At 44.7% G+C, this 57,671-nt stretch carries 57 protein-coding genes, 5 tRNA genes and 1 pseudogene (2 of these 63 cut by a window edge); 51 read left to right on the top strand and 12 right to left on the bottom strand.

The features are described from left to right. From MHH60_RS17785 to MHH60_RS17750, 8 genes are all read left to right on the top strand, one after another. A protein-coding gene (locus MHH60_RS17785) for a LolA family protein (protein WP_076137665.1) crosses the window boundary here: on the top strand, nucleotides 1-69 show its 3' end. It extends 1,017 nt beyond the left edge of the window; only the last 69 of its 1,086 coding nucleotides appear in the window; its start codon lies beyond the left edge, outside the window; its stop codon occupies nucleotides 67-69. 188 nt (nucleotides 70-257) lie between these two features. Further along, nucleotides 258-1,439 carry an alanine racemase gene (gene alr, locus MHH60_RS17780; protein ID WP_076137663.1) on the top strand — a complete coding sequence of 394 codons (1,182 nt, stop codon included), beginning with the start codon at nucleotides 258-260 and terminating at the stop codon, nucleotides 1,437-1,439. A gap of 215 nt (nucleotides 1,440-1,654) precedes the next feature. Beyond that, nucleotides 1,655-1,936, top strand: a complete 282-nt coding sequence (locus tag MHH60_RS17775) for a CopG family ribbon-helix-helix protein (protein WP_025698676.1) — start codon at nucleotides 1,655-1,657, stop codon at nucleotides 1,934-1,936. Nucleotides 1,937-1,939: 3 nt separating this feature from the next. Then, nucleotides 1,940-2,290: a type II toxin-antitoxin system PemK/MazF family toxin gene (locus MHH60_RS17770; protein WP_036686777.1), complete on the top strand. Its 351-nt coding sequence runs from the start codon at nucleotides 1,940-1,942 to the stop codon at nucleotides 2,288-2,290. Between the two features lie 208 nt (nucleotides 2,291-2,498). After that, complete coding sequence (locus MHH60_RS17765) at nucleotides 2,499-3,056, top strand: TetR/AcrR family transcriptional regulator (RefSeq protein WP_172628782.1); 558 nt, start codon at nucleotides 2,499-2,501, stop codon at nucleotides 3,054-3,056. Nucleotides 3,057-3,227: 171 nt separating this feature from the next. Next, complete coding sequence (locus MHH60_RS17760; protein ID WP_076137661.1) at nucleotides 3,228-4,427, top strand: MFS transporter; 1,200 nt, start codon at nucleotides 3,228-3,230, stop codon at nucleotides 4,425-4,427. A 173-nt stretch (nucleotides 4,428-4,600) separates the two neighbouring features. After that, nucleotides 4,601-6,829: a Tex family protein gene (locus MHH60_RS17755; RefSeq protein WP_076137660.1), complete on the top strand. Its 2,229-nt coding sequence runs from the start codon at nucleotides 4,601-4,603 to the stop codon at nucleotides 6,827-6,829. A 184-nt stretch (nucleotides 6,830-7,013) separates the two neighbouring features. Beyond that, entirely contained in the window at nucleotides 7,014-7,352 is a 339-nt protein-coding gene (locus MHH60_RS17750) for a hypothetical protein (protein WP_076100048.1), read from the top strand. A 44-nt stretch (nucleotides 7,353-7,396) separates the two neighbouring features. On the opposite strand, the gene MHH60_RS17745 is transcribed toward MHH60_RS17750, so the two are convergent. Beyond that, nucleotides 7,397-8,452, bottom strand: a complete 1,056-nt coding sequence (locus MHH60_RS17745; RefSeq protein WP_076137658.1) for a GIY-YIG nuclease family protein — start codon at nucleotides 8,450-8,452, stop codon at nucleotides 7,397-7,399. 170 nt (nucleotides 8,453-8,622) lie between these two features. On the opposite strand from MHH60_RS17745, the gene MHH60_RS17740 reads away from it, so the two are divergent. Beyond that, nucleotides 8,623-9,402 carry a hypothetical protein gene (locus MHH60_RS17740; protein WP_076137656.1) on the top strand — a complete coding sequence of 260 codons (780 nt, stop codon included), beginning with the start codon at nucleotides 8,623-8,625 and terminating at the stop codon, nucleotides 9,400-9,402. A gap of 1,494 nt (nucleotides 9,403-10,896) precedes the next feature. Here MHH60_RS17740 and MHH60_RS17735 read toward each other — a convergent pair. Both MHH60_RS17735 and MHH60_RS17730 read right to left on the bottom strand, forming a co-directional pair. Beyond that, complete coding sequence (locus MHH60_RS17735) at nucleotides 10,897-11,871, bottom strand: S-layer homology domain-containing protein (RefSeq protein ID WP_076137654.1); 975 nt, start codon at nucleotides 11,869-11,871, stop codon at nucleotides 10,897-10,899. An 85-nt stretch (nucleotides 11,872-11,956) separates the two neighbouring features. Next, complete coding sequence (locus tag MHH60_RS17730) at nucleotides 11,957-12,748, bottom strand: SDR family oxidoreductase (RefSeq protein ID WP_076137652.1); 792 nt, start codon at nucleotides 12,746-12,748, stop codon at nucleotides 11,957-11,959. Nucleotides 12,749-12,934: 186 nt separating this feature from the next. Between MHH60_RS17730 and MHH60_RS17725 the strand changes: the two genes are divergently transcribed. From MHH60_RS17725 to MHH60_RS17715, 3 genes are all read left to right on the top strand, one after another. Then, the gene (locus tag MHH60_RS17725) at nucleotides 12,935-14,914 is read left to right on the top strand and encodes a GTP-binding protein (RefSeq protein WP_076137651.1); all 1,980 of its coding nucleotides are present in this window, start codon (nucleotides 12,935-12,937) and stop codon (nucleotides 14,912-14,914) included. Nucleotides 14,915-14,966: 52 nt separating this feature from the next. After that, the gene (locus MHH60_RS17720; protein ID WP_076137649.1) at nucleotides 14,967-15,455 is read left to right on the top strand and encodes a DUF6933 domain-containing protein; all 489 of its coding nucleotides are present in this window, start codon (nucleotides 14,967-14,969) and stop codon (nucleotides 15,453-15,455) included. 62 nt (nucleotides 15,456-15,517) lie between these two features. Beyond that, nucleotides 15,518-16,045, top strand: coding sequence for a GNAT family N-acetyltransferase (locus tag MHH60_RS17715; protein ID WP_076137647.1), 528 nt, complete (start codon nucleotides 15,518-15,520; stop codon nucleotides 16,043-16,045). A 310-nt stretch (nucleotides 16,046-16,355) separates the two neighbouring features. On the opposite strand, the gene MHH60_RS17710 is transcribed toward MHH60_RS17715, so the two are convergent. Next, nucleotides 16,356-16,919 (bottom strand): CGNR zinc finger domain-containing protein, encoded by a 564-nt coding sequence (locus MHH60_RS17710; RefSeq protein ID WP_076137645.1) that lies wholly within the window; start codon nucleotides 16,917-16,919, stop codon nucleotides 16,356-16,358. A gap of 220 nt (nucleotides 16,920-17,139) precedes the next feature. Here MHH60_RS17710 and MHH60_RS17705 point away from each other — a divergent pair, with 220 nt between their 5' ends. From MHH60_RS17705 to MHH60_RS17675, 7 genes are all read left to right on the top strand, one after another. Continuing rightward, on the top strand, nucleotides 17,140-17,634 hold the full coding sequence (locus MHH60_RS17705; protein WP_036686798.1) for a DinB family protein: 495 nt from the start codon (nucleotides 17,140-17,142) through the stop codon (nucleotides 17,632-17,634). A gap of 301 nt (nucleotides 17,635-17,935) precedes the next feature. Beyond that, nucleotides 17,936-19,696: a sensor histidine kinase gene (locus MHH60_RS17700; protein WP_076137643.1), complete on the top strand. Its 1,761-nt coding sequence runs from the start codon at nucleotides 17,936-17,938 to the stop codon at nucleotides 19,694-19,696. Beyond that, a complete protein-coding gene (locus MHH60_RS17695; protein ID WP_076137642.1) occupies nucleotides 19,693-20,481 on the top strand; it encodes a response regulator transcription factor in 789 nt (262 codons plus the stop codon). Before MHH60_RS17700 ends, MHH60_RS17695 begins: the two co-directional genes overlap by 4 nt. Nucleotides 20,482-20,592: 111 nt before the next feature. Next, nucleotides 20,593-21,915, top strand: a complete 1,323-nt coding sequence (locus tag MHH60_RS17690) for an extracellular solute-binding protein (protein ID WP_076100035.1) — start codon at nucleotides 20,593-20,595, stop codon at nucleotides 21,913-21,915. A gap of 101 nt (nucleotides 21,916-22,016) precedes the next feature. Continuing rightward, complete coding sequence (locus MHH60_RS17685) at nucleotides 22,017-22,898, top strand: carbohydrate ABC transporter permease (RefSeq protein ID WP_076137640.1); 882 nt, start codon at nucleotides 22,017-22,019, stop codon at nucleotides 22,896-22,898. A gap of 13 nt (nucleotides 22,899-22,911) precedes the next feature. Beyond that, on the top strand, nucleotides 22,912-23,802 hold the full coding sequence (locus MHH60_RS17680; RefSeq protein ID WP_076137638.1) for a carbohydrate ABC transporter permease: 891 nt from the start codon (nucleotides 22,912-22,914) through the stop codon (nucleotides 23,800-23,802). Between the two features lie 121 nt (nucleotides 23,803-23,923). Then, nucleotides 23,924-24,118 (top strand): hypothetical protein, encoded by a 195-nt coding sequence (locus MHH60_RS17675; protein WP_036686806.1) that lies wholly within the window; start codon nucleotides 23,924-23,926, stop codon nucleotides 24,116-24,118. Between the two features lie 26 nt (nucleotides 24,119-24,144). On the opposite strand, the gene MHH60_RS17670 is transcribed toward MHH60_RS17675, so the two are convergent. The 3 genes from MHH60_RS17670 to MHH60_RS17660 form a co-directional block, all read right to left on the bottom strand. Continuing rightward, nucleotides 24,145-24,630, bottom strand: a complete 486-nt coding sequence (locus MHH60_RS17670; protein WP_076137636.1) for a hypothetical protein — start codon at nucleotides 24,628-24,630, stop codon at nucleotides 24,145-24,147. Between the two features lie 98 nt (nucleotides 24,631-24,728). After that, a complete protein-coding gene (cmpA, locus tag MHH60_RS17665) occupies nucleotides 24,729-24,860 on the bottom strand; it encodes a cortex morphogenetic protein CmpA (protein ID WP_094903512.1) in 132 nt (43 codons plus the stop codon). A 64-nt stretch (nucleotides 24,861-24,924) separates the two neighbouring features. Further along, the gene (locus MHH60_RS17660; RefSeq protein WP_036686808.1) at nucleotides 24,925-25,287 is read right to left on the bottom strand and encodes a hypothetical protein; all 363 of its coding nucleotides are present in this window, start codon (nucleotides 25,285-25,287) and stop codon (nucleotides 24,925-24,927) included. 120 nt (nucleotides 25,288-25,407) lie between these two features. Between MHH60_RS17660 and MHH60_RS17655 the strand changes: the two genes are divergently transcribed. Then, nucleotides 25,408-25,869 carry a SprT family protein gene (locus tag MHH60_RS17655; protein ID WP_081389120.1) on the top strand — a complete coding sequence of 154 codons (462 nt, stop codon included), beginning with the start codon at nucleotides 25,408-25,410 and terminating at the stop codon, nucleotides 25,867-25,869. Here MHH60_RS17655 and MHH60_RS17650 read toward each other — a convergent pair. Next, nucleotides 25,859-26,497 carry a pentapeptide repeat-containing protein gene (locus MHH60_RS17650; RefSeq protein ID WP_036686811.1) on the bottom strand — a complete coding sequence of 213 codons (639 nt, stop codon included), beginning with the start codon at nucleotides 26,495-26,497 and terminating at the stop codon, nucleotides 25,859-25,861. The genes MHH60_RS17655 and MHH60_RS17650 overlap by 11 nt on opposite strands. 203 nt (nucleotides 26,498-26,700) lie before the next feature. Between MHH60_RS17650 and MHH60_RS17645 the strand changes: the two genes are divergently transcribed. Further along, on the top strand, nucleotides 26,701-33,564 hold the full coding sequence (locus MHH60_RS17645; RefSeq protein ID WP_076137633.1) for an S-layer homology domain-containing protein: 6,864 nt from the start codon (nucleotides 26,701-26,703) through the stop codon (nucleotides 33,562-33,564). A gap of 459 nt (nucleotides 33,565-34,023) precedes the next feature. Here MHH60_RS17645 and MHH60_RS17640 read toward each other — a convergent pair whose 3' ends face one another. Beyond that, entirely contained in the window at nucleotides 34,024-34,452 is a 429-nt protein-coding gene (locus MHH60_RS17640; RefSeq protein WP_076137631.1) for an Lrp/AsnC family transcriptional regulator, read from the bottom strand. 129 nt (nucleotides 34,453-34,581) lie between these two features. Here MHH60_RS17640 and MHH60_RS17635 point away from each other — a divergent pair, with 129 nt between their 5' ends. The 14 genes and pseudogenes from MHH60_RS17635 to MHH60_RS17570 all read left to right on the top strand — a co-directional run bounded on the left by MHH60_RS17635 (nucleotide 34,582) and on the right by MHH60_RS17570 (nucleotide 43,319). After that, the gene (locus MHH60_RS17635; protein ID WP_076137629.1) at nucleotides 34,582-35,334 is read left to right on the top strand and encodes an MBL fold metallo-hydrolase; all 753 of its coding nucleotides are present in this window, start codon (nucleotides 34,582-34,584) and stop codon (nucleotides 35,332-35,334) included. A 142-nt stretch (nucleotides 35,335-35,476) separates the two neighbouring features. Continuing rightward, a tRNA-Asn gene (locus MHH60_RS17630) sits at nucleotides 35,477-35,552 on the top strand. A 7-nt stretch (nucleotides 35,553-35,559) separates the two neighbouring features. Continuing rightward, nucleotides 35,560-35,648 (top strand) — tRNA-Ser (locus MHH60_RS17625). 175 nt (nucleotides 35,649-35,823) lie between these two features. Further along, nucleotides 35,824-36,270 carry an oxidoreductase gene (locus tag MHH60_RS17620; protein WP_076137622.1) on the top strand — a complete coding sequence of 149 codons (447 nt, stop codon included), beginning with the start codon at nucleotides 35,824-35,826 and terminating at the stop codon, nucleotides 36,268-36,270. A gap of 102 nt (nucleotides 36,271-36,372) precedes the next feature. Continuing rightward, nucleotides 36,373-36,978 carry a class I SAM-dependent methyltransferase gene (locus MHH60_RS17615; RefSeq protein ID WP_076137620.1) on the top strand — a complete coding sequence of 202 codons (606 nt, stop codon included), beginning with the start codon at nucleotides 36,373-36,375 and terminating at the stop codon, nucleotides 36,976-36,978. 274 nt (nucleotides 36,979-37,252) lie between these two features. Then, a pseudogene (locus MHH60_RS17610) lies at nucleotides 37,253-37,447 on the top strand (macro domain-containing protein); the annotation flags it as partial. Nucleotides 37,448-37,454: 7 nt separating this feature from the next. After that, nucleotides 37,455-37,943: a DinB family protein gene (locus MHH60_RS17605; protein ID WP_232061169.1), complete on the top strand. Its 489-nt coding sequence runs from the start codon at nucleotides 37,455-37,457 to the stop codon at nucleotides 37,941-37,943. Between the two features lie 470 nt (nucleotides 37,944-38,413). Beyond that, nucleotides 38,414-39,319, top strand: a complete 906-nt coding sequence (locus tag MHH60_RS17600) for a branched-chain amino acid ABC transporter permease (protein ID WP_036681658.1) — start codon at nucleotides 38,414-38,416, stop codon at nucleotides 39,317-39,319. A gap of 11 nt (nucleotides 39,320-39,330) precedes the next feature. Next, a complete protein-coding gene (locus MHH60_RS17595) occupies nucleotides 39,331-40,299 on the top strand; it encodes a branched-chain amino acid ABC transporter permease (RefSeq protein WP_076137616.1) in 969 nt (322 codons plus the stop codon). After that, the gene (locus MHH60_RS17590; RefSeq protein ID WP_036681664.1) at nucleotides 40,268-41,050 is read left to right on the top strand and encodes an ABC transporter ATP-binding protein; all 783 of its coding nucleotides are present in this window, start codon (nucleotides 40,268-40,270) and stop codon (nucleotides 41,048-41,050) included. Before MHH60_RS17595 ends, MHH60_RS17590 begins: the two co-directional genes overlap by 32 nt. Before the next feature lie 6 nt (nucleotides 41,051-41,056). Continuing rightward, the gene (locus tag MHH60_RS17585; protein ID WP_076106949.1) at nucleotides 41,057-41,758 is read left to right on the top strand and encodes an ABC transporter ATP-binding protein; all 702 of its coding nucleotides are present in this window, start codon (nucleotides 41,057-41,059) and stop codon (nucleotides 41,756-41,758) included. A gap of 71 nt (nucleotides 41,759-41,829) precedes the next feature. Beyond that, on the top strand, nucleotides 41,830-43,020 hold the full coding sequence (locus MHH60_RS17580) for an ABC transporter substrate-binding protein (RefSeq protein WP_076137614.1): 1,191 nt from the start codon (nucleotides 41,830-41,832) through the stop codon (nucleotides 43,018-43,020). A 138-nt stretch (nucleotides 43,021-43,158) separates the two neighbouring features. Continuing rightward, nucleotides 43,159-43,230, top strand: a tRNA-Glu gene (locus MHH60_RS17575). A gap of 6 nt (nucleotides 43,231-43,236) precedes the next feature. Then, nucleotides 43,237-43,319 (top strand) — tRNA-Leu (locus tag MHH60_RS17570). 87 nt (nucleotides 43,320-43,406) lie between these two features. Here the strand turns inward: MHH60_RS17570 and MHH60_RS17565 are convergent. Beyond that, nucleotides 43,407-44,030: a hypothetical protein gene (locus MHH60_RS17565; protein ID WP_076137612.1), complete on the bottom strand. Its 624-nt coding sequence runs from the start codon at nucleotides 44,028-44,030 to the stop codon at nucleotides 43,407-43,409. A 226-nt stretch (nucleotides 44,031-44,256) separates the two neighbouring features. Between MHH60_RS17565 and MHH60_RS17560 the strand changes: the two genes are divergently transcribed. After that, complete coding sequence (locus MHH60_RS17560) at nucleotides 44,257-44,622, top strand: helix-turn-helix domain-containing protein (RefSeq protein ID WP_076137610.1); 366 nt, start codon at nucleotides 44,257-44,259, stop codon at nucleotides 44,620-44,622. Nucleotides 44,623-44,710: 88 nt separating this feature from the next. Then, a tRNA-Leu gene (locus MHH60_RS17555) sits at nucleotides 44,711-44,793 on the top strand. Nucleotides 44,794-44,861: 68 nt separating this feature from the next. Here the strand turns inward: MHH60_RS17555 and MHH60_RS17550 are convergent. Beyond that, nucleotides 44,862-45,371, bottom strand: coding sequence for a GyrI-like domain-containing protein (locus tag MHH60_RS17550; protein WP_076137609.1), 510 nt, complete (start codon nucleotides 45,369-45,371; stop codon nucleotides 44,862-44,864). 169 nt (nucleotides 45,372-45,540) lie between these two features. Further along, entirely contained in the window at nucleotides 45,541-46,020 is a 480-nt protein-coding gene (locus tag MHH60_RS17545) for a glutathione peroxidase (protein ID WP_076137607.1), read from the bottom strand. Nucleotides 46,021-46,200: 180 nt separating this feature from the next. Here MHH60_RS17545 and MHH60_RS17540 point away from each other — a divergent pair, with 180 nt between their 5' ends. The 14 genes from MHH60_RS17540 to MHH60_RS17475 form a co-directional block, all read left to right on the top strand. Beyond that, the gene (locus tag MHH60_RS17540; protein WP_036681676.1) at nucleotides 46,201-46,623 is read left to right on the top strand and encodes an organic hydroperoxide resistance protein; all 423 of its coding nucleotides are present in this window, start codon (nucleotides 46,201-46,203) and stop codon (nucleotides 46,621-46,623) included. A gap of 190 nt (nucleotides 46,624-46,813) precedes the next feature. Further along, on the top strand, nucleotides 46,814-47,092 hold the full coding sequence (locus MHH60_RS17535; RefSeq protein ID WP_036681678.1) for a hypothetical protein: 279 nt from the start codon (nucleotides 46,814-46,816) through the stop codon (nucleotides 47,090-47,092). 94 nt (nucleotides 47,093-47,186) lie between these two features. After that, on the top strand, nucleotides 47,187-47,606 hold the full coding sequence (locus MHH60_RS17530; protein WP_076137605.1) for a thiol-disulfide oxidoreductase DCC family protein: 420 nt from the start codon (nucleotides 47,187-47,189) through the stop codon (nucleotides 47,604-47,606). A gap of 112 nt (nucleotides 47,607-47,718) precedes the next feature. Beyond that, complete coding sequence (locus MHH60_RS17525) at nucleotides 47,719-48,591, top strand: copper amine oxidase N-terminal domain-containing protein (RefSeq protein WP_143766753.1); 873 nt, start codon at nucleotides 47,719-47,721, stop codon at nucleotides 48,589-48,591. Nucleotides 48,592-48,626: 35 nt separating this feature from the next. Next, a complete protein-coding gene (locus MHH60_RS17520; protein WP_076137602.1) occupies nucleotides 48,627-49,061 on the top strand; it encodes a DUF6526 family protein in 435 nt (144 codons plus the stop codon). A gap of 185 nt (nucleotides 49,062-49,246) precedes the next feature. Continuing rightward, a complete protein-coding gene (locus MHH60_RS17515; RefSeq protein WP_076137600.1) occupies nucleotides 49,247-50,410 on the top strand; it encodes a hypothetical protein in 1,164 nt (387 codons plus the stop codon). Further along, on the top strand, nucleotides 50,403-51,635 hold the full coding sequence (locus MHH60_RS17510; RefSeq protein WP_076137599.1) for a CpaF family protein: 1,233 nt from the start codon (nucleotides 50,403-50,405) through the stop codon (nucleotides 51,633-51,635). Before MHH60_RS17515 ends, MHH60_RS17510 begins: the two co-directional genes overlap by 8 nt. 29 nt (nucleotides 51,636-51,664) lie before the next feature. Then, nucleotides 51,665-52,468 carry a type II secretion system F family protein gene (locus MHH60_RS17505; RefSeq protein WP_076137597.1) on the top strand — a complete coding sequence of 268 codons (804 nt, stop codon included), beginning with the start codon at nucleotides 51,665-51,667 and terminating at the stop codon, nucleotides 52,466-52,468. Between the two features lie 10 nt (nucleotides 52,469-52,478). Further along, on the top strand, nucleotides 52,479-53,354 hold the full coding sequence (locus tag MHH60_RS17500) for a type II secretion system F family protein (protein ID WP_076137595.1): 876 nt from the start codon (nucleotides 52,479-52,481) through the stop codon (nucleotides 53,352-53,354). Between the two features lie 13 nt (nucleotides 53,355-53,367). After that, nucleotides 53,368-53,556 (top strand): Flp1 family type IVb pilin, encoded by a 189-nt coding sequence (locus tag MHH60_RS17495; RefSeq protein ID WP_076137593.1) that lies wholly within the window; start codon nucleotides 53,368-53,370, stop codon nucleotides 53,554-53,556. Further along, a complete protein-coding gene (locus MHH60_RS17490; protein WP_232061170.1) occupies nucleotides 53,553-54,224 on the top strand; it encodes a TadE family protein in 672 nt (223 codons plus the stop codon). Before MHH60_RS17495 ends, MHH60_RS17490 begins: the two co-directional genes overlap by 4 nt. A gap of 27 nt (nucleotides 54,225-54,251) precedes the next feature. Then, nucleotides 54,252-56,480, top strand: coding sequence for a hypothetical protein (locus MHH60_RS17485; RefSeq protein WP_076137590.1), 2,229 nt, complete (start codon nucleotides 54,252-54,254; stop codon nucleotides 56,478-56,480). Between the two features lie 18 nt (nucleotides 56,481-56,498). Beyond that, nucleotides 56,499-57,479, top strand: coding sequence for a TadE/TadG family type IV pilus assembly protein (locus tag MHH60_RS17480; protein WP_076137588.1), 981 nt, complete (start codon nucleotides 56,499-56,501; stop codon nucleotides 57,477-57,479). A gap of 25 nt (nucleotides 57,480-57,504) precedes the next feature. Further along, nucleotides 57,505-57,671: the start of an A24 family peptidase gene (locus MHH60_RS17475; RefSeq protein WP_076137586.1), read on the top strand. The gene runs 343 nt beyond the window's last position; the window shows 167 of its 510 coding nt (coding positions 1-167); its start codon is at nucleotides 57,505-57,507; the stop codon falls past the right edge of the window.

Raw genomic sequence — 57,671 nt, 5'->3', positions numbered from 1 at the left:
AGTGCCAATCTTCCTGCTAATGAAATGATGCAAATTGCCGCTTCTATGGAGGCACAATCGGGTAAATAATAAAAAGTAGGCGGATACTGCGTTTTGTGGGATTCTTTCCTCTACAACGTAGTATCCGCTTTTCTTTATTTGCCGGGGCTCCAGCACACATTGACAGCCACCTTCTGTAGCATTACCATTGGTACTAAGACAATGATTAATGCAATGCAGCAATGACGTTTTACTACAACGTAAGAAGGTGACTTGAAGTGCAAGCAAGCTATCGACCGACAGTAGCCGAAATTAATCTGGATGATTTGCGTGCCAATTACGAAGCCTTTCGCCGCTACTTGCCGGCAGAGACAAAGTTTATGGGATGCGTCAAAGGAAATGCGTACGGCCATGGAGCAGTGGAAGTGACACGGGAGCTGGAAAGACTCGGAGCAGATTATGTTAGTGTGGCTTTTTTGGATGAAGCATTGGAGCTGCGTCAGGCGGGAATACTGATTCCTATACTGGTGCTTGGCTACACTTCCCCAGAAGGAATAGCCGTTGCCTGGGAGAACCATGTAACTGTAACACTGTTCACACCGGAGGTACTGGAGGCTATAAGACAGCTTCCTATAGATCCGGAACATCGGCTGAAGGTGCATATCAAGATTGATAGCGGGATGGGACGACTGGGTCTTTTACCAGCTGACGCACCTGCATTTATCTCTGAAGTGCAGTCTGTTGCGCAGGCGGAGCTGGAGGGTATGTTTACCCATTTTGCCAAGGCAGACGAACAAGACAAAAGCTATACACTGGAACAGCATCGACGGTTCATGAGCGTGGCGGAAACGCTGCGGGAGCAGAACATTCAGATCCCGATCATACATACGGGCAATAGCGCTACGGCCATTGATTCACCTTATTTATCCAGCAACATGGTGCGTGTAGGCATCAGCTTGTACGGATTTTATCCCTCCACAGAGGTGAACCGTCAACTGGTAGAACTACGTCCGGTATTGACGCTGAAGACGCAGGTTGTATATGTCAAAAGCCTGCCTGCCGATTGGGGCGTCAGTTACGGCACTAGGTACATCACAGAGAGCGAGGAGATTATTGCAACGCTACCTGTGGGGTACGCAGATGGATATTCCCGCATGCTAACTGGCAAAGCGGAGGTGCTAATACGTGGACGCCGCGTTCCTGTCGTCGGAACAATCTGCATGGATCAGTGTATGGTATCACTCAAATCTTTCGCTGTAGAAGCGGAACAAATTAAAGCAGGCGAAGAAGTTGTTCTCATCGGCCGTCAAGCTGACGTGATGATCACGGCAGACGAGTTGGCTCTCCAGCTTGGAACAATTCACTACGAGGTTATCTGCATGTTGGCTCATCGGGTGCCCCGCGTTTATATAAGTGAAGGCACACTTCCTAAATTAGTAAATGCTCTGCTCACAAACTGAAAGTTCTTGACAGTGATGTTATACAAGGGAGAAAATAGAAGGAATTGTATCGTATTAGGAGATGTGACTAAAAGCCTATACGAACCACCATTTCTAGTTTATAATGGGATGCAGCATACTTGATATACTGGCGGCATATATTCCTTGTATAAAATTCCTTGTATATTGTAACACTGGAACACAAGGGCAGAAGGTTTGTGGGGGTGGAAGAGAAGGTGGCTAATTTGCAGAACACCAAAAGAATCATGATCAGCTTGCCCGATCATCTCTTGCAGGAAGTGGACGGAATTGTTCAATTGGAGAATTCCAACCGGAGTGAATTGATTAGGCAGGCCATGAAGCTGTACTTGAGCGAACGGAGGAAACGTTCCATCCGGGAGTCCATGCAGCGCGGCTACATGGAAATGGCTAAGATCAACTTGACCATGGCATGCGAGGCTTTCCTCGCGGAGGAAGATGCAGACAGCACTCTTGGCCGCTTAGTAAGCGGGGTGTAGACATTGATCGTTAAACGTGGCGATGTTTTTTTTGCTGATCTTTCGCCGGTTGTAGGTTCTGAACAAGGCGGAGTAAGGCCAGTTCTGGTCATCCAGAACGATATTGGCAATCGCTTTAGCCCGACGGTAATTGTGGCTGCAATCACAGCCCAAATCCAGAAGGCTAAGTTACCTACACATGTGGAAATTGACGCAGCTGCTCATGGCTTTGACAGAGATTCTGTTATTTTGCTGGAACAGGTTAGGACGATTGACAAACAACGCTTAACTGACAAGATCACCCACCTTGATGATGAAACGATGAAAAAGGTGGATGAATCGCTGCAAATCAGCCTTGGTCTGATTGATTTTTAATCACCCTAGGTTATAGATAACTCATGAGATTGGCGCTCGGGTACGAATCCGGGCGTCTTTTTAATGTGCGTTTTTGCGTATAGTAAATAAAGAATCGTTAGGTCTTCACTTTTTGAAAATGATCTGATATTATTAGACCGTACGGTCGGTTTAGGAGGTGCTTAGAATCAAAGGACGCTCAGACGGAGAAGAAACTAAAAAAAGAATTGTGCGCAAGGCCACGCAGCTGTTTGTACAGAAGGGTTATGCTGCCGTAACTATGAATGAAGTTTGTGTAGCCTCGAATGTCAGTAAAGGCAGTCTGTATCACCATTTTCCGAGCAAGGATGAGCTTTTTCTATTTGTAGTGGAAGTGGATACGTTAGAATGGCTGCAAGCGTGGGATGATAAGAAACAGGAAATTGTAGGGATCGAAGAACGATTTTATGCGTTAGCCGAACACTACGCAAATGATTTTCAGAATCCATTGATTCATGCGCTCGAGGAATTCTCCAGAAGCAGATGCCACCCGGAAGAGATTAGCAAGCGGCTTTCACTTCTTTATGAAGCAGCCTCACATGCTTGTCGTGATCTTTTGAAGGAAGGTATTGAAACGGGATATTTGGTAAAAGGCGACTTAGAGAACTATGTAATCATCGTGAGTGGCATGCTTGAAGGGATTGGAAGAGTTTCTGAATTCTCGATTCATGAGAAGACCCAGGAGGATATAAAAAAATATTACCGGGAAGCAGTAAATTTATTATTACAAGGGATCCGTACGGGGTAAGATAACGAGGGGCATGAAAAGAAGCTTTACATTCAGGATCATGAAGGCTGAAGCTTCTCAAAGGCACCGGGATAGAAGGGTTATTTTTTTACTATTATTTAGACCGGATGGTCGGTCTTAACATGCATAATATTCGAAGTTTTGGCTTTAAACACACGGAGGGTTAATACAATGTCATTGTTACTTAGAAACAGAGGCGCTATGCTGCTTGTTATGCTTAATATTTTTCTGGCTTTCACTGGAATTGGGCTAGTAGTCCCAATAATGCCAACCTACATGAATGAGCTTGGGATCAGCGGAAGTACTGTCGGGCTCTTGGTCGCCTCCTTCTCGCTTGCCCAACTATTAATATCGCCATTTGCCGGCAGATTATCCGACAGAATCGGTAGAAAAAAGGTGATTGTCGCAGGTTTGATCGTGTTTGCGATATCGGAGCTGATTTTTGGTCTGGCCAATGTACCCTGGCTCTTGTTCGTTTCGAGATTGCTTGGTGGTGCAGGAGCTGCTCTAATTATGCCGGCAGTTATGGCTTATGTAGCGGACACGACTTCTTTTGAAGAGAGAGCTAAAGGAATGGGGCTAATTAATGCAGCCATTACCACCGGCTTTATTATTGGTCCTGGGATTGGCGGTTATCTGGCTGAGCTTGGAATGAGGGTACCTTTTTTCTGCGCGGCTGGTGCAGCTGGAGTTGCAGCTCTAATTACAGTTTTAATCTTGCCTGAGTCTCTGTCTGAAGAGAAACGTAAGGAAGCGAAGTTATCAAAAAACAATCAGGAAAGCTTCTTGACGCAGCTAATGCGTTCTTATCGCGAGCCGTACTTTTTCGGCTTAATTATTGTATTTGTCATGGCTTTTGGGCTGGCTAATTATGAAACGGTGTTCGGATTGTTCGTGGATCATAAATTTGGCTTTACGCCTAAGGATATCGCTTTTGTAATTACCTTTGGTTCTATTGCAGGTGCGGTGGTGCAGGTGTCCGCGTTTGGCTGGATCTTGAATAAATTCGGGGAGAACAAGGTGATCTCCACTTGTCTTATAGTCTCATCATTGTTTATTCTTCTGACCTTGTTTGTAAGCGGCTTTTGGGCCATTATTACGGTTACCTTTATTGTGTTCTTTGCAATGGATATTCTGCGTCCAGCAGTAGGTACACAGCTTTCCAAAATGGCCGGAGAATCGCAGCAAGGTTTCGTAGCGGGAATGAACTCAGCTTATACAAGTCTCGGAAATATTGCTGGGCCTATCGTCGCAGGGTATTTGTTTGATCTTAGTATTAACTTCCCATATGGGGCAGCCGCGCTCGTTCTGGCTTTGTGTTTTGTATTGTCACTGAGTTCCGGCAAACGCGGAATGGGACAGCGGGCGTAATCGCTAAATCCGGGCTCTGACCCGTCTACCATGCCTCGATATATGGGCACAGCGGTTCAGTACAACGCGCGCTATTCGGGCTGGTCTTTGGTGCAGAGCCGAATCTGTGATACTATTTTAATTATGAGATCAAGATATGTATAAGCAGATTGTGTACGGGAAGAGGGATACTAATGGCGGTAGATAACAGCAATACGGAAGTCATTACGGATGAGGCAAACGCACAGCGGGAGCAGGAATTGATAACCGTAGCGATTGCCAAGGAATTGAACATTAGTCTGAAACAGGTACGCACTACGGTAGGACTGCTGGATGAGGGAAATACTATTCCGTTCATCGCCAGATATCGGAAGGAAATGACGGGTGAGCTGGACGAGAATGCGCTTCGTGATATTGAAGAACGGCTTGGTTATCTTCGCAATCTAGGGGAACGTAAAAAAGACGTTATACGCAATATTGAAGAGCAGGGCAAGCTGACCAAGGAGCTTCATGAGCAAATTATCAATGCGGTCAAGCTTCAGGAAGTAGAGGACTTGTATCGTCCCTTCAAGCAAAAGCGTAAGACACGGGCTAGTGTTGCGAAGGAAAAAGGACTAGAGCCGCTTGCTAACTGGATCTTGGAGCAGCAAAGACAAGGGGACCCGCAGACTGAAGCATCGAAATATATTGATGTGGAAAAGGGAGTAGAGAGCGCAGACCAAGCACTGCAAGGCGCACTGGACATCATTGCCGAGAACATAGCAGATGATCCTGCGATCCGCTCTTGGGTTCGCCAGTATACAGCAAGTCAAGGTATTCTTGTGTCTGAAGCAAAGGATGCAGAACAAGAATCCGTATACGAAAATTATTATAGTTACCGTGAACCTGTACACAAAATGCCACCTCACCGCATCCTAGCAATTAACCGTGGTGAGCGTGAAAATATATTGAAGGTAGGCATTGAGGTCGTCACTGATAAAATTCATGCCTATATTGCACGGAAAATCATTAAAGGGCCATCCCCGGTGAAGGAACTGCTGGAAGCAGTGACTGAGGATGCCTACAAACGTTTGATTGCTCCTTCTGTAGAACGCGAAGTTCGGGGAGAGATGACCGAACGAGGGGAGAACCAAGCGATTTCGATCTTCTCTGGCAATCTACGTAGCCTGCTGCTGCAACCGCCAGTCAAGGGGCGTTGTGTACTGGGTGTTGACCCTGCATACCGCACTGGCTGTAAGCTGGCTGTTGTAGACGATACTGGTAAGCTGCTAGAAGTAGCCGTGACCTATCCGACGCCGCCGAACAACAAAAAGCTCGAAGCTGCTACTAAGTTCAAAGAGTTGATTGCTAAGTACGGCATTCAGCTCATCGTAATCGGCAATGGTACAGGCTCGCGTGAAACGGAGCAGTTTACTGCAGAAGTGATTGCCGAGATTGGCAATCCAGAGCTGGCGTACCTGATCGTTAATGAAGCGGGAGCGAGTGTCTATTCGGCTTCCAAGCTGGCGCAGGAGGAATTCCCGGATCTGGATGTAGCGGAGCGCAGCGCGGCTTCAATTGCCCGCCGTGTGCAAGACCCGCTGGCGGAGCTGGTGAAAATCGATCCGAAAGCTATTGGTGTGGGACAGTATCAGCATGACGTCTCTCAAAAGCATCTGGAGGAGAGTCTGAAAGCTGTCGTGGAATCGGCGGTAAACCATGTTGGTGTTGATGTGAATACAGCATCTCCTGCCTTGCTTTCTTATGTAGCAGGGGTTAATGGAACAATTGCTAAGAATATCGTTAAATTCCGGGAAGAGAACGGCAAGTTCACGACCCGGAAGCAGCTGCAAAAGGTACCTCGTCTAGGTGCCAAGTCCTATGAGCAATGTATCGGCTTCCTGCGGATTCCGGGTGGAGACAACACCTTGGACCGCACGCCTATTCACCCCGAGTCCTATCCGGTAGTGGATCGTTTGTTCCGTGAGCTAAGCCTCGATGTGAATAAGCTTGGCAGCAAAGAAGTAGCCTCACAGCTTGAGGTGCAAAATGCCGAGGAGCTGGCTGTGAAGCTGGATGTCGGCGTACCTACGCTGCGTGACATCCTGGAGAGCTTGCAGCGTCCGGGCCGCGATCCGCGCGAGGAGCTGCCGTTGCCGATCTTCCGTACCGATGTGCTGAAGATCGAGGACCTGGTTCCTGGCATGGAAATGCAGGGAACGGTCCGCAACGTTATAGATTTCGGCGCGTTTGTCGATATCGGCATCAAAAACGATGGGCTGGTGCATATTTCCCAGCTCAGCGGCAGCTTTGTGAAGCACCCGATGGACGTCGTCTCCGTAGGAGACAATGTCACCGTCTGGGTGATGGGTGTTGACCTGAAGAAGGGCCGGGTCAGCTTGACGATGCGTCCGCCGCGTGTTGAGGCGGGAAGTGTAAAGTAGACAGATCGCTGTGATCCTCTAAGAATGACAACAAGAAGCCAGTCTCTATTATTGGGGACTGGCTTCTTGTTGATTATTTTCAGCTGGAACCTTTTTTGTCATTAAAGGAGTGAAGGACGTGCACTCTTTGGGTAAGTTTAGAGTAACAGTTGAACTAATGGCTTATTTCTAGGAGGAGACAGACGTGGGAAATCCATTGAAAGAATTAAAAAATAGTATGAATGGCCTGAAGCAATCCCTTGACGGAGTTAAGCAATCAGTAGAGGGATTGAAAAAACCTATAGATGAGATGAAGGGAAACATTCAGATCACGTTGGAGCAGGCGAAGGACAGATCTGAGGGATTCAAATCGGGGATCAATCGTATGAAGGAAAGTGTGGAGGAAACTAAGCTGGTTGTTAATGAGGCAAAGGAAACGGTAATGGAGGCGGGCGAGGTGTTATACACTCAGAAACGCTATAAAAAATTGTTGAAGCGAAACCGAAAAATGCAGCCTGCAAAGGCAGGCCGCCGTTTACTATAATCGTAGGAAGTCCAAACATTCACCGCAGTTACAACCCGTACCTTTTAATTATAGGAATGAGAGGGAAGCGCATTTAAAAAAATCTGCAACAGCTCATTTACCGAAGTCTCCATATTGGAACGTTGCTCAGCTGCAAGCCAATCCTCTTGAATGATGATGTAGCTGCAGGAACTGCTTTTTAAATAGCTGTATATTATTTGTGCTTCGTCAATTTCATGGCGTCCAATCGCTGCCGAGTTCTGATTGGGTTCACTGTGAAAAGTGGTCATAATCGCTGATTTTATTGCCGCTTGCAGGTGGGTGATATCCGGTTGATCATATTGTAGCTTGGTATGGGACAGGATACGGTTGCCCTTGAGCAGAATGAGTTTAAGCGTCTGTTCATTCATGGCCTCAAGAACTGCGATATTCTGATTCTCTTGAGCAAATTCGATAACCTTTTCTTTGTGAATCAGGAAGCTGACAGCTCCAATATAATCCCTGTATTTGGCGGCGGTTTCGAAGTCATAGTGCTCCGCGGCCACTGCCATGCGTTGCTCCATTTCCTCGAGGATACTGGAATCTGAGCCGTTTAGTAAGCCAATGACCCGATCAATAATTTTATTATATTGAACAGCGGCATCTCCGCCTGCACACATCCCTATGCATAATCCAAGCGAATGGTTTAGGCATAGGGAATTTTTAAAGCCAGGGTTGCTGCAAAGGATTTTTGAGCTTTCTTTAATGCCTTGCACTGCCCGTTCCACCGTGCTTCTGCTTGTATAGGGACCCAAAACCTGAGTGCCTTCTTTGACCGCAGGATCATAGGTAACCGCTAACGAACGTATTTTTTCATCCGCTCCTATTACGATATAGGTATAAGCCTGCGGGTTTTTCATTTTTTTATTGTACATGGGTTTGATCTCTTTAATTAATTTGCATTCCAGCATAAAGGCTTCAAATTCGGTATCCGTAAGGATGATTTCCAGATCTTTAATATTTCTTACAAGCTGCTTAACCTTTGGGGAATGAGATTTTGAGTTTTGAAAATAGGATTGGACTCTCCGTTTTAACTGTTTTGCCTTGCCGACATATATAATATGACCGAGATTATCCTTCATGAGATAAACGCCGGGAGTTAGGGGAAGGCTTTTAAGTTTTTCTGTTAAATGAATAGTAACCCCGCCCTCTCATAAGAGTTGTATGATTGATAGTTTTAGTATAAGCTTGCAACCTTCATTTGTTCAAATCAGTCTAAAGAAGTGAAGGATCGAAGCTAAGGAGGGATCTTATGTACTTCGCAAAAAACATCGGTAGGCTGGCGCTGATAGCAGCAATGTTATGGCTTACAGCATGTAGCGGAACGCCAGAAGCAGGGACGGAGCCAAAGCAGACGCCAGAGCAGACACCAGTGCAGACACCAGAGCAGACACCAGTGCAGACGCCAGAGCAGTCACAAGAGCAGACACCAGTGCAGACATCAACTGCGTCAGCGGCTACTACGGAATCACCACAGGAGACTGTGACATCAAGTATGGGGCAGCCGCAGGATCTAGAGGGATTGCCGCCATTAGTTGAGGAAGCGGCGTCTACGGTAATGAACTCCATTAGGAATAAGGATATGCAGCAATTAGCGGCATGGGTACATCAGGAGAAAGGGCTACGTTTCTCTCCATATGCATACGTGGATACAAAAAATGACCTTGTTTTCACCCGGGAGGAAGTAGAAGGGTTAATGAAAGATTCCACCAAAAGAGTCTGGCGAACATTTGCTGGCTCCGGTGATTTAATTGAGCTGACATTCGCAGATTACTACAAGCGGTTTGTCTACGATGCGGATTTCATTCAGAAGGCCGAAATTACTGTGAACAAGGGGCTTGGGCAAGGGACGACGATCAATAACTTAAACGAAGTGTATCCTAAGGAGCAATATGATTTCGTTGAATATCATATTGCTGGCATCGATCCTTCTGTCGAGGGAATGGATTGGCGCAGCCTGCGCCTAGTCTTCGAAAAGATCGGAGAAGACCATGCATTAGTCGGCATTATTCATGATCAATGGACGCCTTAGCTTACGGACTCAGACGGCGCTATTATGGACGTTGTTTACTTGATTCAACGAATTATTCACATCCGTTGATATATGCTGAACCTTACGGACCTAGATGACGCTATTCGCGTGTTTTTAGCGATTGGAGCACAGTTTCGGACTCCAGTGCAGCTATTCATTACAAAAAGGCACATTTATGGTGCTTTTTGTGCCGATAGCGACGATGGAGTCCTTTAGTAGTCCAAATGTGCGATTATGCGGCGAATAAGGTCATCTGGGTCCGGTAGCTACTGCATACCCAACTGCTGTATACCCAACTGCTGTATACCCATCTGTTACACACCTAGTTGATGCATACCTAACTGATGCACACTACCTGCTGTGTACCTACCTGCTGTGTACCTACCTGCTGTGTACCTACCTGCTGTGTACCTACCTGCTGCACATACCTGCTGCACACTACCTGCTGCACACCTCTCTCCTACACACCCATCTGCTGCATTCGCATACCGCAAACATTGGAGCATCGCTGATCTGTATTTTTTTTGGCTACCTGCTTCAGCGGATTTTCATATCCGTTGTTACACGCTGAGCCTTACGGACCTAGATGACGCTATTCGCGTGTTTTTAGCGATTGGAGCACAGTTTCGGACTCCAGTGCAGCTATTCATTAGAAAAAGGCATATCTATGGTGCTTTTTGTGCCGATAGCGACGATGGAGTCCTTTAGTAGTCCAAATGTGCGATTTTGCGGCGAATAAGGTCATCTGGGTCCGATAGCAGCTGCGTCTCTGCAAATATGATCTAACCTCTCGAAGTTTGATGTTCATCCCCGTCAAGTAGCCTCATGTACACAAATATGATCTAACCTCTCGAAGTTTGATGTTCATCCCCGTCAAGTAGCCTCATATACACAAATATGATCTAATCGCTCGAAATTTGAGTCCATCCCGTCAAGTAGCCTCATGCACACAAAGATGATCTATTCGCTCGTAGTTTGATAATCATCATCGCCAAGTAATCAGCATTTCTAAGCCTGAGTTAGCTTGCGGACCCAGCGACGTTATTTGCAAATTTATTGCGATTGGAGCACAGTTACGGACTCCAGTGCAGCTATTCGTTAGAAATAGGACCATATTGGATATTTTTTAGACAATAGCAACTATGGAGTCCGATAGCCGCTGCATCCGTTACCTTATCATTCGGAGTTTGGAATTGGGATAAAGGGAGAAGGAACAACAAACAAGGGATGCTTCAGCAACCATTATGATGGCTTTTGAGGCATCCCTTATTTACTTATAAAAATGAACTTAGAAAGCTAAGGAAAGGAAGAGAGGCGAAGGGAACTTTGGAACTGGAAGAGCGACAGCAACCGCCCTAAGCTTTCCACAGGAAAGCCATCTTCGTAAGCATAAGCTTCTCGTATCTCAGCCGTCGTAAACGGCAGCTGGAAGTCCAAATGTTCACCGCAGCTACGACTGACCCTTAACTCTAGAACCCTCAAGCTCAATTTATATTATTGTGCCGCGCTAGAAGAAGAATAAGAAGCGGAGCCAGTTACAGGTTGAGCGACAGCTTTGTATCCATCTGGCAGATAAGTGGCAACAGATGCTTTTGTGATCACCTGCGCGTACATTTTCCCTGGTTCAGGAGCAGTCACGTTAAAGTAAATCACAGCCGTATTATCTTTACCAAATTCGATTCGCTCAATCACCAGCCCATACCCGGGGTTAGGTAGATTATTAACGGTAAGGGTGGCTTTATTTACGCCTTCACCCGCTTTGGTCAACGTAACCTCAGTTTCGTAGGTTGGAGTAGTGGGACTGCCATTAGATACAATTACACGTTTAGCAAAAGCGGCTGCATCATAGATCAGAGCGGCTGCTTCAGATCGGGTAATAGCATCATTTGGCCGGAAATTACCGTTCTTATCGAGTGTGGCAATATGTGTATTCAGTAGGATCTGGAGACTATTTATAACCTCCGTAGAGAGTTTATCGCCATCCTTAATGTCTACATACATCAGCGTAACAGGGAAGTTACCTTTACTTTGCAGCGCTTGCGTCAATAAGTGCGCGAACTGAGCACGGGTGATAGTTCCGTTAGGATCCACTGTCGGGTCGAGTGAAAGACCATTTTGCTTGGCAGTCAGGAAAGCTGAAGCATACCAGGATTTGTCGTTCACTTTATCAAAATAATCACTGGCTTTGGAAGAATTACTACCTGCCGCTGGTTGCGGAGTCAGATTCAGACCCCCAACGATGAATTGTATCCCTTGCGCAAAGCTTACCTTAGATTTAGGGGCAAACTTATCTTTGTCTACTCCGTTTATAATCCCCTCTTTATGCAAAGAGTTGATTTTTGCTTCCGCAGGATCACCTTTCAAATCTGAAAAAGCAAAAGCGGATGCCCCAAAAGACACACTCGCTGCCAAAATGCCGCAGGCTATAGTCATTTTTTTAGCGTTATTTATGAATAATGGTTTTTTCATTTGCGTCACCTCCATACTCTTAGATGGTAGATTAGACCAAAATGTTGCATAGAATTTAAAATATTATAACGATTCAAGTAAAATATTATCCACGCAGGAGCGATTCGGCACCATCTACATAAATTTCAGTTCCCGTCACATGAAAGGATTCATCCGATGCCAGAAATAATACCAGATTGGCAACCTGCTCAGGCTTACCCGGTGCATTTTCCAGCGGATGATTACCTTCCGGAAATTCCACAGGAATCTTCACTTCTTGAAGTTCATCGCTTTTATACGTATTATCTCCAATTTGTGTATCGATTGATCCAGGACAGATGGCATTTACTCGGATGCCGTATTGCGCCAGCTCTAGTGCCGCCATTTTCATAAAAGCAACTTGTCCAGCCTTGGAAGATGAGTAAGCGGAGGCGCCAATGTTCGAGAATACTCGGTTGCCGTTAATGGAGCTGGTGATAATGATGCTGCCGCCATTTTCTTTCATAAGGGGGATGGCATATTTTACTGTGGCAAAAGTGCTGCGTAGGTTGGTATCCAGTGTCTGGTCCCAATCTTCTATTTCTAGTGTTTCGATGGGAGACCATGTACCATTAATGCCAGCATTGGCAAAAACAATATCAATCTTCCCGGCCGCCTTCCCAACCTTACGAATACTTTCTTCGACCAGACCTGGATTGGAGACATCGCATTCAATTACTGTTGCTGTACCGCCAATAGATTCAATCTCACGTTTAGTTTCGTAGGAATCCTCGGGAGTGCGGTCAAGCATATATACCTTAGCTCCGTGTTGGGCAAACCGAATCGCTGTAGCTTTTCCAATACCGGAACCAGCACCTGTAACCACTGCAACTTTATCCTGCAAACGTTTATCTGTCATGATGAATTTCCTCCTCGGCATTAGATTTCTTAATTAGTAATTACATACCCGGCATAGCTGAATCTAACCATTTGAACTGTAGGGTGGAACAACGTGGATGGATATATTACTATGGAACATAAGAGTGTAAAAAATATAAATTCAGATAAATTTAGATAAATCTAGCTCATGATAGGGGAACTATAGATGATTCAGCAGCAGGGAGCAGAACGGATTAATGTGGGGATATTTGCCCATGTGGACGCCGGGAAGACGACAACAACGGAGCATATTTTGTATGAAAGCGGTCGCATTCGAGCGCTTGGCAGCGTAGACACAGGGACGGCATTGACAGATTCTATGGATGTGGAGCGGCAGCGGGGGATCTCCGTACGGGCGGCATTGGCTTCTTTTGCTTGGAAAGGTGTGCAGATTAATCTGGTCGATACCCCGGGGCACGTCGATTTTCTGTCCGAAGTTGAGCGGTCTTTGCGGGTGATGGATTGTGCGGTGCTTGTTCTTTCAGCCGTGGAGGGTGTGCAGGCCCAAAGCGAGATGATCTGGAACGCGCTGCGCAAGCTGGGAATCCCCACACTTATTTTTGTGAACAAAATGGATCGTGTAGGCGCTGACGCTGAAGCTGTGCTGGCAGAGGCGCGGAATTATTTGTCTAGTGATATCATTCCAGTTCAGCAACCCATCGGCAAAGCGAAGGAGTACATAGGAGCAAGAGATTTATGGGAGAACGAAGCTGATGCTAACGCGCGAACAGAATTATTAGAGGCTTTAGCTGAACGGGACGAAGAGCTGTTGGAGAAGTATATGTCAGGTAGTCCTATTGATTTGTCTAAATGGAAAAAATATATGAAAACAGCCGCCTCATCAGGTCGCCTTTTTCCAATGGTATATGGCGTCGCCGCCAAGGGGCTTGGGATTACTGCCTTGCTGGATGCGATGGTTGAGTATTTTCCGCGCGCTGGTGGGAATGTGGAGGGTCCGGTGTCAGGCATCGTGTACAATATTCAGCGTGATAAAAGTATGGGACGGATGGCGTTTGTCCGTCTTTATGAAGGGACAATTCGTAACCGCGATACGCTGTTGAATTATACGCAGGATATTCAGGGAAAAGTGACTCAGATCCGCAAGGTCGAAGGTGGTCGGACCGAGGATGTCGGAGCGCTTGAAGCGGGAGATATTGCTGTTATCTATGGTCTTTCCGGGGTGCGCATCGGAGATGTGCTCGGCCATCCGGGGGCCATTCCGGAGGAGGCGAAGCTGGCTGTACCGCTGCTAACGGTGCGTGTATTCTGGGAACCAGATATGGATGACCATAAGGTTATCGGAGCGCTGCAGGAGCTGGCGGATGAAGATCCGCTTTTGGATGCACAGTGGCTGCAGGATGAGCGGGAGCTACATATCAAAGTAATGGGACCGATTCAGCTGGAGATTCTGAACAGTGTTCTGGAGGAGCGATATGCGCTGAAGGTTACTTTCGGTCAGCCTTCTGTCATATATAAAGAAACGCCAGCCCGTGCCGGGGAAGGTTTTATCGCTTACACGATGCCGAAACCGTGCTGGGCGATTCTACGCTTTCAGATTGAGCCTGGACCTCCGGGCAGTGGTTTAGTCTATGATTCGATAGTGCGGAGTTCCGATCTGCTGCCGCAATACCAGAGCGAAACCGCACGCCGTGTACCGGAAGCTCTACAACAGGGCTTGTACGGCTGGGAGGTTACCGACCTTAAAGTGACCTTGATCGAGGGACAGCATCATGTATGGCATACCCATCCGCTGGATTTTGCTGTGGCAACTCCGATGGGAATTATGGACGGACTCGCTCGGGTAGGCACTAAGCTTTTGGAGCCGATTCTGCAGGTTCGAATCGTGGTCCCTGAGGAGAATGGTGGACGGGTGATGAACGACCTCGTGCAGATGCGTGGCACGTTCGAGCCTCCCATGCTGCAAGGCGAACGGATGATCATCGAAGGACGTCTGCCGCTGGCAACGTCGCTTGATTATCCCGTCAGCTTAAGCTCCTACACGAAGGGGCGCAGCACGTTTACTTCTTTTTTTGCCGGCTATGAAGAATGCCCGCCAGACGTATCTGCTGAGCGCACCCGCCGGGGCGTGAACCCACTTGATCAGGCGAAATATATATTAAGCGTGCGAAAGGCACTGCAAGGGTAAATTGAGGTAGAATGGCGCTGACGGGAAATAAAAAACTAGGGAGAGTGCCGGGATGTTAGTACTAAGATATACTCAGAAATTATTAAAAGATATGAAAGTAGCTCCAGTAGAAGTAGAAGACATCTCCTCATTTTTCAGTTGGCATGTGAATATTATGCAGCTCAGAAAAAAACATATTTTATTTGTACATGATGCAAGCCAGTTATGTATAGTATTGGATGGAATAAGAAGTGGTCAAGCTGATAAATTGGTTGAAAAGTTCAGAATAGAACTTAAGGAGTATTTATTGCAGGAGGGTTTTAAGAAGCAGCTCATAAATCAGTATTTATTAGAGGCCGGAGAAATCACTATATCCCGTACAAATAATAAAAGTGTACTTGGAACAATGAATGAAATAACACTATACAATTCGGTAGCTCAAAGTGATTTCAGCAGCTTGCTTGAGAGGAATAAGTGGTTGAACACTATTATATATAAACCTATTGATTATAAAAAGCCCATTAATGTCTTTAGAGAATCCTTAAATAGTTACTATTCATAAGCAAGTACTTGTCAATCTTGGACTAGCTGAAGCTTTTATCGGAAATCTGAGGGGGAAATAAATTGAGGATTAGAGAAGCAACAGCCGGTGATATAGACGGGATCGCTTTTGTCCACGCTGCGAGTTGGAAAACCACGTACAAAGGGCTAATTTCGGACGAGTTTCTCGATAAAATCACCATGGAAGCAAGAAGGAAGCTCTGGATTCGGAATTTTGAAAACCCCAATAAAGACGAGGTTATGTATGTGGCTGAAGATGGGGCTGGGACGATTATTGGTTTTGCAAATGGTGGAGCGCGAAGAGGGTCAGATCTCTCAGATCTCTATGATGCGGAGCTATATGCACTCTATTTGCTTAAGGAACAGCAAGGAAAGGGTCTTGGAAGGCAACTCATAAGAAGCGTAGCACAGAATTTATTGGAGGAAAATTATAGCTCGTTCATGACTTGGGTGGTAACAGGAAATCCCGCGATTCATTTCTATCACAAAGTGGGTGGGCAATCTGTTGCGACAAAAGAAGTGAAGATTGGGAATGAGGTCGTCGAAGAGATCATGATCGGATGGAGGGATATTGGGGTTGTTGGGGATTAAGAGCTAAGGGAAGCGACGTGCAGAAGCTTTTAACTGTATTTTGTACAACTATAATCCTGCAAATAACCCGCCAAAGGATATAACTGTATTTCGTACACCTATTTTTGTGATTTATTACTCTATGGGCACATTTTCTAGTTTTTAAGTGTACAGAATACAATTAAAGTCTTGATGATCCCATTGGGATATGGAATAAGTGTATGAAATGCAGTTATTTTACGAGTTCATAAAGCTATGCTGGCCTTGTTCCACTTGCCCATAATCTGCTGTAGCAAGCCACCGCAAACCGGAGTATCGTTGCTGCAACCGCCTATTCCCCCTCAAACTCAGCCTTCTTCCGCGCCCGAAAACGCCGCACCTTCATAAGATTGCCACAGGCTTTGTCATCGCAGTACCGCTTGGAGCGGTTGCGTGTATCATCGTAATAGACCCAGAGGCAATCGGAATTCTCGCAGATGCGGAATCTGTTGGGTTCTTTTTCAAGCAATGCCTCGGCAAAAGACGCCGCAATCTCCGCCATCACCTGCTCCCAACCGCTATGGAGTGGCAACAGCTTCATTTCCGCTTGCTCGTCGCTTTTCCATACAATTCGCCGTGTAACAGGACCCTTGTCCATATAGACATTGAGCTGTTCCAGCATTACTCCATACACCGCATTTCCTTGCACAATAGCCTGTACCCAGTTCCATAGTAGAGAGCGAAGCTCTTTAAGCTGCGCCATTTCTATCGTGTTCGGCATCTGTGTTTCTAAAAGAGAATACTCCTTCAGCCATTTAAAAACCCATTCTTCTTCATCGAGCCTGTCCCGGTCTTTATTCTTATCTCCTGTTCGCCAATCCCGCCAGTAGCTGTTAATGAAATCCTCCCACAACACGGTCTGTTCATCCTTTCCGATTCAACGCTCATTACAAATCATTGTAACAGTTAAAAATAAGTTTAGCTAGTTACTTGAATGCAATCTGGAAATATGCTACATTTCTTTTGTAACCACTATATTATGGTTTAAGTCGTTACATACTAGTTGGCTTTGAAGTAGTTCTTTTTGAAGCTACACCATGAAGTTTATGTTTACACAAATTTTTAGGAGGTTGAACATGCAAAATAAAATCAGTGAGGTCTTGCTCCAAAATTGGGATTATTGCATGGATATCGAGGATTGGGCTCCGCCGCTTAGCGATGCGCTGGAAGGTGTGGATAGCAAACAGGCTCTCTGGAAGCCAGAGGGTGGGGCGGCCAATTCTATCTGGGAAACGGTTAACCATCTAACTTATTATAAGGTGCGTTTGCTGCGAAAGCTAAAAGGGTTGCCCAAACAACCCGATGCTGAAAGCAACGATGATACCTTTACTGTAACAGCTGAAGGAGAAGAAGCATGGGCGAAAGCCGTTGCAGACCTGAAGGACGTGCATGCTGCTCTTAGAGAAATCATTGAAGCGCTGGAAGAAGGCGCGTATGATTGGGGCGGTTCGGGTCATGCGCCAGGGGAAGAGGTAATGAGCCTTATCCTACACGATTCTTACCATACTGGACAAATTATTATGCTGCGTAAATTGCAGGGTTCTTGGGTGTCCAACCGTAGTTTTAATTAGAACCTCCACATTTAAAAATACAAGCCGTACACTGCTATTCCGGTATACCCGGGTCAGCGGAGGTATGGCTTTTTTTGTGCAACTCTGGTAGGCACGAGTATATATTCTATATTGTTTTTTTTGGTTGATTTGGATAAATTAAAACGCGATATGGATATGGGCTCAGAAACTAATCACTGATATCATATAATCCAAAGGCTGAATTAACAAATAACTAGAGCTGTAGATGATTCCTGAAGATTCAAGGGTCATCTTTTTTGATGAGGAATCAAAGACTATCAGGCGGAAGGGAGTGTAAAGATTGACGAGGTTTGGACAGTTAAACACATTGCGTAATCAAATTTTCCTGGGTTTCATGTTTGTCATGGTCATCGTACTCGCCACGGTTGGTTTTTTTATGTACGGGCAAGTTTCGGTTCTATTACGCAATAGTGCGGAGAAGCACATTGAACAGACTGCAGTTCAGGCAACGGGCAAATTGGATGTACTGATCCGGCAGATTAACACGTTGACGGCGCAAGTGGCAACCAACGCCTCCATTCAGCGATTGCTCGCCCAAGAGGCTGAAGGAAAGCCGATCAGCTTCGCCGAACGTCAAACCATCCAGCAGGAAGTACGTAAATATGAGGCGTATGCGACAGGGATTCGTTCCATTGAGCTGTATGCAGGTGATTATCAGAAATTACTTTCTGTTGATGACGCCAGCCTGAACAATCGAGTATCAGAAGAATGGATCAGCCGGGTGGACGAGGGCAAAGGACGTCTCGTATGGTTTGGACTTGACCCGCGGAATTCGGATATCGTCATCGCGATTCGTAATATTAGACTGATTGATCATTCATTCACGAAAGCTGGCTATATTATGGTTCAAATTGAGAAAAGTTACTTCCAGCTTACAGATGAGGTGGACAGATCACAGGCGGAAACGCGTGAATTAATGAGATTATTTGATGAAGCGGGACGGCAAATTTCTTCCGATTTTTCCGTAAATGTTAATGCAAATAAGATACTGGATCATGGAGGAGAAAAGGTTGAGGTTGGCGGAGAAGACTACATTGTGATTCAGAAGCAGTCCAAGGCAACAGGTTGGAGGCTAGTAATCCTCACTCCAGTTGACTATACGACAGAGGGGATATCTGTCCTTCGTACAGCGATCATCGTATCCGGTGTTGTTGGCAGTTTATTGTTTCTCATCTTTACTTTTATTTTATCCACGATGATTACACGTCCCATACTGAATTTGATTAAAGTGATGCGCGGTTCACGATTTGGAACCTTGAAACCGATTTCAGTCACTTCTACCACCATGGAGATCAATGAGCTCAATAATACTTATAACCAGATGGTTCACTCTCTGAATGAACTAATTGAAGTCGTCTATCAGAAGGAGATTGTCCAGAGTCGCACAGAATTAAAGGCACTTCAGGCTCAAATCAATCCGCACTTTCTATTTAACACATTAGAAGCATTCTACTGGGCCCTCGATGAAAAAGGTGAGGAGGAATTAGCTCAAATTGTGGTTGATATGTCGGGGCTTTTTCGTTATGTCATCAATCGAACTGATGATGATGAATGGGTGACTATCGGCGATGAGCTCGACCATGCCGAAAGATATTTGAAGATTATGGAGATGCGTATGCTCGACAGGTTATCCTGGCGGATTGAGTCAGATGAAGCTTGCCGAAGTGTTCCGCTACCGAAGCTGTTAATCCAGCCTCTTGTCGAAAATGCGATTCTTCATGGCGTAGAGCAAAGGGTTGGACCGGGGACAGTCATGCTAATTGTCAGACCCTCAAGTCGTCCGGGATATACATTGGTTACGGTAACTGACGATGGTCCAGGGATGGATGCAGCAAAGATATCGTCTATCTATCAGACCATGGAGAAGGGGAGTATGAGGTCTTCCAAAGGGACCGGGATTGGTATTGCTAATATAGAGCGGAGACTGAAACTCAGTTACGTAGACAATACGGACGGGCTTGAAATACGAAGTGAAGAAGGTTATGGAACTAGCATTTCTTTTGAAATACCGAATGAACCTGGAGAGGGGAAAAACACGTGAAAACTATACTCATCGTGGATGATGAACCGAGAACAAGAGAAGGGGTTCGTAAAACATTAGAAGTCTGGTCCTCCGGTCAATATCGCATCGAAACCGCAGCAAGCGGTGTTGAAGCACTGGCATGGCTGCAAAATAACGAAGTTAATCTGCTTATTACCGATGTGCGCATGCCTGAGATTGGAGGGCTAGAATTAGTTGAAAAGCTGAACGAAATGCCTCATCCTCCAGTGGTTATTGTGATCTCTGGCCATCCTGAATTTGACTATGCAAAGAAAGCCTTGCAGTTTGGTGTGGTTGAATATTTACTGAAGCCACTCGACAAAACGAAGCTGGTCCGAGCAGTGGAATTAGCACTGAAACGCAAGGAGGATATTTATCGAATCGAACGAATGGAGAAGCTGATCGATCCCAAGCTTATGGAAACGGTACAGCAGGAGAAAGTGTATAGCACCCAAGTGCGGGAGGCACTCCAATACTTAGACGAACATCTTCACGAATCGATATCCATGCGTGATATAGCGGAGCAATTACACATGAATGCCAGCTATTTCAGCGTCCTTTTCAAAGAGCAGACGGGACTGACTTACAGTGAGTATGTAACGAGAAGGAGAATACAACGAGCCAAAGAACTACTGGTTAGCACACGGCTGTCCATTGCTGAAATCGCGGAACAAGTAGGCTATCAAACGGCCAAATATTTTGTGAAAGTATTCCGTGCACTCGAAAATGTTAGTCCAGGGCAATACCGGCAGAACGTCATGTCCACGGAGGAAAGAATCCAATAATAGTGGTATTAGTCCCAATCCTTATGACCTTACGACAGCATGGGATCCAAGCTACAATTTAGTTAAGCGGTTACAAGGCCGCTAGACAACAATAGAAAAGGGGTTGTAAGCGTGCGCAATAAAAAATGGACAATATTGTTCTTAACGATGTGCCTCGTTCTTGTCACAGCTGGTTGTGGTCAAAAAGATAACAATGCAGGTGAATCTAAAGGTAGTGCAAATGGGGGAAGCGACAAAGTCACCGTTAACTTCATGCATTTATGGCCAGAAGGTGTTTCTGCCGGGCAAAATAAAATTGTTAATCAAATCATTAAAGAATATCAAACAGAGCATCCCAATGTTGTGATCAAGCAAGAGGTTCTGGACAACGAGCAATACAAAAATAAGTTGAAGGTATTGTCTGCTTCTAACGAATTGCCAGACGTTGGGGTAACTTGGGCCGCTGGCTTTTTGCAGCCTTACGTTGAAGGAAATCTCTTCGCTCCTGTAGATGACTTGTTGAATGGTGAATTAAAAGACAAGTTCGTCGCAGGAACTACAGAAGCTTATGCTATTAACGATAAAACGTATGCGCTTCCACTTGAGTTTAACATTGCACCTATCTACTACAATAAAGCTATTTTTGAAAAATATAATCTTGAGGTCCCACAAACCTACGATCAGTTTAAGCAAGTTGTAAAAACACTATCTGAAGGGGGCATTGCACCGATTGCTCTCGGCAATAAGGATCGCTGGACAGGATCGCTTTGGTATATGTATCTGGCTGATCGGATCGCAGGCCAACAGGCACTTGCAGGTGCGATCAGTGGTTCAGGATCATTTATGGATGAAGGATTAGTAAAGGCGGCTTCTGAGGTTCAATCACTTGTTGACAGCAATGCATTTGTTAAGGGATTCAACGGTTTATCAAATGAAGAGGCAAAATCAGAGTTCGTAAATGGCAAGGCAGCAATGTACATGATGGGATCATGGGATCTGCCAAACTTCACAACGAATGAAGAAATTCCACTGGAATTCCGTAATAGTGTTGGTTTCTTCAAATTCCCGACAGTTGAAGGCGGGAAGGGAGACATTAACAGCTGGGTAGGTGGACCAGGTGTAGGATTATTTGTTGCTGAGAACTCTGAGGTAAAAGAAGAAGCAAAATTATTCGTCGAGTATTTCGTGTCCAAATGGGGAGAGCAATCCGTAACTGGAGCAGGCGTTATTCCAGCTACGAAGGTGGACACCGCCACACTGGACCTACCACAGCTATACATCGATTTGTTTAACGAAATGAACAAAGCAAGCAGTATCACATTATTCGCAGATGTTCAAATGCGTGCCAATGCAGCAGAAACGCATCTGAATATGATCCAGGCTCTTTTTGGCAAAGCGGTGACGCCAGAGAAGTATTCCGAGGAGCATGACGCAGCCATCTCCAAAGGCAACTAAAGCTTCGACAACTAGGTGAAGGGGACAATTAGCTTATCCGGCAGCGTGATGCCGGATAAGCCTTTCCTCAAACGGTTTATGAAGGAAAGGAGTCGGACACTTTGGATAAAGTGATGTCTAACAAAAAAATAATCGCGTTATACGTATTTCCCGCCTTGGTCCTCATTCTGGCTATTGTATATATTCCGATTGTTCTAACGGGTTATTACGGACTGAATAAATGGAATGGCATAGGTGCTCTGACTTTTATCGGATTTGATAACTATAAAGCTTTGCTAACAGACCAAACCTTCTGGAATAGTGCTTGGCATTCTCTGCAGTTAGCGTTGTTTTCTACCCTAAGTCTCATTATTTATTTGGCAATTGCTATGGTATTAGCCGCCCGGATCAAGGGAGCTAACTTGTTTCGCAAAATATATCTGATTCCGATGCTGCTATCGTCCGTTGCGATTGCGCAGCTTTGGCTAAGAATTTATCATCCGACGAACGGAATTGTGAACAGCTTATTAGTATCCATTGGTTTTGCTAATCCTCCTGCATGGCTTGCAGAGCCTACATTAGTTTTGTTTGCTTTATTTATTCCCATTCTGTGGCAATATGCTGGTTTCTATATTCTGATCTATTACGCAGCACTCAAGAATATCCCGACCTCTCTGGAAGAGGCGGCAAAGATTGATGGAGCCTCTGCCCTACAAATCGCTTGGAAAATTAAGCTTCCACTCGCAATGGAAGTCATTAAAGTTACAATTGTTCTGGCCGTTGTAGGTTCTCTGAAGTATTTTGACTTAATCTTTGTTATGACGGATGGAGGTCCTAATGGCTCTAGTGAAGTGATGGCGTCTTATATGTATCATCAGGCTTTTCGGGCTTATGATTTTGGCTACGGGAGCGCAATTGGATTCTTCCTGCTCGTCATCTGTCTCGTCATTACTTGGGTCATTCGCAAATTAACTGCTACGAAAGATTCGATCCAATACTCATAAGGAGGGGCGCTTCATGATGTCTGGAACTGCAGGAAGGCTAGAAATCGGGCCAAAGCCAGGCGGCGCAGGTGCGGAGATCACACGTAAATTAGGCTACTCATTGCTATATATCGTGTTGATTGCCGTTGCTGCTCTGCAATTGTTTCCGCTTGTATGGCTGCTGTTTTTCTCATTAAAAAATAATCAGGAAGTGTTCAACCTTCCTGCTCTATCGTTGCCGATGAATCCTCATTGGGAGAATTACGCGAAGGTCTGGAATGTAGGGAACATCAACGTGTATTTCTTCAACAGCGTATGGATTACCATCGCGGCTACGGTGTTAACGGTTATCTTCGGGAGCTTGGTTACGTATGCAGTTACCAGGATGAAATGGAAGGGAAGCTCGTTCGTACTGGGATTGTTTATGGTAGCGATGATGATTCCTGTTCACTCCACGCTTATTCCGTTATTTAGTATATTCAATAAGATTGGCTTAACGGATCACCCTTTGTCACTTATTTTGTCTTATGTCGCTTTTAACATGCCGATAACGATTATGATTTTGCTGGGTTTCTATTACGCACTGCCACGCGAAGTGGAAGAGGCTGCAGTAATTGATGGTTGTTCCGTGAACAGAATGTTTTTTAGAATTATACTTCCTATGACAAGCTCGGTGATCGCGACTACAGCCATTATTAATATGATCTATAACTGGAACGAATTTATTTTTGTAAACACATTTATTAGTTCTGATTCTTACAAGACGCTGACCGTGGGGGTGCAAAACTTCATTGGTCAATATACGACGGATTGGGGTGCGATCGGGGCAACGCTTATGATCAGTATTTTGCCTATCCTGATTACATTCCTGTTCCTCAGTAACCGTATCGTTGAGGGAATTGCCGCAGGTTCGGTTAAAGGGTAAGTAGAAAGAAGACCTGAATTTCTCAGCTCGAAAAGCTGAAGAGAATTCCGGTCTTTTTTTTGATCCAATCTAGAATTTTGATTCAATCCTGAAAGCCCCGGGTTAATGGAGGCTATCAAAGATGAACATTCGAAAGGAGAGATTGCTGATGGAACCGGGCTATAAGGATAGAAGTGTTGAAGTGGAGCATAGGGAGGTACAACGGAAATCGGATTCCAGCGTTGTCGCATCTACCTTTATTAAATATGCTGCTTACATTATTATATTTTTTGGTTTCCTGTTCTTTTTGGTTAAATATGTATTTCCTAAGTTTTAATAAGAATTGATTCTTAAGGCGGAGTTTTATTGTTTCTCTGCGATGATCTTTTTTATTACTGCTATAGTTTCTGGTGCAGCATTCTCCAGCATAAACTCAACTGCAGCGAACTGCCGCATAACGTACCTGTGCTCAAGCTTCTCTAAAGGGTTGAAGAAGTCTTCCGGATAATCGATAATCTCCAGATCCCGCTCCGTGACCTGTCCTATGTATTCAAAGGCGTATTCGAATGTACCTTCCGAAAGATATAAATCGACGACTTCTTCAATTCGCTTGCGATCAATATGATCCACAACAGTTAGATAATTAGGTGCACTCCAGTAGGCCCCATTTAGACAAGCACTATTTTGGATGTATTCTTGTCGGATCGCTTCGATGTTCTTGAAGGTGTAGAAATCCGATGCCCAGCGGGAGCGGTCAGGGAATGTGACTATGACATAGAGATTATTATTGTCCTCTTCCTCAGTCTCACTTTCCGGAGAAAGCTGTATATGTCTTGTTCTACTTATCATGATTATAAGTCCCCCCTTTCTTAACAAAAACGGATACCGTCTTTTTAAAAGACGATATCCGTTGCTTTAAAGATGTCCTAGATCTTAATCATCCGAGGCTATAACTTCATCTCATTACTCGATTCCGCAGAATTACGATAAAAGAACCAGCACTCATTCAGCAGCTTGATCTGACGGCGGTCTTTTTTGTAATAGGCTTTCATTAGCTGATGGCAGAGCCACTGTGGCAAGCGAATCCCTCCTCTAACAACTTACGTAAGTTAGAATATGGAGAAATAAGCCTAAAGGTGCGGATTACAGTAGGCTTTCTGCTTCCTCTTCGTACCACTGCTCCAATTGAGCCTGTAGCGCTCGTATCTCAGTAAGCAGGGAGATCAGTGGGTAGTTCTTCTGCTCCTGAACAGAGGCGAAGGCTTGTTCCAATCTATTGATATAATCCAGACCGGACTCCAGGGAGTAATCCTCACGTAACAGATCCAGCGAGTCACACTCGGCGATGGCTAAGGGCAGATCCGGAACATTATCGGCTGTTAGCTTGTCGATTTCTTTGTTCAGGCGTAAATTGAGCGCACTTAGTTGATACGCATATTCCTCCGGCATTTCCACGAATTGTAATTCTTGATTTTGCTGCAAAATTACATACCGCATTTTCGGCATTGTTCATTCTCCCTCCGTACTTGTCTTCCTTCTTGACAGTTTAGCCTATGCACAAGTTACAATTCAAGTAGAGATCTTATTTCCCGTGGAAAGGACTTGTGATAGAACGCTATGGAAACTATGAGCAACGAAGAGCTGCAGCTTTGGATTGAGCAGGTATCACGGGACAGCTTTGGCGTGCCGTTTAGACACAAGGCGAGCTTTAACAGCCGGTTGTCCTCAACGGGCGGCCGATATTTTACCAAAAGCCATAATATAGAGATTAATCCCCATCAGCTTGCCATGTTTGGCAGAGAAGAGACGGAGCGGATTATAAAGCATGAGCTCTGCCATTACCATTTGCATTTGGCTAAGCGAGGGTATATGCATCGTGACGCTGATTTCAAAAGCCTGCTGGCGCAAGTCAGCGGAAGCCGCTACTGTCAGACACTGCCGGGTGCAAAAGCTCGGAAGTCGCTGCCCTATCGATATAAGCTTGTATGCAGTGCCTGTGCCATGGAGTATCCGCGTAAGCGAAAAGTAGACCCTAAGCGTTATCGCTGCGGTAAATGTTCGGGCAAGTTGAAGCTGTTTATTTTATAACCAAACCTAATAATCCGACAAAAGAAACAGCTTGCTGAGGCGAAATGATGCATCCTTCTAAATCTTTGATATCCACGATCAAGCCACTGAACTCGCAGTCACTAAGGTCAATCCCATTAAGCTTTGATCCTGACAATGTGGCTTGATCCATATTACACTCGCTGAAGCTGATTTTTTGGAAATTTGACTGATAATAGTCGGAACTCATTAATGAACTGCTCTCAAAAGCAACCTGCTTCAGATTAGCGAATCGAAACGTAGCAAAATCCCCGATACAATCTACTACCCGAACATTCTGGAATCTGCCTCTTGTAAAGTCTGTGCCAATGAGCTTGCAGTTTCTAAATTCAGTTCGATGAATAATGCCATTCGTAAAATCCACATTAGATAGATCACAGCGATCAAAAATCACGTCCATAAGCTCTATCCCAGTTAGGGAGCACTCCGTAATCGTTACATTTTTAAAAATCACGCGATCAAAGCTGACCTTATTAGCCTCTTGATTATCAATAACCGTATCGCTGATGCTGCAACAGCTGAATTCGTCTTTGGTTTGCAGCGAATATATTTGCTCAGGAAGAAGAGAGTCTGGATCTGCTATTTTTGGCGAGTCAATTTTGAAATTCATATGTACCTCCGTTTGTTTACTCCTTGCGGGTAGCTAAAACTAACTATCATCGCGTTAAACCGATTTGTCAATCTTCATAAAGGTTGTAGGGATTGGATATCCGTACAAATACACCTTTTTCTGGATAAAATCGCACATCGTTTTGTAAGCGTTCCCAAACTAATATGAAAAGGAAGTCCATATTAATTAGAGGGGGCACATGTATGAAACGAATCAGGTCCGCAATGGCGGGTCTGCTCGCGCTGCTGCTGATTTTTTCAAGCTTGCCTGTAATGGGAACCGGTAGTGGTTCCGTGGGAGCAGAAGGGGTTGGAGGAACAGGCGCTGAGCAAATTCCATCAGGTACGGTACTCATCAAGAATAAGTGGAAAAACAACTTTTTATACGAGACATCCGCAGGAATCGTGCGTTATGGCATGACCAATCCAGCCGATGCTTCAGCGCATTGGACGGTTGAGACGGTGAACGGGCTGTCACGAATCAAGAATGTGAAGACAGGCCATTACATTACAATGGCTGGTAACAACGGCAAAGAGGATTCACTTAAGGCGGCAGAACACCAAGGTTCAGGAAGTGTTGCGGATCAGTGGCTGATCGATACTTCCAATCGCAATGGATACATGATCATCCGAAGTGCGACTGTGCCAGAGGGGAAGTTGGTTATCCACGAGGAGAATCAGCTTGGTTATGCGCAAGTAAGCTCGGATATTAATGTTACGTTTGAGAGTCCGCAGTGGGCTTTTATAGATCCAAATGCAGCACCTGTACGGCTAGAGAGTCGTCTCCGCCCCGGTCAGGTAATGTATGAAAGTGAAGGGAATGTTCTTTACGGTAAACAGCCTGTCAGCAATGAAGCGGCCCAGTGGTATCTTGAATCAGGGACGGATGACGGAACAGTAATGATTCGCAACCGTGCGACAGGTCATTATATTAAACAAAATGAAGTGACCTGGGCGGGGGTTTTTTCGCAGGAAGTCGATTTGGATCACGTGAAGCTAAGTGAATGGGTCCAAGAGCATGCACCAGGCCTTGATGGAACGGGCTTCATTACCCTTCGTAACAGTGGTTTAACTGAAGAGGGGAGTCCATTATGGCTAAATCCACAATTCAGCGATGACAATAATGTGCGATCTAACAGCTGGCCGGGTTCAGCCTCTAATCCAAGCGCGCAGTGGAGAATCGTGCCTATTTCCGAATTACAGCCTGTACGTCTGGCAACTTATACGGATGCACAAGTGGCTACAGATTTTTTATATGAATCCGCAAACGGCGAGCTTAAGCATGGAATTATTGCGCCAGATGCCGCTAACATCTCTGACTATCTATGGTATATAGAAGATTATGACGGCAATAAGCGTATCCGTAATGCGGCAACCGATCATTATGTTTCTTATAGTGAAGGTACTGCCAAGGCCTTGCAGATTAGCGGAAGTCAGCCATCGGATCAATGGATTTTTAATGATTCCGATGATTATGATGATTACCAGACGCTTCAGAATCTCGAAAGCACAGGCATTTATTTGTCTACATTGGGTGGAGAACAGGCTGGTGCGATTGGGGATGCGACTTCTTTGAGCGCTCAGTGGCAGCTTTTAGATCCTAACACACCGACTGAAGGCACAGTGCCATATTACCGGATTCAGAATGGCTGGAAGTCATTTTATTGGTATGAGAGTGTTGAGGGTCTTTTAAAATATGGAAATATGCAAAAGGACGGCTCCGATCAGTGGCTCGTGGAGAAATATAACGGCCGCAAGCTGTTCAAAAACAAGAAAACAGGCCATTACTTGAACACGATGAATATGCCAAATGGGCACCTTCAAGTCACAGAGCTTCCAGACAGAAATCATGTGGAACGAGAATACATCTGGACAGGCAAAAATGTTGGGAACAACACCTACGTAATCAGTAGTGTTCTCGACAAGGAACCTAATAAGATCCCCGAGAAGTATATTTCACTTCAAAACCTCACTAAATATGCTGAGTACGGAGTGATCAATCCCGGTTGGGGCAGTCCGCAGTGGAGATTTGTTCCGGTCACCGAGAAAAAACAAGACTTGTTCCGTTTTCAGCTAGATGCTGTAAATGGAGAGGATCAATATCTTAAGGATGGTCCTTTGCTGACTTTTCCAGCCGCACTAGAGGAATTGCCAGAATCCAAGACGGTTACTGAAGCAGTCTATGCTGATCAGGACTCTGCACACTCTAACGAAAGTCTTGCACCTCTAGCAGTTGCCAACGAGGATGTAACAGTAGGCCAGGCTACTTATGGTCCACTTGATTTGAATGACGATTCCTTCGTCTGGCAGTTGCAAGAAATAGCCGGCAGCAATGGATCGGTGAAGATAAAAAATAAAGGCACTGGACGTTATCTCTCCCTTGAGCATATAGGTGGGGCTGTAGATGAGATTGATCCTAAAGTTAGCGTTCAGACTTTGCAAACAGTGTACGATGTATGGGCCAGCATTAAGTGGAAGGTTGATATGAAGGCGTCCGGTGTGACTACCATTATGAGCTCATGGGCTGGTCACTATATCTATGGTGCGCCTGATGGTAACGGCAACCCGATTCTCCGAATCAGTAAAGCTGCAGATACAGCGGAAAAAAGCAGTGCACATTTTACTGCTGAAGCGGTTGAAGCGATTGCTCCGCCACTGCCTGATTACTCTGTAAGATTCAAGAATGCAAGCAGCGGAGAGTATTTATACGAAAATGAGCATGGGGTTGTTCTGTACGGGCAACCGTCAGCAGACAATGGATTTTCGCACTGGAATGTAACTGTGCAGGAGGGTAAACAGACGATTACCAACCGGGCAACAGGTCATTTTTTAACGCTGAATGGTGATTATTCATATTTGGAGAGCAGTAGTACAGAACCTGCTGTAGACGGAGCCTCTGCCTGGGAAGTAAGCTTGGCTTCCGATTATACACATTACACCATTCGTAGTCTCTTTGGAGAATACGATGATGAATTAATAAACATTGCCAATAAGACAGGATATGCTGAACGTGCGCTATTGCTAGAAAGTGAGGGTACGGCACTATGGACACTTGAGGCGGCTCCACAGGAGTTTACTACTCCATCTGGAGAACTGCGCAATAACAATACAACAACTCCAGTTCAAAATGATACCAACATCATAACCATTGTACCGAAAGGCATGGCTGGTAAAGTATTGGCCGAAAAAGAGGGGGCTGTCCTATATGCAGATGCTTCCGATATGGCGGCTCAATCCCAGTGGCTGGTTCAGGAGATAAACGGACGCAAACGGATTATGAATGTTCAGACACAACATTATCTTTCGCTCAATGAATCGGGCCAAGTGGTCTTGTTAGCTGCTGGAGATACAGAAAGATCCCAATGGAAGCTGGAAGAGAAGTTAGGTTATACTCTTCTGCTAAATGCGAATGGAACAGGTCTTCTTACTCACAGCACATCGGCTGTTCAGCTTGGTTCTGCTACAAATGGAACGGATAGTGAGCTCTGGAGTTTCTTACCTATCCCTAGTGATGCAATTTATGCAGGAGGAGAAGCATTCAAAGGGGAGCGTATTATACGGTTTGCAGTCAACGCCCAGCAGACCGGAGAATACGATGCTGTTATTCGATACAAAAATACCACTGCTGCCGCAACGGATCTGGCACTAGAGGTGAATGGATTAATCGAAGGGGGCAAGGTTAGTCTTGGCAAGTCTGCCTCTTGGAAGACTGTACAGGTAAAATTGCAGCTTCGTGCAGGCATCAACACGGTTTCTCTAAGTAGTGACAACGTGGATTGGAGTAAAGTAACCCTTGATAGCCTGACCGTAAAAAACAGCGTAAACAAAACATACCGTGGAGCAACGGTTCCATATATCAGCTATGAAGCTGAGGATGCGGCAACAAACGGAACGCTGATTGGCTCGTCGCGAAAATATCTCAGCATGGCTTCCGAGGCTTCTGGAAGACAAGCGGTGGCCTTGAAGAATACGGGAGATTATCTAGAGTTCAAGCTTGCAGAATCAGCTAACTCCATCGTTCTTCGATATTCTATTCCTGATAGTCCAGATGGGGCTGGTGCGGAAGAAACCTTGACTCTATATGTAGATGGAGTTAAGAAGCAGCTTAAGCTGACATCCAAATATGCTTGGGAATATGGCAGCTACCCATGGTCAAATGACCCTCGCCAAGGCAGTGGACACCGCTTCTTTGACGAAATCCATGCTCTGATCGGCGATGCTCCTGCCGGAGCAACTATTCGCTTAGAGAAGGGAACAGGAGACAACGCAGCTTCTTACGTCATTGACCTGGTAGATATGGAGCAGGTTGCCCCTGAGTTGGCTCGCCCGGACGGATTTATTTCCGTAACGGATTTTGGAGCGGCAGCGAATGATGAGGGAGATGATACCGCAGCCTTCAAGGCAGCCCTTGCCGAAGCGAATGCGACAGGTAAAGGTGTGTGGTTCCCGGCGGGTACCTTTAATGTCGGTGAGGGTCTGCTGGATCTGGATACCGCTGAAATACGTGGTGCCGGCATGTGGTATACGGTTCTGAATGGAGCTAAGTTTTATGGTCACGGCGGTAAGGTTGGTGTTTACGATCTGATGATTGAAGGCGGCATTAACGAACGGGATGATGAAGCGATCACCAACGCTTTCCATGGTGCTTTTGGCCAAGGTTCGATTATACAGAACGTTTGGATAGAACATACCAAAGCAGGCTTGTGGTTAACTCAGCCGATGGGTGAAAAGGCGCGTACGAATGGTCTGTACATGGCAGGTCTGCGGATCCGCAATCTTATGGCAGACGGGATTAACTTTGCCGTAGGGACTGGCAACAGCATGATGGAACAAAGTGACATCCGCTATCCAGGGGATGATGGAATCGCAATGTGGTCGTTTACAGACGGCAAGTTGACGGATGTGAATGGTACGGAACGTACACCGAGCTATAACAACACGGCACGTTTTAATACGGTATCCTTGCCTTGGTTAGCGGATAACATTGTAATCTTTGGGGGGAAAGATAACAAAGTCCAGGACAACGTGGTAAAAGACACTGTGACTAATGGAGCCGGGATTGCAGTCTCTAGCCGTTTCACCGCCGAGCCATTCCAAGGAACAACGGTTGTGGAGCGAAATACCTTGCTTAGAACTGGCAGTTACGATTCCGGTTACGGCGTGAATCTGGGTGCGTTATGGCTTTATGCTGGTGAGAGTGATCTGAAAGGAAAAGTACTCATTCGCAACAATACGGCACTGGACAGCACTTATTCGGGGTTGATTGCTCAAGGTGATCTAGAGGGAGATACTCTCACTTCCATTGATGGAGTTGTGCTGACGAATAATGTATTAGATGGCGCAGGTACAAGCGGTATAGAAGTTACGAAAAATCTGAAAGGAAGTCTGCTGGTCGACAACATGATTATTCGTGGCGAACGGATGAATCTTCTGACCAATGCCTCTCCTGACCTAAGCATTAAAGAACAAAATCAAGGGATAGCCACAGCCATTAAACCGTTCTCTATCAAACTTGCAGATGGACAGAGCGGTCCTGTGATATTAGAGCAGGGTAAGTCAGCTACGCTTAAGGTACTAGATAAAGTAGGCAGAGATATTACCGCACAAGCTACTCTGAATCTTATGAGCAGTGAGATTGCTACATTTACCAACGACAGTCTTAATGGAATTAAAGCGGGTATCACAGACTTCACGGTAACTGTGGGCAACGAGAAGAGGGTATATACAATTGAGGTGCTATCACCTGGCGGGATAGATCCTGTAGACCCGATCGATCCTGTGGATCCAACAAGTACTCCTAGCCCGACGAGTACTCCTAGTCCAACGAATACTCCAGAACCAACAAGTACTCCTGGTCCAACAGACCCTACTGGGTCAGTGAACCCTGTTCAAACCGGCACACCGACCGTTACACCAGCACCTACGCCAGCAGGTAATCATGATGCGCAGCTAAAAGCTAAGGCGACTGCTGGGCAGGCAGTTATCGAGATATCAGCTAATGGTGACGGCACAGCCCGGTTTAGTGCAGATGCTTTACGTAAGGCGGCGGCACTTAGCCCCAAAGCTGTGCTTGTTATTGAAAGCGGAGGTATGAGCTACCGCTTCCCGTTAGAGCTTGTGGAGAGTGTGCTCAAAGCCGCACAAATGCCCGCAGGCACACTGGAGTTCAATGTAAATTCGCTAAGCGGAAAAGGATTGGAGCAACTGCTTGCCAAGGCTAAGCAGCAAGGCTTTACTGTGCAAGGAACACCGGCTAATATCACTCTAAAGGTAACGGATGGAAAAACCTCTGTAGCAGCAAGCGGGTTCGGCACCACTTATGTAGATCGTACATTTATGCTTAAGGAGGCGCTGGATGCGAAGACAGGTGTAGTCCTTATTTACGATGAACAGACGGGTTCTTTCCGTTATGTACCTGCATTGTTTGAGCCAGTTAATGGGATGACCAAGGTTACTGTTAAGAGCAGTATTGCGAGCGGTGTATTTGTCGCTGCGCTGCACCCTGTGACTTTTGGGGATATTGCTACACATTGGGCGAGAAATGAGATTGAGGGACTTGCCAGCCGACTGATCTTGACCGGACAATCCACAGATACCTTTGCACCTCAGAAATCTGTCAGTCGTGCCGAGTTCGCAGCTATGCTGATTCGATCGTTGGGTCTCGTAGCTGCGAACACGACGAAGACCTTCAGTGATGTGTCCGATTTGTCGTGGTATGCAGCGGATGCCAGAGCTGCTGCAGCCTTAGGACTGATTCAAGGCTATGAGGATGGAACCTTCCGTCCGAACGCCCCTATTACACGGGAGCAAATGGCTGTTATGGCAGCCAGAGCAATGAAGCTGCTGAACCTAGAAGCTGAAGGATATGGAGCAAACGTTGCTACAGATGTTTTCACAGACGCTTCAACTATTTCCTCATGGGCTAAAGAAGCAGTGTCTGACCTGGTTGCAAAAGGTATTATGAAAGGTCAACCATCAGGCAGTTTTGCACCTAGCGGTGATACTAGCCGTGCAGAGGCCGCCGTAATTCTTGTCCGGTTGCTTAAAGCAGCTGAATTATTGAATTAGCTACCGTAGTAGAAGCTACAATATAGCATAAGTAAAAAGACAGCAGAGCAGCGATCTCCTCCGGTTATTGGAGAATCGCTGCTCTGCGTTTTTGACGATGGCTGGCCTGCTATAAAAGCTTATGGGCAAGCAAAAGCTCATTGACTTTGCGTAACCCATTCACTTGCATCAACACCAACACCGACACCAACACCAACACCAACACCAACACCAACACCAACATCGCCGAGCTATCATTGGCTGAGGCTTACGGACCCCAATGACGCTATTGGCAAGTTTTTAGCCTTTTGGGCAGGGTTTCGGACTCAAGTGACGCTATTCGTTCGAAAGAGGCTCATATTTGGTGTTTTTCGTGCCAATAGAGGCAATGGGGTCCGATAGTATGCCAAATATCCGATTATGCTGAGTATAAGGTCAACTGGGTCAGATAGTAGCTTCATATCCGATTCCGATGCAGTCTTACTTCAGTTTTCCCATCGATAGATTGACTCTGTAATTTCCGAACTTCAGCAGTTCGTCGAGAAAGCTATTCAACTCCTCTTGGCTTCCGGTACGAACACGTATCCAGTAGCAGCCTTCTCCACTGACCCTATGTATTTCTTTTATACTATCATGCTGCTTTGCGAATGTCTGAAAGGCTGGGTGAACCGTATTCGAACCCAAAAAAACAGTAATAAAGGCATGAATAGTCTCCCCAACCTTATCCGGATTCCAGCGGACCGTGTAGCCTTCAATCACTCCGGTGTCCATCATTTTGCGAATACGTGCGCCCACAGCCTGACCGGTCATATGCACTTGCTGCCCAATATCTTTGTGACTGATCGTGGAATCTTCAATTAGAAGCTGCAGGATGCGAAAGTCCACATCATCTATAAAATAAGAACTCATTATTATCTAAAATCCTTTCTCTGTGAAAGTAGAACGGGCCAATCTTTTTCCAATCACAATGTATTCTGTTTCAAGGCCCAACTATAATTAATTGTAGCAGAAGATATCTGAAAGAAAGAAGGGCTTCCGATGAAAATACAGCATATCCGCAACGCGACCCTATGGCTAGAGTATGGTGGCAGTACATTTTTAATTGATCCTATGTTGAGTGAACAGGGGGCTAATCCGCCTATTTTTAATACTGAAAATGACCGCCGCAATCCGCTCGTTCCTTTGCCGGGAGCCGTAGAACAATGGCTGAGTCCTAATGCAATTCTTGTCACACATCTTCATCAGGACCATTGGGATGCCGCTGCCATTTCTTTGTTGCCGCATGATCTACCACTATTATGTCAGGAAGGAGATGGAGATAAATTAGCGAAGCAGGGGTTTGAGCATACCACGGAAATTAGCGATTCTCTGACGTTTAAAGGAATAACTATAACACGTACGGATGGACGGCATGGCACTGGAGTGACTGGTAAACTTATGGGTAAGGTATCCGGGTTTATGTTTCAGGCGGAAGGCGAGCCTGTTCTATATGTGGCTGGAGATACGATTTGGTGCGATAAGGTGAAAATGGCATTGGACGTTTTTAAACCTGAGGTGACCGTTGTGAATGCTGGTGGTGCGCAGTTTTTAAGCGGATGTCATATTACAATGAATGAGCAGGATGTCGTAGACTTATGTGAATATGCACCTTCTACTAAAATGATTGCTGTGCACATGGACGCCATTAACCATTGTTTGGTTACCCGAGATAAGCTAAAAGCTTATTTGGAGAAGGAATCGTTGGGGGATCAGGTACAGCTTCCGCAGGATGGAGAATGGTGTAATCTATAGACGGAGAGGGATGGAAATCTCTTTGAAAAATCTAGAAGCGGCCGAATCATAGCATAAATTTGAAAACGATCACAAAAATTATTGTGCCCGCTTGACTAGACCTTGAAATCATGATAAATTAATTCATGTTCACTTGTAATGTTCCCTGATAGCTCAGTTGGTAGAGCACTCGACTGTTAATCGAGTTGTCACAGGTTCGAGTCCTGTTCGGGGAGCCATTTTCATGGAGAGATACCCAAGTGGCTATAAGGGGACCCTCTGCTAAGGGGTTAGACTGCGTAAGCGGTGCGTGGGTTCGAATCCCACTCTCTCCGTTCTGAATTACATAAGAAGAGCTTCCATTCTGGGAGCTCTTTTTTTGTTGTGTGAATTTATTTTTCGGTTGCTATATGCGATTCTGAGAAAGGTGAATTCAATATTTTGGAAGGGGAATGGAGTGGAGGGATCGAATGTTTATTTGATAAGTGTGAAAAGTTTAAAGGAGGGAGCATGAAAACTATAAATCAAATACAAACAAAACCGTCAAGACGATATGATAGTTTTGATCCGGATCAAGAGGGAAATAAAAATACTGTTTTTGCCGACGTAATAATTGATGGTAGATCTCTTTACCAAATGTTAAAAAAATATGATAGGGTTCCTTCCCTCGGGTGGGGTAGTGAAGAGCATCAAAGGAAAATGATTAACTATTTTTTGTTAAACGAAATGCATGAATATTTGTACTACAGGTACCCAATATTAGTCTGTCCCTGGTGTGGCGATGAAGAATGTGGCTTTATATCAGTGTTTATTGAGAGAGAAGGGGATCTTATTATATGGAGAGATTTCAAATTAGAATCCGGTAATAAGGCTATTGATATAGGCCCTTTTTGCTTTAAATGGGATGAATACGAAAAAGTTATTAAAGAGACATTTGGAACTGCGGGGATTCAATAAAGTAAACCTGAAAACCCACGGAAGAGATGTGCTCAAATAATTTATATGGAAAAGATCTATGAGTAAATCCAATTACTACATGATCAAAGGAGTGGAATCAACATGGAACTGTTTAAGCAAATCCCCTTGTACAGATTTTTGGCATTATGCAATGAAAGTGGTATGGAAAAAAACATATTAGACTGCGGAGCGGGAGGGGATTCACCTCCACTAAGTTTGTTTGCGAACTATGGATACAGTACAAACGGAATTGAGATGAATGACGAACAAATTAAAAGAGCTAATCAGTTCGCAACTGAAAGGGGACAGAATCTAAATATACAACAAGGCGACATGAGACAGTTGGCGCTAAGTGATGAGTCGATGAGTTTTGTGTATTCATATAACTCTATTTTTCATATGAGAAAACAAGATGTGAAAAAAGCGATAAATGAAATGAAACGCGTTCTAAAACCTAATGGATTATTATTTGTAAATTTTTTAACCCTAAAGGATTTTAGAGTCGGCGATGGAGTTGATTTGGGGGATAATCAGTTTGAACAGATGGAAGATGATGAATTCGTAATACACTCTTATTATGATTATCATGAAGCGGATTCTATGTTTGATGATTTGCAGTTAATATGCAAAGAAGATCGAGTGCTGGAAAGAAAGTTTGAAGGCGAATGGATACGACAAGGATTTATCGATTACATATATAAAAAATAGCTGGATGCTGAAGAACATATTAGTAGCTCCGAAAAAGCTAGATATCTGCGAACAATACGTGCACGCTGTGGACCACGAGGTGTTGGTTCGATAGAAGGTAAAGGTTTGAAGAAGAGTTAGCCAGTGGACAACCCCACGAGTCTAATGCTAACGACTGTTTCCTAGGGTGATTTAAGCCGCTTGAATGTCAATCAGCACTTGATACTTGTTCGCAACCAATATACTTCGGGGGGATTTCAGATGGGTGTAATTATAAATAACTCAATGATTTCAGTTGATTCAAGGAGATATAACTAAATTAGATGTTGATGCTATCGTCAATGCAGCAAACACAAGCTTGATGGGTGGAGGCGGAGTAGATGGAGCTATCCATAGAGCTGGTGGAAAAGCGATATTAGAGGATTGCATGAAAATTCGTAGTCAAAGGGGAGGTTGTGAGGTTGAAGAAGCGGTAATAACAACAGGAGGAAATTTTGATGATTACCAAAAAAGGAGATGTGCCAATGAATAACAGATCAGATTTGCTAAATCAGTTTAAGGAATGGAATGGATTTGTTCTAGAAATTATCGATTTAGATTGGAAAACACCCATCGCTGAAGGAAAATGGACCATTCATGATGTTGTTAGTCATATTTTGTTATGGGATAAATACTTCTATGAATCGACGATCGAACCGATAGCATGCGATAAAGCAATAACACTTCAACTTATTGATTTCGATCAATTCAATAATGATGCTGTTACATATGGTAAGACAAAAACCAAAGACGAATTAATAGAATTGACTATGAAGTACCGTAACTTAATATTAGATTGTATAGGTAGTCTTGAAGAGGGAAAATACTCAGACAAATATGTGGACGGAAGGTTTTCCTTTGAGTCCTATTTAAAGGATTTTATATCGCATGACCTACATCATATGATGCAGATTAAAGAACTAAAAAAGAAAATGATGAGTAATTGACCCGTGACGGAAGTACAAAGAATGGAGCTGACCACCATAATTAGCTTTCTCTCACTCCATTATTGTGTGGGACAGAGCTTTTTTTTGTGCAAAAATAGAGAAACAACTTGACCGGTAACTCATAATAAACTCGAAAAACACACGTCGAAAGAGACAAATGTTATATTATTTATCTTTAAATGCAATCTGTAGGTAAAATCAAAGACTCCCCCCTGAAAATCAAACTTTAAAAATCTCCGTAATTCTCCTGTTTTCTTCTCTTTACCCAATTTCTATCTTTATACATCCCAAAGAATTAACTCGATATGTTATGTAATATAACATAAAATATTGAATATTATAGTAAAAAGCACAAATTTTACTGACGCATGTATAGTACTGTGTTAATATAAGTGACATAAAACAATGAAAATGAATGTAAGCTAAAGAAAGGTGTTTTTAAAAATAAATATGGGGATTGGGGGACGGCGATGGAGTATTTCATTCAACAGTTAATTAACGGGATTTCTGTAGGGAGCATCTATGCTCTGATCGCACTTGGGTACACCATGGTTTACGGGATTATTAAATTGATCAATTTCGCCCATGGGGATGTGTTTATGGTTGGGTCGTTTATTGGATTGTTCAGTGCCAGGTACTTGGCTTCAGCAGGGCTTTCTCCGATACTGGTCTTACTTATCTCATTGGTGATCTCTATGACAATCAGTGCGTTGCTGGGGATGTCAATCGAACGGCTAGCATACAAACCTCTACGAAAAGCTTCGCGAATCGCTGTGTTGATTACTGCAATTGGCGTTTCTTTTTTGCTGGAATACAGCGGTGTGTTTGTGCTTGGTCCTCAGGCTAAAGGATTTCCGGAGATTCTTAATAAGCAGCAATACAACTTGTTTGGTTCCTCGATTCAGGTGGACTCCAATCAAATCATGATCTTGGGGACGACGGTTATTTTAATGATTATCCTTCAGTATATTGTGCACCGAACAAAGATTGGTAAAGCGATGCGGGCCGTGTCTTTTGATATGGAAGCAGCACGGTTGATGGGGATTAATGTAGATCGGACCATTTCAGCCACCTTCGCTATAGGATCTGCACTTGCGGCAGCAGCAGGCGTTATTTTCGGAATGACTTACAATTCAGTGGATCCGATGATGGGGGTACTTCCGGGGCTTAAAGCTTTTGTGGCTGCGGTTTTAGGTGGCATTGGCAGTATTCCTGGTGCTCTGGTAGGGGGACTTCTGCTGGGCACAGTCGAGACAGAGGTTTCTTCTCTGGGATATTCTTCGTGGCGTGATGGTGTGGCATTTGCTGTACTCATCCTAATCCTTATCTTTAAACCATCCGGGCTATTTGGTAAAAATGTCCGCGAGAAAGTGTAGGGAGATGCCGTATGAAGAAGATAAATAAGTCATTTTGGATAGGCATTGTCTTTTCTATCATGCTTTATATCATCATTCAAGTTCTTCTAACAACGGGAATATTTGATGATGTCATGGAGTCTACGCTAATTCTAATTTGTATAAATGTCATGCTGGCGGTGTCTTTGAATCTGATTAATGGGATAACAGGGCAATTCTCAATCGGGCATGCTGGATTTATGTCCATTGGTGCTTATGTTTCTTCCATTTTAACTTTGAACTTTGATATGCCATTCGTGCTGGCGCTAGTGATCTCTGGACTGGTTGCTGCATTTTTCGGTGTGCTAATCGGGATTCCGACCTTGCGGCTGAATGGAGACTATCTGGCGATTGCTACGCTGGGATTTGGTGAGATTATCCGGATTGTCCTGCTCAATACAGAATATGTGGGCGGAGCTTCAGGTCTAAGCGGCATCCCCAATCAAACGACTTGGACGATTATGTTTCTGTTCACATTGGTCACGATTGTTGTGATCAATAACTTTATACGTTCCACTCACGGCCGGGCTTGTATAGCGATTCGTGAGAATGAAATTGCTGCTGAAGCGATGGGGATTAATACAACTTTGTACAAAGTCATTGCTTTTTCACTTGGAGCATTATTTGCGGGAATAGCGGGTGGTCTCTCTGCTCATAAGTTCTACGTCATCAATCCTGGAAGCTTTAATTTTCTAAAATCATTCGAAATTCTAGTCATGGTTGTGTTAGGTGGACTAGGAAGTACAAGCGGGGCCATCGTGGGTGCGATTGTACTGACGGTGCTCTTCACGGTGCTTCAGGAATATCCGGAGCTGCGGATGATTATTTACTCGGCGATTCTAATTCTGATGATGATTTTTCGGCCTAAGGGGCTGCTTGGCAGCACGGGTTTTTCTTTTTTGAAATGGTCTAAAAAGGAGGTCAAACCAAGTGACAGCATCAACAGTGGAAGTGCTTCTTGATGTTCAACAAGCGAGTCGTGCATTTGGCGGGCTTAAGGCGCTTAACGAGGTATCCCTCCATATTAATAAAGGTGAGTTGATTGGGCTCATCGGACCTAATGGCGCGGGAAAAACAACCCTTTTTAATTTGCTGACAGGTGTATACCCGCCTTCCAGTGGCGATATTATCCTCGGCAATCAGGCAGTAGGCGGGATGAAGCCTTATCGGATTAACCGAAAAGGGGCAGCGAGGACATTTCAGAATATTCGTCTGTTTACCTCTATGACGGTGCTGGATAACGTTAAGATCGCATTTCATCAGCATGCCAGACATTCGATGTTCACTTCCATGCTCCGCCTGCCTAAGCATTTTGCAGAAGAAAACGGAATTACGCAAAAGGCTATGGATATTCTCAAAATATTTAATCTTGCCGATCAATGTGATGAATGTGCCGGGAATCTTAGCTACGGAAATCAAAGGCGTTTGGAAATTGCACGCGCGCTTGCAGCAGGACCTAAGCTTTTGCTATTGGATGAACCAGCCGCAGGGATGAACCCGAATGAAACTCGGGATCTAATGAATCTTATTGCCTGGATCCGTGAAGAGTTTGAGCTGACGATCCTGCTTATCGAGCACGATATGTCCCTGGTTATGGGGGTGTGTGACCGGATTTATGTGCTGGATCGCGGAATGTTGATTGCTGAAGGTACGCCCGTTGAAATACGGAATCATCCCAAAGTCATAGAAGCCTATTTGGGACAGGAGGCGTAGTGGACCATGCTTAGCGTACAGGGGATCAATGTATATTATGGGGCGATTCATGCCTTGAAGGATTTAAGTATGAATGTAAAAGAAGGCGAGATTGTGACTCTAATCGGCGCAAATGGAGCAGGCAAGTCCACGTTGCTTAAGACGCTTTCGGGACTGCTGAAACCCAAAACAGGCAGTATAGATTTCATGGATAAATCTATTACGAATCAGAGTGTTCAGTCCATCGTAAAACAGGGGCTTATTCATTGTCCGGAAGGCAGGCGTGTATTTGCTAATATGTCTGTGGAAGAAAATCTGGAGCTAGGAGCTTTTTTACAAGATTCGGGCAGCTTAGCTGCTGATTTTGCCAAGGTTTACTCCACCTTTCCGCGTCTTTTAGAAAGAAAAAAACAGCTTGCCGGCACATTATCCGGCGGGGAGCAGCAGATGCTTGCTATGGGGCGTGCGATGATGGGGCATCCCAAGCTTTTATTATTAGATGAACCCTCGATGGGGCTTGCTCCATTACTCGTTCAGGATATTTTTCGGATCATCCAGGAAGTAAATGCCTCTGGAACAACAGTGCTTCTTGTAGAACAAAATGCCCATCAAGCGCTTAAAATTGCTCATCGGGCTTACGTTCTTGAGACGGGCAGAGTGGTGCTTGAGGGAGATGCCAAGGAATTGGCAGATTCGGAAGAGATCAGAATGGCTTATCTGGGACATTAATTCATCGGCTAGTTCACAACAGCATCACAGAAAGAACCTATAAATTATTTATTTTGGGAGGCTGGAAGAGGATGAAGAAAATCGGGGCCATATTGCTGACTGCGTTACTGGCTGGTGGATTGCTGGCAGGCTGTGGGAACAAGACAGACAACACTACCGCAGAAGGTGGGAATGCTAGTGGAGGGACCATCAAGATTGGAGCAGACCTTGAGCTTACAGGCGGCCAGGCTTCCTTCGGTGATTCTGCACTCAAAGGGGCAAAGCTGGCGGTAAAAGAAATTAATGACGCAGGTGGAATACTAGGCAAAAAACTTGAACTGATTGAAGCGGATAATGCCTCCAAGTCGGAAGAGGCGACACGCGCAGCGCAAAAGCTGATTACTACCCATAAAGTTGTAGCTATTATCGGTGCAACTACATCTACGAATACACTCGGGATTGTTCCGGTTGCTCAAGAAAAAGGCATCCCACTGGTTAGCTCCTCAGCCACCAATCCCAAAGTAACAGTTGATGAACGTACTGGAGATTTGAACGAATGGGTATTCCGGGCCTCATTTATTGATCCTTTCCAAGGCGAAGTAATGGCTAACTTTGCTAAGGATACACTTAAAGCGAAGACGGCAGTTATTTATACGGATGCTTCAAGCGATTATTCCAAAGGACTGCAGACCTTCTTTAAAGCAACGTTTACTAAGAACGGTGGCTCTATCTTAAGTGAAGAATCCTATCAACAAAAAGATTCTGATTTTAAAGCTGTATTAACACGTATTAAAGAAGCTAATCCCGATGTTATTTACCTTCCAGGCTATTATGAGGAGGTCGGCAAAATCGTAAAGCAAGCTCGCGAAATGGGGATCACCGTTCCGTTTATGGGTGGGGATGGCTGGGATTCACCTCAGCTGGCTGAGATTGCCGGAGCGGATGCCCTAAACAATACGTTTATGTCCAATCACTATTCACCTGAAGATAGCTCGCCAGAAGTAAAATCGTTCGTAGATGCCTTCAAGGCTGCTAACGGTGATCTTGTTCCAGATGGGATGGCTGCGCTTGGATATGATGCTGTGAAACTAGTGGCAGACGCGATTACACGTGCGGATTCCACAGAACCTGAGAAGCTGAAGGATGCACTGGCGGGGACAAAGGATTTACAACTGGCCACGGGTAAAATCACAATGAATGAAACGCATGACCCGGTAAAAGCAGCTGTGGTGCTAAAGTTTGTAGATGGAGTACAAACCTTTGAGGCAAAAGTAAATCCATAAGCGTTATGATTAGAGGCGCGTACCTTTATTGGTGCGCGTTTCTTTTAGTTTAAACTTTTTTTAAAAAAAGGCTTGTCAAAATTCTTATGGTTTGATATACTCATTTTTGTTGTGACAAGAAAATAACTTGTAAAGCATGGCCCGTTGGTCAAGGGGTTAAGACACCTCCCTTTCACGGAGGTAACATGGGTTCGAATCCCATACGGGTCATATTATGCGGTAGTGGTGGAATGGCAGACACGCTATCTTGAGGGGGTAGTGGGTGTATACCCGTGGAGGTTCGAGTCCTCTCTACCGCATACAAATAAAAAGTAAGAAACCCTTTGTTCGCAGAGGATTTCTTACTTTTTTTTATAAGATTAGAAGTGAAATTCAGTGGCCTCAGGTCATCTCTTAAAAGCCCCAGCATACTGGGGATAGAGCTGTCTTATGCAGTCTGGGCAGATATCATGGGTGAATTGCAAAGAAAGCTGATGCTTTAAGAAATGTTCAATGGTGATCCATTCATCCTTGGGATTACGAATACATTTACAGGAAGCACAGATTGGGATTAGCTCAAAAGATGATGGTAAGGTTGAACGGAGGTTTATGATCTCCGGATGAAGAGGTTCTTCTTTGTAGGGGCCCACATCATATAGTGAAATTATAAAAGTGGCTTCTGGGTGCGGATCTGAGAGAAATGGATAGATCTCCAAACGGAAGATTCGTTTCCCTTTATTAGCGGTTTGTATGGAGAATTCGGAAGTATAAACCTGATGCTCTCTGCGGAGTATATATTTCACTGATTCATAAAGCTTGGCCCATTGATCGGGATCGATAATCACATCTTGCATGAGCTCTGAGTAATACGCACCCATCCATTTCTTATTAGTAGAAAGACCATATTCATGACTAAAGGCCTTCCACCTACTGTTGGTGAACTGGATAATCCCATGACTGTTGATTACCACCGCATTGTGCGGTAAAGCTTCAAGTGAATGGATAATGGAAGATGATAAGCATTTTGACAAAAGTCACCGCTCCCTCCTAGAGATCATTCAGGATGATAAGTTAACAAAGGGGGCCAGACGGTATTCTACAGATACTTGTCACCTGAGTCGCCTCTTATCGTCACTCCAGCCATATGATATAATCGGATAATACATAACAATACTAATTATATACTTTTTTACGTTATTTTGCAATAGGTAATTACGTAAATAAGTAATTTATTTTTAGATGGAGGGCGATTCACCGATGCAGACCATATACGAACGTATAGAATACCTGATTAAGCAGAAAGGTTTGACCAAAAAATCATTCTGTGAGCAGTTAAACATAAGCACAGGTAATATGGGAGATTGGAAGCGGGGGAAGACTACTCCAGGGACGCATAAGCTGATTGAGATCGGTGATTTTTTTCATGTTAGTCTGGACTGGCTCATTCTCGGCAAAGATATACCGGATACTGTAAGAGAGAGCGGCGTAGACTATGATTTGAGTGATGTTCAGCTATCGGAAAGCCGAGTAGATGAATTACTTCCAGCAGAAAAGAATTTTATCAAGGAATATATAGCTTTTGCTGAATATCGTAAACAGAAAATGGTCGACGAAGAATCTTAAAATCTGCATCTTTACTTTTGAGAAAAGTACATTTATAATAATGAATGTTGACCTCAAACAAATTTATGTTCTATGTTTAACACACCGCGCGGTAGTGGTGGAATGGCAGACACGCTATCTTGAGGGGGTAGTGGGTGTATACCCGTGGAGGTTCGAGTCCTCTCTACCGCATACAGAATGAAGAAAGAGGCCTTGCGATGCAAGGCTTCTTTTTTTTGTTCAATCCTCAATCACATAACCTACTTCTTTACAAGCGGCACGCATAGATTGGCTTCGAATCCTTCATCATCCGGACCGGACTTTTCCGTGTATTGGATGTAAAAGACTCCATCAGGGTTGAACTTATAACCGGAATCCGGCAGCCATTCATTATGTATATAATTCCAGGTATGTTGAAAAGCCAACTGAGGGAATCCTTTTGCAGTAAATATAGCATAAGTAGACGCAGGAAGTTTCTTATGAACAAGGCCTTCAGGGATACAATCTAACTGCCCGACTTCAACACAAAGGAAAAAATCAATATCCCATGCGGTATGCTCCCACAGTTTAGGCACGGATGTACGGTTCTGAAATAGACCGAGATAACAACCGCTGCTTTGAACTTTTGTGGGTATAGCATCAAATTTTGCATCAATATCCAGCTCGCCAAAGACATATTCCCAAAGATTCGCGTAAGGCTCCCCGGATGAGTTTACATTTGCCCAGCCAATAACATTTAGTTCGGGTATATCAAGCAGTTGAACAGTCACCGATTTTCCCTCCCAGCAAAAATATTTCAACCATATTATAAAATATTCCAAGAGATTAAAGGGTGCTGATATATAGCGATATTATGACGTTCTTTCTAGTTAAAAAGGATACTTTACCGCATAACAACAGGGGGCTGTGTGATGTGGTGAGTATCCTTTTTCTAATGAATTATTTTAAAAGCTTGGAGATATCGGATTCGATCTGCTGTGGAGTGGTTTTAGGAGCAAACCGTTTTAGAACACGGCCATCTTGGTCAACCAGAAACTTCGTAAAGTTCCATTTCACACTTTTTGAGCCTAAGACACCAGGGGCTTCCTTGGATAAGTATTTGAATAATGGATGTGCTTCATCGCCTTTTACGTCAATCTTCTCGAACATAGGAAAAGTTACCCCATAATTAATCTCGCAGTATTCTGCAATTTCATTACTTTCGCCAGGCTCTTGTCCAGCAAATTGATTGCTTGGAAATCCTAAAACTTCGAACCCGCGGTCCTTAAACTTCTCGTACACTTCCTGAAGACCTTTATACTGGGGAGTAAATCCACATTTGCTGGCAGTATTCACAACCAGGAGTACTTTACCCTTGTACTTTGACAATGATTCCTCTTCACCCTTAAGAGTGTTGACCTCAAAATCATAAATACTCATGGATGACACCTCCATAGCTAATTTAAGTTTTTAACAATTTAATTGTACACTATTTATGGTCTGGAGCCAAATAAGAAAGTATTATGAATCATTCCTCATCATCGTTTCAAATTATACCTGTTGTTTAAAGTATAAAGTATGAGCATGACCAATACAGCTTGATGAAGGAGAAGATGACTCATGAAAGCATTATACACAGCAACTACAACAGTCCATGGCGGTCGTGAAGGCTCCATTGAATCCTCGGATGGCGTGTTAAAGCATAATCTAAGCATGCCTAAAGAGCTTGGAGGACCGGGAGGTTCCGGTACCAATCCAGAGCAACTATTCTCGGCTGGTTATGGAGCGTGTTACGAGAGTGCACTAGCGAATATCGCCCGTAAAGAAGGCGTGAAACTCCATGACGTGGAGGTAACTTGTAATGTGTCCATTGGGAAGGATGACAGCGATGGAGGCTTTAGACTTGCTGTGAGAATGGATGTGAAGCTGCCAGGGATTGAACACGACAAAGCAGAGGAACTGGCGAAGAAGGCTCACGAATTCTGTCCTTACTCCAAAGCAACCAGAGGTAATATCGAGGTTGAATTAAAGATTGTTGATTAAATGTATCTGTATATATTTTATGGAAATAATGGCTAAATAGAGACGTAAATCATAAAAGAGTAATAAATAGCTGCCGTGTTAGGCGTCTTTGGTTGACATCACCCTTAAAATTCTTTAATATGTCTAAGTATCTGAGAATGTGCCTGCGTGTGCAATTTACAACCAAAAATTTAAATAATGGGTGATGAAGATGTCTTACAGACCGAATATTACGAATGTGACCAAAGCCAGCAGCAACGATAAGGAAGGATTGTACGAGTTCATTATCAAGCTTGCTGATGGAACGGAGTGCCGCGCGTTTTATCATCGGTTTCCGGAATGGAAAATGACGAACATCAGCCGCCTGCTTAAAACTCCATGTCCAATTTGCCGCAAAGATTTCATCTGCAAATGCATGGAGGCATTCACTGCTGATTTCGAAGGGCAAATGATCGGGGATCAATGGATTGAAAAAGCAATCGCAGAATAATTAAAGAACGGCACTTGATGGCGCGGGAGGATATCCCGCGTTTTTGTTTACCCAAAAAAGCAGAAATTTACGCCTTTATGACGGAGGGGGAGCCATGAACGAGGAACTGAACCTTATGAAAGATAAGTCCATCGTGTTGATAGACGGAGTGTGTCATCTTTGCCAGGGGGTAGTTCGTTTCATTATCCCGCGTGACCCCGAGGCTAAATTTCTATTCGCACCTCTACAGAATGAGATTGCGGCAAAGCTAATGAAAGCGTCCGGACTTCAGCCTGGACAATTAAACACGGTGATTTTACTGGAGAACGGAGTGTATTATACAGAGTCGGCCGCTGTGCTAAGAATTGCCCGTAAATTGAGATTTCCTTGGCCTGCCGCGTACGTGTTCATCTTAGTACCACGCCCATTGCGCAATGCCCTTTATCGGTATGTAGCTAAGAATCGCTATCGTTGGTTCGGACGTGATGAGCAGTGTATGCTCCCTACCCCAGAGATCAAACGGAGATTTTTGTAAACCATAATCTGGGAAAATGTTATAATGAAACTATAAATGAGTACAGTTTTTTCATATTATCACTAGGGGTGAACGAATAGTGAAACGGAAAGGGCTTCTGCTTTTTATAGTCATGTTGTTATCTTTAAGTATGATCGGTACGGCCTCAGCTGCCCCCAAGCTTCGCGTTATGGTGAACAATTCAAGTGTGGATGTTGGTGTGCAAATCGTCTCGGGGAAGACGCTGATTCCGCTGAAAGCTTTTGAAAGATTCAAGAATACTTCTATTCAATGGGATGCTAATACCAAGCAAGCTACGATTGCTAGAGATTCTATGAAGATTAAGCTTGCGGCTGGCTCACGGACGGCTTGGAAGAACTCGGAAGCTGTACAACTGGATGTATCCGCCAAAATAGTGGAGGGAAGAGTAGCGGTACCCCTGCGGTTTATTGCGGAGGCTCTTGGAGCGAGAGTAACAGTAGATGCTGCTACGAATACGGTTTGGGTTCAGGAACGGGCCAATGCTAAACTTGTGCAGAATTATAATAGTAATGACTTAGTTGTTTCCCGCATAGCTGCTCTGCAATTCCCGTTTGAAGAAAGAGAAGCATCTAAATTGACGGGTGATAATGAAGCATTGTCCATGACGTATTATTTTCCTGAAGGCAGATCTGATGGTTATTTTATATTGTATGGCCATTTCGTAAAGTATTATGAGATCAAAGATAATATTGTAAAAGTAGTTTGGGAAGCTGATCTGGATATATCCAAAGAGGCTAAAAGTAAAGATTTTACCGCGATATTCGGTTACCCAGTTGCCAAGGAATATGGTAAAGCACCTGTTCTAGCTCCATCCTATGCCTCCTTTTATACGAGTGTTTGGGGAAGTCAGATTATTTATGGAATGGTTAATGCGGATGGAACTACTAAAGTTTCAGGTCAGTCTCTGTACTGGGGGAATAATGAACCTTTTGTCGTAGCTATTCCCGGAGAGACTAAGCTTTAAGCAATATACAAGTCATATAAATATGGAGATGAATTATGAACAAGGGGAAGCCTAAAGGTTTTATGCGTTTTGATTGGCCTTATCATTTTGTAACTATGCCGCTAGCGCTGATTATATTTGTATGGTCGGGAATTTATGTCGTTCAGGTGTTACGTGATGATGGTGCTTTAACAGTACCCTTGCTATTATTTGGTTTATCTCTATGCCTGTTATTTGCGATTACTCGAATTCGAATTTATGCCACAAAAAATCAGGATCGAGTAGTGAGGGTGGAGGAGCAGTTCCGGTATTTCCGATTGACAGGCGAAGCATTAAATCCAGAGCTTGAATTAGCTCAGATTATTGCGCTTCGGTATGCAGGAGATGAAGAGTTTCCGGCACTATGTCAGCGGACGGTGAAGGAAAAGCTTAGTCCTGCCGATATCCGGTCTGCCATCAAGAATTGGCGTGAAGATACGATGAGAGTCTAAAAACCACTTGATGTGCGAAAAAACTTATTGCTGCCTTCTTATATATATGCTACTATAGCTGTAAATTAAAGGGATAGTAACGGAAGCACCGTTCAATGTACCGTATCCACGGTTATTGTCGGTGCTTTTTTGCTGTCTTTTTTTTGACAATATTTATAAATTTCTTGCGAAAGGAGAGAGGTTTTATGGCGGCAAGGATTGTACTCGCAGTGCGTGAAAGTCAATATATCGAACCATTGCTACACTATCTTCATCATAGTGAGTATGGAGAAATGCTGCGAATCACGGCTTTTAGTCGGCTGGATGCTTTTATCGAATTTATGAGGGGAGAGGATATGCCCGATGCTGTTGTAGGTGACGTTACTTTTATCGATGCTTGGCTTGTGGAGGGAAGAAATAAGGTGCCTTGGGCAGTTTTAAGTGAGGAGGGAGCTTATCTTAGCAGGAGTTCTAAAAGCTTGGCTGGAGGCATCATGATTGCGAAATATCAGGCACTGCCTTCTCTGCTGGGAGCATTTATTCAACTATGTGAAGTGAAACGAGCTAGAGGTTCCTCTGTATTAGATGAAACGCTGCTGCTCGGTATCGTCTCCTCAAGCGGGAATACGGGCAAAACTACAGTAGCTATGAATATGGCTAAGCAGCTAGGTGAATTGGGGCTTTCGGTCTTTTATTTGAATCTTGAAAGTGTGGACAGCAGTGGATTATTTTTACGGCCCCCTGCAGGAAATACGCCTGGACTAGAGCGGCTCCTTTATGAAATCAAAGCCAGCCGGGATAAGGGCGGAGCCGATGCGATTGATTTGGGACAATACGTGATTAGGTATGATCACCTTCGAAGTGCTGCTTTTAGGCCAATTATTAATGTAAAAGAAATGCTGCAGATGACTACGCAGGATACGCTAGATTTGTTGGCGCTGTTGGTTGCGGAAAGAAATTTTGACGTAGTTATAATAGATACCGGCAGTATTGAAGAAGAACGTGCCAAAGCTGTGTTACATAAATGCGGAATTCTATTGTGGGTAGTTAGAAATGACGAGGTAAGCATTCATAAGACCATGAGATGGCTATCCCATTGCAATGCTCCTAATTCTGGTATGCCCACCCAAGTGATGGACAAAAGTAGATTTGCCGTGAATTTTGCCGCAGATGGTTTGGAGGTGTGGGCACCTCCGGAAGGAATTACCGTTGAAGGTGTACTTCCTTATATCCCATCTTGGACGCTGCAGCACCGTGAGGAACTTTTTCTGAACTCACCACAATTTCAAAAGGAGATCTTACAGCTGTGCAAGCAAATTATAGAACCGTCGCTTCCGCAAGTATTCACTGGTAAGGGTTTACATGAATGAGGAAATGTTTAAGGCACTTCGCAGTGATATCCGGGCAGGATTAGATGTTACTTCTGCAGTTGGGAATCGTGAACTCACCCAATATATTGAAAGGACAATTTTGGACAACGAAAATCTGCGATATTTAACAGCACAGGAGAAACATGAGCTCGTGAAGAGATTGTTCGATTCTTTTCGAGGATTGGATGTGCTCCAGCCATTAGTGGATAATCCGGCGATCACTGAGATTATGATTAACAGCCATACTGAGATTTTTGTAGAAGAGGAGGGCCAGATTCGTCGTCTCCATTTGGAATTTGAGTCCAGCAGCAGGTTGGAGGATATTATCCAGACGGTTGTATCCGGTGTGAACCGGGTTGTAAATGACTCTTCTCCTATCGTTGACGCTCGGCTAAAAGACGGATCGCGTGTAAATATCGTGCTTCCGCCAGTAGCTCTGAAAGGCCCAGCGATGACTATTCGTAAATTTCCTGAAACACCGATGACGATGCAGGATTTAGTTCGTCGTGAAGCCTTAAGCTTGGAAGCCGCAGAGCTGCTGCAAATTTTAGTGGCTGCTAAATACAATATTTTCATTAGTGGCGGGACCGGCTCTGGGAAGACTACTTTTCTTAATGCGTTATCTCAGTATATCCCCCCACAGGAGAGGGTCATTACGATAGAGGATTCGGCTGAACTGCAGATTGTAACCGTGCCGAACCTTGTTTCACTGGAGACCAGGAATGCTAACACGGAAGGTAGAGGGGAGATTTCCATCCGAGATTTAATTCGTTCTTCCCTGCGAATGCGCCCAAACCGGATTGTTGTGGGGGAGGTACGGGGAGCGGAATGTCTCGATATGCTGCAGGCTATGAACACCGGACACGATGGAAGCTTGTCTTCGGGCCATAGTAACAGCGCACACGATATGGTCAGTCGACTGGAGACGATGGTGCTGAGTGCTGCGGAGCTTCCGGTAGCTGTTGTTCGCCAGCAAATCTCATCGGCAATTGATATCTTTGTACACTTATCCCGTCTCCGTGATCGTTCCAGGCGGGTGATGGAGATCAGTGAGGTTGCGGGGTTGAAAGACGGGGAAGTGATCTTGAATCCCTTATATGAATTTCAAGAAGCTGGTGAACGAGAGGGAAGGGTGCAAGGGGGGCTGCTTCCCTGTGGTAACCCATTGTTGCATACAACGAAGCTTAGGATGGCTGGTGTAACCTCCTATCCATTGGCTCAATAGAGATTCAAAATTCCAGAAGGGGGGAGATCATGCTTAAGTTTAAATTTGTTGCTGCAAAGCCTGTAGAAGCGGATCCTGACGGTCCTTCGTTATTGCCAGATTATAAGGTATACGAATTGACCTTGCTGCAGAGGATTCTGACCCTTACTGCAGGTGGACTGCTGATGTATGGAATTGGATATCTTTTTTATCATCATTGGCTGCTGTCGTTGCTGCTTATGCCGGGGGGAGCTTATGCCCCGCATATGCTGCGTAACTATCTACTGAAAAGACGCCGAAATGCACTGAATTTACAATTTAAGCAGACGTTATTTTCGCTGTCTTCCTCCCTTTCAGCTGGGCGTTCGGTGGAGAATGCATTCCGAGAGGCGGTTCAGGATTTACGTATGCTCGATCCGGAGGGAAGCAGTGTTATGATTTCCGAGTTAAACATTATCTGTGCACGCATGGAATATGGACAGCCTGTGGAAGAAGCGCTGCGGAACTTTAGTGAAAGAGCGGGAATGGAGGACATCGAGCGATTCGCGGATGTGTTCTCGGTCTGTAAACGTACTGGTGGTGATCTTGTAGAAGTGGTGCGCCGTACATCAACGATTATCGGTGAGAAGCTGGATATTCAGCAGGATATTGCTGTAAGTATTGCTCAGAAGAAATTTGAGGCTAAGGCACTGCTGATATCTCCGCTGATCATGGTGATGTTTATGAGTTTGACGGCTGGAGATTATATGAAGCCAATGTATACAGGAGCGGGTATAGCCATATCGACATTAGCGCTTGTTGCTTTATTTCTATGTTATCTCTGGACTACTAAAATAATGGACATTCCACTGTGAAGGGGGTGAAATCATGCGCTGGCTATGTGCGGTGGTTACTGTTATTTTGCTCATAGTCTGGGTTCTACTGCGAATTCAATGTGGCAACAGATATGTCGCGTTACGCAGTCTTCCTATGGAAGGATTACGGCTTCGGAAGTTAGGCGAACCTTTATTACTGCTTATTGAGAAGAGTGGTATCGCCAGTCGGTTTCCCTCACTGTTGTTCAGAATTCAGCGTTCTCTACAGCGCAGTTATGGGATGCGTTATAGCGCAGAGCGGACCCTGCTGTTCATGGGTGAGATGCTAAGTTACAGCTGGTTGTTACTTGTAGGTGGAAGCTTGATTACAGCATTTAATGGCGAACAGGCAGGTATGATATTGGGTGTATTTTTGGCAATTGCTCTACCAACCGCTATGGTCAGTGATCTGCACAAAAAGGTGAGAGTTAGGGAGCAGAATATTATGCTCGAATTGCCAGAGCTGCTGAACAGTATTGTGTTGTTGGTTGGCGCAGGAGAGACCGTGCAACGAGCTATTATTCGCTGTGTGGAAAGCCACCGGGGGGATACGAATCATCCTCTGTATAAGGAGCTAATGACTATGACTAGTGAATGGGAGGGCGGATATTCTTTCCAACAGGCGTTTGAAAATTTTAGCAAGAGATGCGCTGTACAGGAGGTATCGGTATTCACAACGACAGTTTTGCTGAATTATCGCAGAGGTGGAGCGGATTTTGTGCTATCGCTACGTGATCTGTCGCGGATGTTGTGGGATAAACGAAAGGCACTTAGCCGGACGCGCGGAGAGCAAGCATCCTCTAAATTAGTTTTTCCGATGGTAGTTATCTTTTTAATAGTAATTGTACTGGTGGGAACGCCAGCATTTTTGATGTTAAAAATGTAGGAGGCTGAAGCTGATGGTATCAACAATGTTGGACAGTATGAGTAACTTTTGGAAAGACGAGGAAGGTTTGGGAACTTTGGAGATGATTTTGATTATTGCTGTGTTGATTGCGGTTGTTCTTTTGTTTAAGGACAAAATTCAAGAGGTAGTAGAAGCCTTAATTAAAACGGCGGGTGAAAAGAGCCAGGAAGTATTCGATTGAACAAGCTTAAGGGGGATCAAGGCAGCTTTACCATTGAAGCTTCACTTCTGTTGCCGATCGTCATGTTTATTACAATGCTTCTTTTGTTTTTTTGCTTGTATAGCTATCAGAAGTCCATGCTGTTGCAGGTGGCTTCAGGAGCTACTGAACGGGCGGCGTACAACTGGGACAACAGTCACAAAGAGGTCTCTGGTTCTTACATGGCTGGTGAGTATGACTCCCTTTATTGGAGAATTGGGGATGATGCCTTGCTAACCTCATTATTCGGTGGAGAAGCTGGCAGTGCTGGCGTGACAATAGAGTTGCCTGGTGAAGTATCAGAGAAGAGTGATTTGCCAGTGCTTAAACTGGGCCATTCGTCAACTATGATTCCCGACAATATGCCAGGAACTATGCGTTATACTCACAACCTTACAGGACGGAGAGTAAATGCTGAGTTAAATCGTCTGCTGAGCTTACCTGTGCTTGATAGTGTTCTAGCGGATGAGGCTAACCCAACTGTTAAAGCCCTGTCTATCATTGTCGAGCCTGTTGAGTTTATTCGCACGGTCGATTTGATGCGTTATTTTGGAGCTAAATTTAAAGGTGGCTCTGAGGGCAGTGAATCTGCAGTTTACATGGATAAGAAGGATGCTTCTGCTATGCTGACCAAGCTTCAGGATAAGTAAAATCTCTGCTCAAGGGAGGGGGTTTTAATGAAAAGTATAATTACGGGTTGTCCTGCTAAGGACAAAACAGAAGGCTCAGTTACAATTTTCCTAATCATGGTGCTGGCTTTCGTCTTTCTATTTACTGCTGTGCTGATTGATTATGCGCGAATCGCTGCGTTCAACGTTCAGGAGGAACGATTAGCGAGAGCCAGTGTCCGCTCTGTTATGTCTTCATATCATGTTGAATTGCGTGAGAGATACGGTTTATTTGCATTCGGTGATAGTGATGGTGATATGCTGCTGTCCAAAGTGCTCAATGAAAATTTGCATAAAAGTGGGCGGGGGGATACGTTCAATCTCTTACCCTTTGCACTGGAGTCCTCCTCTTTGGAATGGAGCCGGCCGCTGGGAAGTTATGATGTTTTTCGGCATCAAATACTGGAAGAAATGAAGTATAAGGCTCCGGTAGATTTCGCCTTGGAGCTGGCAGCTAAATTTAAGCCGTTGTCGTGCGTAATGGCAGAGGCCTCAAGAGCTACCGAATTACTTAGTAAGCTGCAACCTTTATATGATGAACGTGAAGAGAATTTGGATCTAATGATAGAGCGGAGAAGTCAGGCAGCGGAGAGTGGAAGAAGAGTGCTGCTATGGATTATGAATCCGCCCGGAGATTCTATCTTGGCCCATTCTCTCGGAAACATGCAAGCAGCCGCAGATATACCTGCACAGTATAGCGACTATCTTGGGAAATATTACGACGATCTGTATCGCGATAGTAAAAAGCCTGCAAAGTACACTTATCAGTTGGCGCTTTATCAGAGCCGAACTTCAGAGATGTTGTCGCGGCTCCCAGCCTTATTAACAACCTTTCGTGAAGAACATGGACATTCAATGGAGGAAGCGAAGGATGCATTAAACAAGGCGCAGCAATTGAATGACGAGATGAGAGATGTTTTGGCAACTTCCCGAATAAGTGGCGCAAATCTGGCAGACGATCCTGCTAAGGACTGGGATATTCCGGGAAATTCCGGGGAAATAAGCGCTGAGCCACTTAAAAAGCTGCATGAACAGGAGGATGCCTTAATCCTCTCTTCGGCTGACATTAGTAGTATGGAGAATAGTTTATTTAAGCAGCAAAGTGCGTACGAGTCTATTGAACCGACGGTAACAGGATTATCAGGAGTGTTGCATGAAGCTTTGGGAGTCAACGGCGATTCCTACCAAATGATTTCCTCTGTTCTAGGGGCTTCGCATGTAGTGGGCAACTATTATAAAAAATACGGTAAGAAGGGAAGTGTTATCGCTAGTGATTTGGCATTTCTTGAACAGCATCGCAGCTCAGATAAAGCACGTAAGCAAGTAGAGTGGGAAGCCAAATCCAAGCTGGGCGAGGTTAGAGCACTGCTGGACAAAATTAGGATGCTAGGTAGCGGAGCGGCAGCTTCTATGGAACGTTATCAAATCCTTCATCAATTTTATGAGGACAATGTTTCATTTAACAACGGGTTGGAGTCTCAATCCTCTGATAAATCTGGAATATCCTCAAATCCCTATGCTGCTGGAAGCTCGGCGATGAAGGATATTGACGGGATTTATGCAGCAATGAGTGGCATTATGGGGGGCGCTAGAGACAGGCTTTTTCAAACGGAGTATTCCGCTCTTTATTTTCAGCATTTTGATGTTTCAAAGTTAGCTAGTCTGGCACTGAATTCTCTGGAAGACACTAGTGAGCTCACAGATCAGCTTGATCCTCGCGCTCAGGAGCTGGAATACATTTTATACGGATTTCATAATCCCGCAGGGAATGTGGCTGCTGCCTATGCCGAAATATTCGCGATGAGGTTGTCCATTCGTACGATGGAAGGATTTATAGAGAAGGCAACCTTGGGAAATCCACTGGCTGTTCTAGCGGCGGCACTGTTGTATGGAATCCAGCATGCCATTCAGGATATGTTGCAGCTTTGTGAGAAGGATGCGATTCCTTTATCCAAATATGTGCCGGCACAGCTGACTTACCGTGATCATCTGCGACTGTTCATGATAATGCATGGAGGCGGGGAAGTGCAGCTATCGCGGATGCTGGCTCTGATTCAACTGAACACAGGAATAAATCCAGAGGAAAGAAACACCTATGTATCATCGGAAATTAAGCTCCAAATGCAGTTATGGTTTCTGCCAGGTGTAGTTAAAATGTTGAATTATACTTCTAGTTTTCCGGGAGATGTACAAGGGAATAAGTATCTGAGGGCAGTAAAAGCTGATTATTCTTATTAGCGGGAGGTTGGTAAGGAGATGGGGGATGGGCATGGAATCAGAGGGGAGGACAAGGAAGAAGGTAGCATGGTAGTAGAAGCGGCGATGGTTCTTCCGTTCTTCCTGTTATTCGTCCTGTTCCTGATTTCTATCGTACAGATGACCTTGTATTCGACAGCTTTGCAAAGTACAGCATCAGACACTGTAAAGTCTCTTTCAACTCATATGTATCCTGCGGCTTTGGCGGTGCAGAAATGGGGAACATCAAGCGAAGTAAGTGATGATTCAGGAGGGGGTGACAGTGATCATTCTGCTGGCCTGAAATGGAATATTCCTTGCTTGTCACTTACTGATTGGGGCAATAGTTATGCTGAGTCTTTACCCAAGCCGTTAAATGAGTGGGTTATGTCAGCTTTAGAAAGTGGTGAGGGACCGTTGCAGAAGCTTCAGGCAGAGACTAGTGAAAGTGTACTTGATCTTGCGATCAAACCTTTATTGAAACCATACCTGACATCAGATTTACTGGATTATGAGCGAATTCATGTATCCAATGTTATGGTGCCGGAGCTAAAAGAGGGTACTCGTCCCTACCTTGGACTAGTGGTTAGTTATAAGCTGCCGATGAAGGTCCCCTTTCTAAACCAAAGTATTGTTTTAGAAGCAAGTGCTGTTGAACGTCTCTGGATCGGGGATACGGGAGAAGGCACAGCCAAGGAGGGGAACGGTACTGGCCAACCAGAAGAATTCATTGAAATCTTAGAAAAGCCGAACCCGGCTGTAGCGAATAAGCAAGGCAAGGTTCGTGCCAGAATACCGCCGAATGCTTCTGCCAGCTTGTCAGTCTTTTATAAGAGCGGGGGCAGTACTGCCAAATATTTAGGCTGGAAACAAGCGGATACAGATGGATATATCGAGTGGGAATGGAAAATTGGTGTAAATACCACACCGGGCTCGTGGCCGTTTGTTATACAACTGGATGACGGTAGATCTGTTGAGGTTATGTTTACAGTAGTGAAATGAAAGGGTGAAAAAAGGAGTGTAATGAATGGCAGAGTGGGCATTTTGGGGATGTCTACCGTTTTTAGCAGCGGCACTTATTACAGATTTAAAGTCGATGAGAATACCAAACTGGATCACCTTGTCAGGCTTGCTCACCGGTCTGCTTGCACAAGGAGTGATAAATAGCTGGCATGGACTGCTGAGGGCTTTCGG

The organism is Paenibacillus sp. FSL H7-0716, from assembly GCF_038002705.1.
Taxonomy (GTDB): domain Bacteria; phylum Bacillota; class Bacilli; order Paenibacillales; family Paenibacillaceae; genus Paenibacillus_AQ; species Paenibacillus_AQ odorifer.
This window is presented reverse-complemented; position numbering and strand designations above follow the sequence as displayed.

Coding starts and splice junctions, on each gene's coding strand:
- MHH60_RS17760 (WP_076137661.1), top strand. CDS start 3,228: ATGTCATTGTTACTTAGAAACAGAGGCGCTATGCTGCTTGTTATGCTT.
- MHH60_RS17755 (WP_076137660.1), top strand. CDS start 4,601: ATGGCGGTAGATAACAGCAATACGGAAGTCATTACGGATGAGGCAAAC.
- MHH60_RS17745 (WP_076137658.1), bottom strand. CDS start 8,452: ATGAAGGATAATCTCGGTCATATTATATATGTCGGCAAGGCAAAACAG.
- MHH60_RS17740 (WP_076137656.1), top strand. CDS start 8,623: ATGTACTTCGCAAAAAACATCGGTAGGCTGGCGCTGATAGCAGCAATG.
- MHH60_RS17735 (WP_076137654.1), bottom strand. CDS start 11,871: ATGAAAAAACCATTATTCATAAATAACGCTAAAAAAATGACTATAGCC.
- MHH60_RS17730 (WP_076137652.1), bottom strand. CDS start 12,748: ATGACAGATAAACGTTTGCAGGATAAAGTTGCAGTGGTTACAGGTGCT.
- MHH60_RS17725 (WP_076137651.1), top strand. CDS start 12,935: ATGATTCAGCAGCAGGGAGCAGAACGGATTAATGTGGGGATATTTGCC.
- MHH60_RS17720 (WP_076137649.1), top strand. CDS start 14,967: ATGTTAGTACTAAGATATACTCAGAAATTATTAAAAGATATGAAAGTA.
- MHH60_RS17705 (WP_036686798.1), top strand. CDS start 17,140: ATGCAAAATAAAATCAGTGAGGTCTTGCTCCAAAATTGGGATTATTGC.
- MHH60_RS17680 (WP_076137638.1), top strand. CDS start 22,912: ATGATGTCTGGAACTGCAGGAAGGCTAGAAATCGGGCCAAAGCCAGGC.
- MHH60_RS17675 (WP_036686806.1), top strand. CDS start 23,924: ATGAACATTCGAAAGGAGAGATTGCTGATGGAACCGGGCTATAAGGAT.
- MHH60_RS17670 (WP_076137636.1), bottom strand. CDS start 24,630: ATGATAAGTAGAACAAGACATATACAGCTTTCTCCGGAAAGTGAGACT.
- MHH60_RS17660 (WP_036686808.1), bottom strand. CDS start 25,287: ATGCCGAAAATGCGGTATGTAATTTTGCAGCAAAATCAAGAATTACAA.
- MHH60_RS17655 (WP_081389120.1), top strand. CDS start 25,408: ATGAGCAACGAAGAGCTGCAGCTTTGGATTGAGCAGGTATCACGGGAC.
- MHH60_RS17650 (WP_036686811.1), bottom strand. CDS start 26,497: ATGAATTTCAAAATTGACTCGCCAAAAATAGCAGATCCAGACTCTCTT.
- MHH60_RS17645 (WP_076137633.1), top strand. CDS start 26,701: ATGAAACGAATCAGGTCCGCAATGGCGGGTCTGCTCGCGCTGCTGCTG.
- MHH60_RS17640 (WP_076137631.1), bottom strand. CDS start 34,452: ATGAGTTCTTATTTTATAGATGATGTGGACTTTCGCATCCTGCAGCTT.
- MHH60_RS17635 (WP_076137629.1), top strand. CDS start 34,582: ATGAAAATACAGCATATCCGCAACGCGACCCTATGGCTAGAGTATGGT.
- MHH60_RS17620 (WP_076137622.1), top strand. CDS start 35,824: ATGAAAACTATAAATCAAATACAAACAAAACCGTCAAGACGATATGAT.
- MHH60_RS17615 (WP_076137620.1), top strand. CDS start 36,373: ATGGAACTGTTTAAGCAAATCCCCTTGTACAGATTTTTGGCATTATGC.
- MHH60_RS17605 (WP_232061169.1), top strand. CDS start 37,455: ATGATTACCAAAAAAGGAGATGTGCCAATGAATAACAGATCAGATTTG.
- MHH60_RS17600 (WP_036681658.1), top strand. CDS start 38,414: ATGGAGTATTTCATTCAACAGTTAATTAACGGGATTTCTGTAGGGAGC.
- MHH60_RS17595 (WP_076137616.1), top strand. CDS start 39,331: ATGAAGAAGATAAATAAGTCATTTTGGATAGGCATTGTCTTTTCTATC.
- MHH60_RS17585 (WP_076106949.1), top strand. CDS start 41,057: ATGCTTAGCGTACAGGGGATCAATGTATATTATGGGGCGATTCATGCC.
- MHH60_RS17580 (WP_076137614.1), top strand. CDS start 41,830: ATGAAGAAAATCGGGGCCATATTGCTGACTGCGTTACTGGCTGGTGGA.
- MHH60_RS17560 (WP_076137610.1), top strand. CDS start 44,257: ATGCAGACCATATACGAACGTATAGAATACCTGATTAAGCAGAAAGGT.
- MHH60_RS17545 (WP_076137607.1), bottom strand. CDS start 46,020: ATGAGTATTTATGATTTTGAGGTCAACACTCTTAAGGGTGAAGAGGAA.
- MHH60_RS17540 (WP_036681676.1), top strand. CDS start 46,201: ATGAAAGCATTATACACAGCAACTACAACAGTCCATGGCGGTCGTGAA.
- MHH60_RS17535 (WP_036681678.1), top strand. CDS start 46,814: ATGTCTTACAGACCGAATATTACGAATGTGACCAAAGCCAGCAGCAAC.
- MHH60_RS17530 (WP_076137605.1), top strand. CDS start 47,187: ATGAACGAGGAACTGAACCTTATGAAAGATAAGTCCATCGTGTTGATA.
- MHH60_RS17525 (WP_143766753.1), top strand. CDS start 47,719: ATGTTGTTATCTTTAAGTATGATCGGTACGGCCTCAGCTGCCCCCAAG.
- MHH60_RS17520 (WP_076137602.1), top strand. CDS start 48,627: ATGAACAAGGGGAAGCCTAAAGGTTTTATGCGTTTTGATTGGCCTTAT.
- MHH60_RS17515 (WP_076137600.1), top strand. CDS start 49,247: ATGGCGGCAAGGATTGTACTCGCAGTGCGTGAAAGTCAATATATCGAA.
- MHH60_RS17510 (WP_076137599.1), top strand. CDS start 50,403: ATGAATGAGGAAATGTTTAAGGCACTTCGCAGTGATATCCGGGCAGGA.
- MHH60_RS17505 (WP_076137597.1), top strand. CDS start 51,665: ATGCTTAAGTTTAAATTTGTTGCTGCAAAGCCTGTAGAAGCGGATCCT.
- MHH60_RS17495 (WP_076137593.1), top strand. CDS start 53,368: ATGGTATCAACAATGTTGGACAGTATGAGTAACTTTTGGAAAGACGAG.
- MHH60_RS17485 (WP_076137590.1), top strand. CDS start 54,252: ATGAAAAGTATAATTACGGGTTGTCCTGCTAAGGACAAAACAGAAGGC.
- MHH60_RS17480 (WP_076137588.1), top strand. CDS start 56,499: ATGGGGGATGGGCATGGAATCAGAGGGGAGGACAAGGAAGAAGGTAGC.